This is a genomic window from Rhodococcus sp. OK611 (assembly GCF_003050885.1).
GTDB classification, from domain to species: Bacteria; Actinomycetota; Actinomycetes; order Mycobacteriales; family Mycobacteriaceae; genus Rhodococcus_G; species Rhodococcus_G oryzae.
In genome coordinates this window covers 169,550-221,363 of record NZ_QAOZ01000011.1, presented here as the reverse complement: position 1 = coordinate 221,363, position 51,814 = coordinate 169,550, and the positions used below count along the sequence as shown (strand labels likewise).

General features: G+C 68.7%; 74 protein-coding genes, 2 tRNA genes and 1 pseudogene (2 of these 77 cut by a window edge). 67 read left to right on the top strand and 10 right to left on the bottom strand.

Going from position 1 to position 51,814, the window contains the following annotated elements:
- On the top strand, nucleotides 1-1,092 hold the 3' portion of the coding sequence (gene dnaG / locus C8K38_RS15890; protein ID WP_097212018.1) for a DNA primase. 819 nt of this gene lie to the left of the window's left edge; 1,092 of the gene's 1,911 nt are visible here — the last part of the coding sequence; its start codon lies beyond the left edge, outside the window; it ends in the stop codon at nucleotides 1,090-1,092.
- 11 nt (nucleotides 1,093-1,103) lie between these two features.
- On the opposite strand, the gene C8K38_RS15885 is transcribed toward dnaG, so the two are convergent.
- Nucleotides 1,104-1,343, bottom strand: coding sequence for a hypothetical protein (locus C8K38_RS15885; RefSeq protein WP_097212019.1), 240 nt, complete (start codon nucleotides 1,341-1,343; stop codon nucleotides 1,104-1,106).
- A 134-nt stretch (nucleotides 1,344-1,477) separates the two neighbouring features.
- Here C8K38_RS15885 and C8K38_RS15880 point away from each other — a divergent pair.
- From C8K38_RS15880 to C8K38_RS15770, 29 genes are all read left to right on the top strand, one after another.
- Nucleotides 1,478-1,550 (top strand) — tRNA-Asn (locus tag C8K38_RS15880).
- A 419-nt stretch (nucleotides 1,551-1,969) separates the two neighbouring features.
- Nucleotides 1,970-2,212 carry a hypothetical protein gene (locus C8K38_RS15875; RefSeq protein ID WP_097212020.1) on the top strand — a complete coding sequence of 81 codons (243 nt, stop codon included), beginning with the start codon at nucleotides 1,970-1,972 and terminating at the stop codon, nucleotides 2,210-2,212.
- Nucleotides 2,213-2,276: 64 nt separating this feature from the next.
- Entirely contained in the window at nucleotides 2,277-3,071 is a 795-nt protein-coding gene (locus C8K38_RS15870; protein ID WP_108168836.1) for a phage antirepressor, read from the top strand.
- Nucleotides 3,068-3,394 carry a hypothetical protein gene (locus C8K38_RS15865; RefSeq protein ID WP_097212021.1) on the top strand — a complete coding sequence of 109 codons (327 nt, stop codon included), beginning with the start codon at nucleotides 3,068-3,070 and terminating at the stop codon, nucleotides 3,392-3,394. The genes C8K38_RS15870 and C8K38_RS15865 overlap by 4 nt, the downstream gene beginning before the upstream one ends.
- Nucleotides 3,391-3,606 (top strand): hypothetical protein, encoded by a 216-nt coding sequence (locus C8K38_RS15860; RefSeq protein ID WP_097212022.1) that lies wholly within the window; start codon nucleotides 3,391-3,393, stop codon nucleotides 3,604-3,606. The genes C8K38_RS15865 and C8K38_RS15860 overlap by 4 nt, the downstream gene beginning before the upstream one ends.
- Before the next feature lie 140 nt (nucleotides 3,607-3,746).
- Nucleotides 3,747-3,896, top strand: a complete 150-nt coding sequence (locus C8K38_RS27205; protein WP_179800561.1) for a hypothetical protein — start codon at nucleotides 3,747-3,749, stop codon at nucleotides 3,894-3,896.
- Nucleotides 3,893-4,216, top strand: a complete 324-nt coding sequence (locus C8K38_RS15855) for a hypothetical protein (protein WP_097212023.1) — start codon at nucleotides 3,893-3,895, stop codon at nucleotides 4,214-4,216. Before C8K38_RS27205 ends, C8K38_RS15855 begins: the two co-directional genes overlap by 4 nt.
- Entirely contained in the window at nucleotides 4,213-4,347 is a 135-nt protein-coding gene (locus C8K38_RS27725) for a hypothetical protein (protein WP_257017491.1), read from the top strand. The genes C8K38_RS15855 and C8K38_RS27725 overlap by 4 nt, the downstream gene beginning before the upstream one ends.
- A complete protein-coding gene (locus tag C8K38_RS15850) occupies nucleotides 4,347-4,784 on the top strand; it encodes a WhiB family transcriptional regulator (RefSeq protein WP_143548460.1) in 438 nt (145 codons plus the stop codon). The genes C8K38_RS27725 and C8K38_RS15850 overlap by 1 nt, the downstream gene beginning before the upstream one ends.
- Nucleotides 4,781-5,062: a hypothetical protein gene (locus C8K38_RS15845; RefSeq protein WP_097212025.1), complete on the top strand. Its 282-nt coding sequence runs from the start codon at nucleotides 4,781-4,783 to the stop codon at nucleotides 5,060-5,062. The genes C8K38_RS15850 and C8K38_RS15845 overlap by 4 nt, the downstream gene beginning before the upstream one ends.
- Nucleotides 5,062-5,238, top strand: a complete 177-nt coding sequence (locus C8K38_RS27200; RefSeq protein WP_179800562.1) for a hypothetical protein — start codon at nucleotides 5,062-5,064, stop codon at nucleotides 5,236-5,238. Before C8K38_RS15845 ends, C8K38_RS27200 begins: the two co-directional genes overlap by 1 nt.
- The gene (locus tag C8K38_RS15840; RefSeq protein WP_097212026.1) at nucleotides 5,238-5,441 is read left to right on the top strand and encodes a hypothetical protein; all 204 of its coding nucleotides are present in this window, start codon (nucleotides 5,238-5,240) and stop codon (nucleotides 5,439-5,441) included. Before C8K38_RS27200 ends, C8K38_RS15840 begins: the two co-directional genes overlap by 1 nt.
- Complete coding sequence (locus C8K38_RS15835) at nucleotides 5,435-6,868, top strand: DNA cytosine methyltransferase (protein WP_097212027.1); 1,434 nt, start codon at nucleotides 5,435-5,437, stop codon at nucleotides 6,866-6,868. The genes C8K38_RS15840 and C8K38_RS15835 overlap by 7 nt, the downstream gene beginning before the upstream one ends.
- Nucleotides 6,868-7,059 carry a hypothetical protein gene (locus C8K38_RS15830; protein WP_097212028.1) on the top strand — a complete coding sequence of 64 codons (192 nt, stop codon included), beginning with the start codon at nucleotides 6,868-6,870 and terminating at the stop codon, nucleotides 7,057-7,059. Before C8K38_RS15835 ends, C8K38_RS15830 begins: the two co-directional genes overlap by 1 nt.
- Nucleotides 7,056-7,877 carry a PD-(D/E)XK nuclease-like domain-containing protein gene (locus tag C8K38_RS15825; RefSeq protein WP_097212029.1) on the top strand — a complete coding sequence of 274 codons (822 nt, stop codon included), beginning with the start codon at nucleotides 7,056-7,058 and terminating at the stop codon, nucleotides 7,875-7,877. The genes C8K38_RS15830 and C8K38_RS15825 overlap by 4 nt, the downstream gene beginning before the upstream one ends.
- 15 nt (nucleotides 7,878-7,892) lie before the next feature.
- Nucleotides 7,893-9,032, top strand: coding sequence for a recombination protein RecT (gene recT / locus C8K38_RS26920; RefSeq protein ID WP_097212030.1), 1,140 nt, complete (start codon nucleotides 7,893-7,895; stop codon nucleotides 9,030-9,032).
- Nucleotides 9,029-9,343, top strand: coding sequence for a DUF7352 domain-containing protein (locus tag C8K38_RS26915; protein ID WP_097212031.1), 315 nt, complete (start codon nucleotides 9,029-9,031; stop codon nucleotides 9,341-9,343). The genes recT and C8K38_RS26915 overlap by 4 nt, the downstream gene beginning before the upstream one ends.
- A gap of 26 nt (nucleotides 9,344-9,369) precedes the next feature.
- Complete coding sequence (locus C8K38_RS26910; RefSeq protein WP_097212032.1) at nucleotides 9,370-9,723, top strand: DUF7171 family protein; 354 nt, start codon at nucleotides 9,370-9,372, stop codon at nucleotides 9,721-9,723.
- Nucleotides 9,720-9,854: a hypothetical protein gene (locus tag C8K38_RS27720; RefSeq protein WP_257017492.1), complete on the top strand. Its 135-nt coding sequence runs from the start codon at nucleotides 9,720-9,722 to the stop codon at nucleotides 9,852-9,854. Before C8K38_RS26910 ends, C8K38_RS27720 begins: the two co-directional genes overlap by 4 nt.
- Nucleotides 9,851-10,276: a hypothetical protein gene (locus C8K38_RS15815; RefSeq protein ID WP_097212033.1), complete on the top strand. Its 426-nt coding sequence runs from the start codon at nucleotides 9,851-9,853 to the stop codon at nucleotides 10,274-10,276. Before C8K38_RS27720 ends, C8K38_RS15815 begins: the two co-directional genes overlap by 4 nt.
- Entirely contained in the window at nucleotides 10,273-11,028 is a 756-nt protein-coding gene (locus C8K38_RS15810; RefSeq protein WP_097212034.1) for a hypothetical protein, read from the top strand. Before C8K38_RS15815 ends, C8K38_RS15810 begins: the two co-directional genes overlap by 4 nt.
- Nucleotides 11,025-11,420: a hypothetical protein gene (locus C8K38_RS15805; protein WP_097212035.1), complete on the top strand. Its 396-nt coding sequence runs from the start codon at nucleotides 11,025-11,027 to the stop codon at nucleotides 11,418-11,420. The genes C8K38_RS15810 and C8K38_RS15805 overlap by 4 nt, the downstream gene beginning before the upstream one ends.
- Nucleotides 11,417-11,791 carry a hypothetical protein gene (locus tag C8K38_RS15800; RefSeq protein ID WP_097212036.1) on the top strand — a complete coding sequence of 125 codons (375 nt, stop codon included), beginning with the start codon at nucleotides 11,417-11,419 and terminating at the stop codon, nucleotides 11,789-11,791. Before C8K38_RS15805 ends, C8K38_RS15800 begins: the two co-directional genes overlap by 4 nt.
- A gap of 119 nt (nucleotides 11,792-11,910) precedes the next feature.
- Nucleotides 11,911-12,162: a hypothetical protein gene (locus C8K38_RS15795; RefSeq protein WP_143548461.1), complete on the top strand. Its 252-nt coding sequence runs from the start codon at nucleotides 11,911-11,913 to the stop codon at nucleotides 12,160-12,162.
- Nucleotides 12,162-12,395, top strand: coding sequence for a hypothetical protein (locus C8K38_RS15790; protein ID WP_097212038.1), 234 nt, complete (start codon nucleotides 12,162-12,164; stop codon nucleotides 12,393-12,395). Before C8K38_RS15795 ends, C8K38_RS15790 begins: the two co-directional genes overlap by 1 nt.
- Nucleotides 12,392-12,862 (top strand): hypothetical protein, encoded by a 471-nt coding sequence (locus C8K38_RS15785; RefSeq protein WP_097212039.1) that lies wholly within the window; start codon nucleotides 12,392-12,394, stop codon nucleotides 12,860-12,862. Before C8K38_RS15790 ends, C8K38_RS15785 begins: the two co-directional genes overlap by 4 nt.
- Nucleotides 12,852-13,910 (top strand): hypothetical protein, encoded by a 1,059-nt coding sequence (locus tag C8K38_RS15780; protein ID WP_097212040.1) that lies wholly within the window; start codon nucleotides 12,852-12,854, stop codon nucleotides 13,908-13,910. The genes C8K38_RS15785 and C8K38_RS15780 overlap by 11 nt, the downstream gene beginning before the upstream one ends.
- The gene (locus C8K38_RS15775; RefSeq protein WP_097212041.1) at nucleotides 13,907-14,476 is read left to right on the top strand and encodes a crossover junction endodeoxyribonuclease RuvC; all 570 of its coding nucleotides are present in this window, start codon (nucleotides 13,907-13,909) and stop codon (nucleotides 14,474-14,476) included. Before C8K38_RS15780 ends, C8K38_RS15775 begins: the two co-directional genes overlap by 4 nt.
- The gene (locus tag C8K38_RS15770; protein ID WP_097212042.1) at nucleotides 14,473-15,402 is read left to right on the top strand and encodes a hypothetical protein; all 930 of its coding nucleotides are present in this window, start codon (nucleotides 14,473-14,475) and stop codon (nucleotides 15,400-15,402) included. The genes C8K38_RS15775 and C8K38_RS15770 overlap by 4 nt, the downstream gene beginning before the upstream one ends.
- Before the next feature lie 2 nt (nucleotides 15,403-15,404).
- Here C8K38_RS15770 and C8K38_RS15765 read toward each other — a convergent pair whose 3' ends face one another.
- A complete protein-coding gene (locus C8K38_RS15765) occupies nucleotides 15,405-15,812 on the bottom strand; it encodes a hypothetical protein (protein ID WP_097212043.1) in 408 nt (135 codons plus the stop codon).
- Between the two features lie 352 nt (nucleotides 15,813-16,164).
- Here C8K38_RS15765 and C8K38_RS27195 point away from each other — a divergent pair, with 352 nt between their 5' ends.
- The 16 genes from C8K38_RS27195 to C8K38_RS15690 all read left to right on the top strand — a co-directional run bounded on the left by C8K38_RS27195 (nucleotide 16,165) and on the right by C8K38_RS15690 (nucleotide 26,380).
- Nucleotides 16,165-16,308 (top strand): hypothetical protein, encoded by a 144-nt coding sequence (locus C8K38_RS27195; RefSeq protein ID WP_179800563.1) that lies wholly within the window; start codon nucleotides 16,165-16,167, stop codon nucleotides 16,306-16,308.
- A 49-nt stretch (nucleotides 16,309-16,357) separates the two neighbouring features.
- Entirely contained in the window at nucleotides 16,358-16,702 is a 345-nt protein-coding gene (locus tag C8K38_RS27190) for an HNH endonuclease signature motif containing protein (protein WP_179800564.1), read from the top strand.
- A 123-nt stretch (nucleotides 16,703-16,825) separates the two neighbouring features.
- Complete coding sequence (locus C8K38_RS15755; RefSeq protein ID WP_097212203.1) at nucleotides 16,826-17,323, top strand: phage terminase small subunit P27 family; 498 nt, start codon at nucleotides 16,826-16,828, stop codon at nucleotides 17,321-17,323.
- Nucleotides 17,298-19,037, top strand: coding sequence for a terminase large subunit (locus tag C8K38_RS15750; protein ID WP_097212044.1), 1,740 nt, complete (start codon nucleotides 17,298-17,300; stop codon nucleotides 19,035-19,037). Before C8K38_RS15755 ends, C8K38_RS15750 begins: the two co-directional genes overlap by 26 nt.
- 12 nt (nucleotides 19,038-19,049) lie before the next feature.
- Nucleotides 19,050-19,334 carry a hypothetical protein gene (locus C8K38_RS15745; RefSeq protein WP_097212045.1) on the top strand — a complete coding sequence of 95 codons (285 nt, stop codon included), beginning with the start codon at nucleotides 19,050-19,052 and terminating at the stop codon, nucleotides 19,332-19,334.
- A complete protein-coding gene (locus tag C8K38_RS15740; protein WP_097212046.1) occupies nucleotides 19,331-20,566 on the top strand; it encodes a phage portal protein in 1,236 nt (411 codons plus the stop codon). The genes C8K38_RS15745 and C8K38_RS15740 overlap by 4 nt, the downstream gene beginning before the upstream one ends.
- The gene (locus C8K38_RS15735; protein WP_097212047.1) at nucleotides 20,566-21,339 is read left to right on the top strand and encodes an HK97 family phage prohead protease; all 774 of its coding nucleotides are present in this window, start codon (nucleotides 20,566-20,568) and stop codon (nucleotides 21,337-21,339) included. The genes C8K38_RS15740 and C8K38_RS15735 overlap by 1 nt, the downstream gene beginning before the upstream one ends.
- Before the next feature lie 30 nt (nucleotides 21,340-21,369).
- Nucleotides 21,370-22,683 (top strand): phage major capsid protein, encoded by a 1,314-nt coding sequence (locus tag C8K38_RS15730; RefSeq protein ID WP_097212048.1) that lies wholly within the window; start codon nucleotides 21,370-21,372, stop codon nucleotides 22,681-22,683.
- Between the two features lie 73 nt (nucleotides 22,684-22,756).
- A complete protein-coding gene (locus C8K38_RS27185; protein ID WP_097212049.1) occupies nucleotides 22,757-23,209 on the top strand; it encodes a hypothetical protein in 453 nt (150 codons plus the stop codon).
- Complete coding sequence (locus C8K38_RS15720; protein WP_097212050.1) at nucleotides 23,206-23,727, top strand: hypothetical protein; 522 nt, start codon at nucleotides 23,206-23,208, stop codon at nucleotides 23,725-23,727. The genes C8K38_RS27185 and C8K38_RS15720 overlap by 4 nt, the downstream gene beginning before the upstream one ends.
- Nucleotides 23,724-24,044, top strand: coding sequence for a hypothetical protein (locus tag C8K38_RS15715; RefSeq protein ID WP_143548462.1), 321 nt, complete (start codon nucleotides 23,724-23,726; stop codon nucleotides 24,042-24,044). The genes C8K38_RS15720 and C8K38_RS15715 overlap by 4 nt, the downstream gene beginning before the upstream one ends.
- Nucleotides 24,045-24,046: 2 nt before the next feature.
- Complete coding sequence (locus C8K38_RS15710; RefSeq protein WP_097212052.1) at nucleotides 24,047-24,325, top strand: hypothetical protein; 279 nt, start codon at nucleotides 24,047-24,049, stop codon at nucleotides 24,323-24,325.
- A complete protein-coding gene (locus C8K38_RS15705) occupies nucleotides 24,322-24,720 on the top strand; it encodes a hypothetical protein (protein ID WP_143548463.1) in 399 nt (132 codons plus the stop codon). Before C8K38_RS15710 ends, C8K38_RS15705 begins: the two co-directional genes overlap by 4 nt.
- A 45-nt stretch (nucleotides 24,721-24,765) precedes the next feature.
- Nucleotides 24,766-25,575 carry a hypothetical protein gene (locus tag C8K38_RS15700; RefSeq protein WP_097212054.1) on the top strand — a complete coding sequence of 270 codons (810 nt, stop codon included), beginning with the start codon at nucleotides 24,766-24,768 and terminating at the stop codon, nucleotides 25,573-25,575.
- A 75-nt stretch (nucleotides 25,576-25,650) separates the two neighbouring features.
- Nucleotides 25,651-25,944 (top strand): hypothetical protein, encoded by a 294-nt coding sequence (locus C8K38_RS15695; RefSeq protein WP_097212055.1) that lies wholly within the window; start codon nucleotides 25,651-25,653, stop codon nucleotides 25,942-25,944.
- Nucleotides 25,931-26,380 carry a hypothetical protein gene (locus C8K38_RS15690; RefSeq protein WP_097212056.1) on the top strand — a complete coding sequence of 150 codons (450 nt, stop codon included), beginning with the start codon at nucleotides 25,931-25,933 and terminating at the stop codon, nucleotides 26,378-26,380. The genes C8K38_RS15695 and C8K38_RS15690 overlap by 14 nt, the downstream gene beginning before the upstream one ends.
- A 17-nt stretch (nucleotides 26,381-26,397) precedes the next feature.
- On the opposite strand, the gene C8K38_RS15685 is transcribed toward C8K38_RS15690, so the two are convergent.
- Nucleotides 26,398-26,577, bottom strand: a complete 180-nt coding sequence (locus C8K38_RS15685) for a hypothetical protein (RefSeq protein ID WP_097212057.1) — start codon at nucleotides 26,575-26,577, stop codon at nucleotides 26,398-26,400.
- Nucleotides 26,578-26,793: 216 nt separating this feature from the next.
- Between C8K38_RS15685 and C8K38_RS15675 the strand changes: the two genes are divergently transcribed.
- The 11 genes from C8K38_RS15675 (at nucleotide 26,794) to C8K38_RS15625 (ending at nucleotide 39,331) form a co-directional block, all read left to right on the top strand.
- Complete coding sequence (locus C8K38_RS15675; protein ID WP_108168833.1) at nucleotides 26,794-30,579, top strand: phage tail tape measure protein; 3,786 nt, start codon at nucleotides 26,794-26,796, stop codon at nucleotides 30,577-30,579.
- Entirely contained in the window at nucleotides 30,572-31,495 is a 924-nt protein-coding gene (locus C8K38_RS15670) for a hypothetical protein (RefSeq protein ID WP_097212060.1), read from the top strand. Before C8K38_RS15675 ends, C8K38_RS15670 begins: the two co-directional genes overlap by 8 nt.
- Complete coding sequence (locus C8K38_RS15665) at nucleotides 31,492-33,180, top strand: Gp37-like protein (protein WP_097212061.1); 1,689 nt, start codon at nucleotides 31,492-31,494, stop codon at nucleotides 33,178-33,180. The genes C8K38_RS15670 and C8K38_RS15665 overlap by 4 nt, the downstream gene beginning before the upstream one ends.
- Nucleotides 33,180-33,596, top strand: a complete 417-nt coding sequence (locus tag C8K38_RS15660; RefSeq protein ID WP_097212062.1) for a phage gene 29 protein family protein — start codon at nucleotides 33,180-33,182, stop codon at nucleotides 33,594-33,596. The genes C8K38_RS15665 and C8K38_RS15660 overlap by 1 nt, the downstream gene beginning before the upstream one ends.
- Nucleotides 33,593-34,690, top strand: coding sequence for a hypothetical protein (locus tag C8K38_RS15655; protein WP_097212063.1), 1,098 nt, complete (start codon nucleotides 33,593-33,595; stop codon nucleotides 34,688-34,690). Before C8K38_RS15660 ends, C8K38_RS15655 begins: the two co-directional genes overlap by 4 nt.
- A gap of 87 nt (nucleotides 34,691-34,777) precedes the next feature.
- Nucleotides 34,778-35,293: a holin gene (locus C8K38_RS15650; protein ID WP_257017493.1), complete on the top strand. Its 516-nt coding sequence runs from the start codon at nucleotides 34,778-34,780 to the stop codon at nucleotides 35,291-35,293.
- A 3-nt stretch (nucleotides 35,294-35,296) separates the two neighbouring features.
- Nucleotides 35,297-35,758, top strand: coding sequence for a hypothetical protein (locus tag C8K38_RS15645; protein WP_097212065.1), 462 nt, complete (start codon nucleotides 35,297-35,299; stop codon nucleotides 35,756-35,758).
- On the top strand, nucleotides 35,759-36,472 hold the full coding sequence (locus C8K38_RS15640; RefSeq protein WP_097212066.1) for a hypothetical protein: 714 nt from the start codon (nucleotides 35,759-35,761) through the stop codon (nucleotides 36,470-36,472). It begins immediately after the preceding gene.
- Nucleotides 36,469-36,708 (top strand): hypothetical protein, encoded by a 240-nt coding sequence (locus tag C8K38_RS15635; RefSeq protein WP_097212067.1) that lies wholly within the window; start codon nucleotides 36,469-36,471, stop codon nucleotides 36,706-36,708. The genes C8K38_RS15640 and C8K38_RS15635 overlap by 4 nt, the downstream gene beginning before the upstream one ends.
- Nucleotides 36,705-38,420: a hypothetical protein gene (locus tag C8K38_RS15630; protein ID WP_097212068.1), complete on the top strand. Its 1,716-nt coding sequence runs from the start codon at nucleotides 36,705-36,707 to the stop codon at nucleotides 38,418-38,420. Before C8K38_RS15635 ends, C8K38_RS15630 begins: the two co-directional genes overlap by 4 nt.
- A 53-nt stretch (nucleotides 38,421-38,473) precedes the next feature.
- Nucleotides 38,474-39,331: a hypothetical protein gene (locus C8K38_RS15625; RefSeq protein WP_097212069.1), complete on the top strand. Its 858-nt coding sequence runs from the start codon at nucleotides 38,474-38,476 to the stop codon at nucleotides 39,329-39,331.
- A 175-nt stretch (nucleotides 39,332-39,506) separates the two neighbouring features.
- Here the strand turns inward: C8K38_RS15625 and C8K38_RS15620 are convergent, their stop codons facing one another.
- From C8K38_RS15620 to C8K38_RS15610, 4 genes are all read right to left on the bottom strand, one after another.
- Nucleotides 39,507-39,746 carry a hypothetical protein gene (locus tag C8K38_RS15620; protein WP_097212070.1) on the bottom strand — a complete coding sequence of 80 codons (240 nt, stop codon included), beginning with the start codon at nucleotides 39,744-39,746 and terminating at the stop codon, nucleotides 39,507-39,509.
- On the bottom strand, nucleotides 39,733-39,909 hold the full coding sequence (locus C8K38_RS27180) for a hypothetical protein (protein WP_179800565.1): 177 nt from the start codon (nucleotides 39,907-39,909) through the stop codon (nucleotides 39,733-39,735). Before C8K38_RS27180 ends, C8K38_RS15620 begins: the two co-directional genes overlap by 14 nt.
- Nucleotides 39,910-40,253: 344 nt before the next feature.
- Nucleotides 40,254-40,733 carry a hypothetical protein gene (locus C8K38_RS15615; RefSeq protein WP_097212071.1) on the bottom strand — a complete coding sequence of 160 codons (480 nt, stop codon included), beginning with the start codon at nucleotides 40,731-40,733 and terminating at the stop codon, nucleotides 40,254-40,256.
- A 76-nt stretch (nucleotides 40,734-40,809) separates the two neighbouring features.
- Nucleotides 40,810-41,673, bottom strand: a complete 864-nt coding sequence (locus C8K38_RS15610; RefSeq protein WP_097212072.1) for a tyrosine-type recombinase/integrase — start codon at nucleotides 41,671-41,673, stop codon at nucleotides 40,810-40,812.
- A gap of 565 nt (nucleotides 41,674-42,238) precedes the next feature.
- On the opposite strand from C8K38_RS15610, the gene C8K38_RS15605 reads away from it, so the two are divergent.
- From C8K38_RS15605 to C8K38_RS15590, 4 genes are all read left to right on the top strand, one after another.
- Nucleotides 42,239-42,312 (top strand) — tRNA-Ile (locus tag C8K38_RS15605).
- 84 nt (nucleotides 42,313-42,396) lie between these two features.
- Nucleotides 42,397-43,686 (top strand): low temperature requirement protein A, encoded by a 1,290-nt coding sequence (locus C8K38_RS15600; protein WP_097212073.1) that lies wholly within the window; start codon nucleotides 42,397-42,399, stop codon nucleotides 43,684-43,686.
- 9 nt (nucleotides 43,687-43,695) lie between these two features.
- A complete protein-coding gene (locus C8K38_RS15595; RefSeq protein WP_097212074.1) occupies nucleotides 43,696-44,214 on the top strand; it encodes a DinB family protein in 519 nt (172 codons plus the stop codon).
- A gap of 230 nt (nucleotides 44,215-44,444) precedes the next feature.
- On the top strand, nucleotides 44,445-45,572 hold the full coding sequence (locus C8K38_RS15590; RefSeq protein WP_097212075.1) for an NDMA-dependent alcohol dehydrogenase: 1,128 nt from the start codon (nucleotides 44,445-44,447) through the stop codon (nucleotides 45,570-45,572).
- A 53-nt stretch (nucleotides 45,573-45,625) separates the two neighbouring features.
- Here C8K38_RS15590 and C8K38_RS15585 read toward each other — a convergent pair whose 3' ends face one another.
- Nucleotides 45,626-46,486, bottom strand: a complete 861-nt coding sequence (locus C8K38_RS15585; RefSeq protein ID WP_097212076.1) for an alpha/beta fold hydrolase — start codon at nucleotides 46,484-46,486, stop codon at nucleotides 45,626-45,628.
- A gap of 117 nt (nucleotides 46,487-46,603) precedes the next feature.
- Between C8K38_RS15585 and C8K38_RS15580 the strand changes: the two genes are divergently transcribed.
- The 3 genes from C8K38_RS15580 (at nucleotide 46,604) to C8K38_RS15570 (ending at nucleotide 48,711) form a co-directional block, all read left to right on the top strand.
- Nucleotides 46,604-47,227, top strand: a complete 624-nt coding sequence (locus C8K38_RS15580; RefSeq protein WP_143548464.1) for a TetR/AcrR family transcriptional regulator — start codon at nucleotides 46,604-46,606, stop codon at nucleotides 47,225-47,227.
- Nucleotides 47,228-47,250: 23 nt separating this feature from the next.
- Complete coding sequence (locus tag C8K38_RS15575; RefSeq protein WP_097212078.1) at nucleotides 47,251-48,066, top strand: serine hydrolase domain-containing protein; 816 nt, start codon at nucleotides 47,251-47,253, stop codon at nucleotides 48,064-48,066.
- Nucleotides 48,067-48,192: 126 nt separating this feature from the next.
- A complete protein-coding gene (locus C8K38_RS15570) occupies nucleotides 48,193-48,711 on the top strand; it encodes a DUF3145 domain-containing protein (protein WP_097212204.1) in 519 nt (172 codons plus the stop codon).
- Here the strand turns inward: C8K38_RS15570 and C8K38_RS15565 are convergent.
- Nucleotides 48,708-49,073 carry a winged helix-turn-helix transcriptional regulator gene (locus C8K38_RS15565; RefSeq protein WP_097212079.1) on the bottom strand — a complete coding sequence of 122 codons (366 nt, stop codon included), beginning with the start codon at nucleotides 49,071-49,073 and terminating at the stop codon, nucleotides 48,708-48,710. The genes C8K38_RS15570 and C8K38_RS15565 overlap by 4 nt on opposite strands.
- Nucleotides 49,074-49,173: 100 nt before the next feature.
- Here C8K38_RS15565 and C8K38_RS15560 point away from each other — a divergent pair, with 100 nt between their 5' ends.
- The 3 genes and pseudogenes from C8K38_RS15560 (at nucleotide 49,174) to C8K38_RS15550 (ending at nucleotide 51,312) form a co-directional block, all read left to right on the top strand.
- A complete protein-coding gene (locus C8K38_RS15560) occupies nucleotides 49,174-49,824 on the top strand; it encodes an NAD(P)-dependent oxidoreductase (RefSeq protein ID WP_097212080.1) in 651 nt (216 codons plus the stop codon).
- 157 nt (nucleotides 49,825-49,981) lie between these two features.
- A pseudogene (locus C8K38_RS15555) lies at nucleotides 49,982-50,835 on the top strand (DUF559 domain-containing protein).
- Nucleotides 50,836-51,111: 276 nt separating this feature from the next.
- On the top strand, nucleotides 51,112-51,312 hold the full coding sequence (locus C8K38_RS15550) for a cold-shock protein (protein ID WP_027500001.1): 201 nt from the start codon (nucleotides 51,112-51,114) through the stop codon (nucleotides 51,310-51,312).
- 65 nt (nucleotides 51,313-51,377) lie between these two features.
- Here C8K38_RS15550 and C8K38_RS15545 read toward each other — a convergent pair whose 3' ends face one another.
- Nucleotides 51,378-51,814, bottom strand: the 3' end of a protein-coding gene (locus C8K38_RS15545) for an acyl-CoA carboxylase subunit beta (RefSeq protein WP_097212081.1). Its footprint extends 997 nt past the window's final position; the window shows 437 of its 1,434 coding nt (coding positions 998-1,434); its start codon lies beyond the right edge, outside the window — the gene reads right to left on this strand; its stop codon occupies nucleotides 51,378-51,380.

Genomic DNA, 51,814 nt, shown 5'->3' with positions numbered 1-51,814 from the left:
GTGATGGCCATGCACCTGGCCGGGGTCAAGACCGCGGTCGCCGCCTGCGGCACCGCGTTCGGCGAGGACCACCTGGCGATGCTGCGCCGACTCCTGATGGACGACAGCTACTTCCGCGGCGAGGTGATCTACACCTTCGACGGCGACGCCGCGGGCCAGGCGGCGGCCCTCAAGGCGTTCGAGGGCGATCAGAAGGTGGCGGGGCAGACCTACGTCGCGGTGGCGCCGGACGGGATGGACCCGTGCGAACTGCGCCAGTCGGCGGGGGACGCGGCGGTGCGCGACCTGGTCGCCCGGCGCATCCCGATGTTCAAGTTCGTGATCCGATCCCTGCTCGCCGAGCACGACCTCGACACCGGCGAGGGCCGGGTCGAGGCGCTGCGCCGGACAGTGCCGGTGGTCGCCCGGATCAAGGACGAGGCGCTGCGCGAGGACTACGCCCGTCAGCTCGCCGGCTGGATCGGCTGGGACGACATCCCGACGGTGATCAAGCGGGTCCGCGAGGAGGCCCGCAGGAACTCGCCGAGGTCTGGTCGCGGGCCGCAGCGGCAGGAGCGGAGCCGGGTTCCGGAGCAGGGCGCCGGGGAGGCGCCCGCTGGTCCGGCCCGGCCGAACCCCACGGACCCGACGCTGTGGCCGCAGCGGGAGGCGCTCAAGTCGGCCCTGCAGTACCCGTCGATCGCCGGCTCGGTGTTCGACTCGCTGCCGTCCGAATCGTTCACCCATCCCGCGTACGCGCTGGTGCGCGACGCGATCGCGGCGGCGGGCGGGACCGGCGCCGGTCTCGGCGGGGCCGAGTGGATGGATGCGGTCGGCAAGCGGGCCGAGCCGCTGCAATCGCTGGTCACCGAGCTGGCCGTGGACCCGATGCGGGCCTCGGACGTGCCCGCGTACATCCCGCGGGTGCTGGCCCGGCTGCAAGAGGTGTGGGTGGGCAATCAGGTGGCCGACCTCAAGTCGAAGCTGCAGCGGATGTCGCAGGCCGACCAGCCCGACGAGTACATGTCCCTGTTCGGCGACCTGGTCGCGCTCGAGCAGTACCGGCGCAGCCTGCTCGAGCAGGCCGTCGGGGACAGCTCCGACGACCTGTAGCGGGTCCGCCCCTACTTGCGGTCGCGCGGGACGTAGATCGTGGTGTCCGCGTCGATGGCCTCGAGCGGCTCGAGGCGGGGCTGCGTGTTCAGGCTGTCGGAGAGCTTCTGCCTGCCCACGTCGATGACCTTCTTGGTGGCGGGGCTTGCCGCCACGGCCTTGGCGGCCTTACTGATCTGTTCGTAGCGCGACCTGCCCGCCTTGGTCCCCAGCACGTACCCGACGCCGACAGCGATCAACAAGCGCATCATCCCTGCTTTCCTCCTCCGACCAGCCTCTCAACAGTCTGCCTGATGGGCCTCCGGGCAGGCGATTTGGTACCTGGGTGGGGGGATGGGTTAAAGTCTGTCCGCAGCCAAACGGAAACGAACGGCTGACGGAATAATCCCCTGTAGCTCAATTGGCAGAGCTTCCGACTGTTAATCGGACGGTTGCTGGTTCGAGTCCAGCCGGGGGAGCCTTTCCTTCGGAACCCCCTCGCCTTCGGGCGGGGGGGTTTCGTCGTTCAGGGGTCCGCCCCACATCAGCCAGTCGCGATCTACGCCGAGCGCTAGCGCGATCTGCGACACCTTCAGGTCGAGTCGGCGCGTGCCGCGACCGAGCTCCATGCCCTGCCACTCGCCATACGAGATTCCGCACACCTCGGCCGCCTTGCGCTGAGACAGCTTGCGCTCGAGGCGCACCAACACAAGACGGTTCGTCAGGGAGTCCGAAGGGACCCATCCGCTTCGCTTCTCGGTCGCTGTAGTCATGTCCAAGATTCTGACACGAACAAGATCAATCTGCAACAGATTGTTACGCGCTGACCAGGTATGCGACACGCCGACGTGTAATCACATGATTGACATTCAAACGTGTAGCTGACAACTTTTCGGTCATGCCCACACCGACACGGGAGCTGATCGAGCTCCGACTGCCTGCAGGGATGAACCTCTCCGGGTTCGTCGCCCAGCGGCGCCGGTCCGGGGCTGGATGGCGACTCATGGCCGACGAGGTACTCGAAGCCACAGGGGTTTTCGTTTCGCACCAGACGCTCAGGCGCTGGTTCCCGGACGCCCCGCCTCGCCGCCAGCTCAAGCCGGCCCCGCACCCCATCGCCAAGCGACGCGTTCCTGCCTGACCCCACGAAAAAGCCCGCCCGGTGGACAGACCGGACGGGCACCGACCCCCACGAAAGGAATCTGATGCCGAATTCTACGGCAGAGCTCGTTCCCTTCCAGTACGAGAGCGCGAGTGTGCGCGTCCTCACTCTCGGCGACGAACCGTGGTTCGTCCTCGCCGACCTCGCCCGAGTCCTCGACATCAAGGACGTGAGCCGCCTCGCCTCGCGCCTTGACGATGGGGTGCGCCAGACGCACCCCATCGCGGACAGCCTGGGTCGCACCCAGCAGGCGACCATCGTCAACGAGCCCGGCATGTACGAGGTCGTGATCCGCTCCGACAAGCCGGAGGCGCTCGCCTTCCGCCGCTGGATCACCACCGAGGTTCTTCCCTCCATCCGCCGCACCGGCGCCTACGGCGTCCCGGCGCTCAACCTCACGGCCCTCGGCCCGACCGAACGCGCCTACCTCACCCAGATGAGCCAGGGCCTGCAGCTCGCCCTCGAGTCCGCCGAGCGCAACCAGACGAAGGCCGACGCGTTCGACGCGTTCCTCAACGGCAAGGGCTGCTACCTGATCGACACGGTCGCCAACCTGATCGGCGCGAGGCACAAGCCGCTGTGGCGCCTGCTGTACGACGAGAAGGTCCTGATCGAGTCCGGGCCCCGTCGCCGTCAGCCGTACGCGAAGCCGAAGCTCGCGGGCTGGTTCTCGGTCAAGACGCACGACCAGAGCAAGACGAACGGGCACGCCTCCCACACGACCTACGCCACGCCGTACGGCGCCGAGCAGATCCGGCTCCTCGCGATCGAGCGGGGCCTGATCGAGCCGCAGCTGATGGCGCTGCCCGGATCGAGCGCGTTGGCGGTGCAGGGGTGAGCGGCCGGCTGATCCATGCCGAAGACGTTGCCGACGAGCTTGGCGTCCCGGCGCCGGTCCTTGCCATCGCAATGCTGCGCGGCGTCTTGCCGTACGTCGAGACGGCCGACGGTCCGCACATCGACAGCGTCGAGCTCGACACCTTCCGCGCCGGGCATCGCATGTACGAGTGCTGCCCGGGCCATTGGGTCTGCGAGCTGCAGCCTGAGCAGCCCGAAAGCGCTGAGCGGCTGGGCGTCGGTGCGCTGTTCGTCGCCGCGGCCGCCGTGCTGACGCTGGGCCTGACCGCCGGTGCCTGGCTAATCCAGCTGGTGACCCCGTGAGCGCGCCGTACGCCGAGTGCGACCTCGACGCGATCGTGCTCGGGGTGACGCTGCCGATCCTCGTAGAGCGGACCGTGCGCCTCGCCTGCGACCTGCTCGGCGTCCCGCCCATCGAACTCGAACTCCCTGACGCTCGCGGTCTCGCCCCGCAGAGCGCAGGGTCGCTGGCCCCGCGCGACGGCACGGAAGCCACGGCGCGCGGGGCCACCTAGCCCCGGTGGCGGCGGACAGAGATGTGGAGTCCTGACCCGGCCCAGATGGCCGGACCGCCGCCACCGGTCACCAACCACCAATCCATCAACGCGGGCTGCTTGTCCGTGCGCCCCGTTGTACCCAAATCCAGGAGAAATCCATGAGCACCATTCAGTGCGGCACCACCGTCCAGGGTCTCTATGAGCGCGAGCGGCGCGAGCTGCCAGCACGGGGACGCGCCCAGCACCGCGCGGGCATCCCGGTCCGAATCTTCCTGCTCGCCGCCCAGTCCGAGTCGGTGGCGGCATGAGCGCCCCCGAAATCTCCCTCGCAGGATTCGCGGCCGCACTCGACGAGCAGGCTGCCAGCCTCGCCGAGGCGGGGGTCGACGGCAGCGAGGACTACATGTTCCGGAGCGAGTCCCTCGCGCTGGCGAAGCTCTCAGCCGAGACCGCGGTCGCGCTGGCTGAGCGGCAGGCGCAGATCGACGAGCAGGGCGCAGCAACCGCCCCCGCCGCTGCTGCGCTTGAGCGGGTCCGCCAGTACGCCGCGGTGTGCGCGACCGCACCAAACCTGAACATGCGGATCGCTGGTCAGAACGTCCTCGCGATCATCCGAGGTGAGGAATGAACGCCCGCGAGTACTGGGCCTGGCTCCGCGCCCGCGTGCTCACCGCGGACACCCTCTGGTCACTGGCCACCGGTGCCCCGATCGGCGGCATGATCGGCGCCGCCTGGTACTTCGCTGGTGGTGGTCAGTGATGGCCGCCGAGTGGCAGGAGCGCGCGAAGTGCCGCGACCAGGATCCCGAGCGGTGGGTCACGGCCAATCTGCCCGCCGGCCGGGCCCGGGCCCACGCCGCGATCGAGCGGTGTGATGGCTGCCCGGTCTGGCGCGACTGCGCCCTCCACGTCCTGGACATGGATGGTTTCAACGGGATGGTCGCGGCTGCCGTCGCCTTCCCGGACGGCCATAACAACACCGACCACGCGCGGAAGTCGCTCCGAGCCCGGCTCGGCCTGAGGCCTGAGGTTGTCAGCACGCACCGAAGCCGGATGCCGGAGTGCTGCACGACGTGCGAACTGACTCTGGTGCCGACCGGGACGAAAGAGATCCCCGAGGGGCACGCCCGGTACATGGGCAAGGGCCTGTGCATGCGTTGCTACAACGCATCCCGGCGCAGGCAGGCGGTCGCGTGATGGATGCCAACGAGATCGCGCTCACCGCGGCCGAGAACCTCGACCAGCTCGACGGGCACGAGGGTTGGCGGCCATGCAGTGCTGAGCGGCACTCCAAGGCCGAGGCACTGGGCCGGGCCAGCGTCTACATCGAGGTCGTAGACAACGTCACCGGCGAGACAGGGCAGGTCTACCTCTACGCCAGCCGACTCCCCGTCGAGCCGCCCAGGTTCGACGACGGCACCGCTGCCGACCGAGCGCACGACGCCGCGGTGGCCGACGAACTGGGGGCGCTCTGATGTGGGGCCTGCTGACGGCCGACGTGCCGACGCAGTGGGGCACCTTCGCCCGCGGCCTGGCGGTGCGGGTGATCGAGAGCGACGCGCAGACCCGGGTGGTCGTGCTCTCGGAGCTGCGGGCCCGGCGCCTCACGGCCCGGGTGCCGCGCGACGGCGTGCTGACGGGTGTGGCCTGATGCGCGACACCTTGTTCCCGAGCTGCGTCATCCCCGGATGCAGCAACCCCGTATCCCGGGCGACCGAGCCGTGCGGCCAGTGCAAGACCGCGTTCGGCAAGTACCTGCGCCCCGGCGGCGAGCCACTGACCGACGAACAGATCGAAGAGCGCGACGCCGCGGTGCGCTCGACCTACGAGACCAGAAGGGAAGACACATGCTGACCATGACCGATCTGTTCTGTGGCGCCGGCGGATCCAGCACCGGCGCAACGCAGGTGCCCGGCGTCGCAGTGCGCATGGCCGCGAATCACTGGGACCTCGCGATCGAGACCCACAACACCAACCACCCGGACACCGACCACTCGTGCGCCGACATATCGCAGGTCGACCCGCGCCTGTTCCCGCGCACCGACATCCTGTGGGGCTCACCGGAGTGCACCAACCACAGCCAGGCCAAGGGCCGGAAGCGGAACATCGACAGCACGCCGGACCTGTTCGACGAGGCGCTGCCCGACGCAGCGGCCGAGCGCTCCCGGGCGACGATGTGGGACATCCCGCGGTTCGCCGAGCACCACCGGTACCAGGCGGTCATCACCGAGAACGTCGTCGACGCCGCGAAGTGGGTCATGTTCCCGGCGTGGCTGCAGGCGATGGAGCTGCTCGGCTACGAGCACCACATCGTCTACATGAACTCGATGCACGCCCAGGCTGGCGGTGACCCGGCGCCGCAGTCCCGCGACCGCATGTACGTGGTGTTCTGGCGCAAGGGCAACCGGCGCCCGGACCTCGAGCGCTGGACCCGCCCGCGCGCCTACTGCCCGTCGTGCGACGAGGTCGTGACCGCGCTGCAGGGCTGGAAGAAGTCCACCCCGTGGGGCCGGTACCGCGCGCAGTACGTGTGGCGGTGCCCGAAGGTGGCGTGCCGCAACGGGATCGTCGAGCCTGGCTGGCTGCCCGCGGCCGCCGCGATCGACTGGTCTCTGCGCGGCGAGCGGATCGGCGACCGATCGAAGCCCCTCGCGCCGAAGACCATCGCGCGGATCGAGGCGGGGCTCGCGAAGTTCGCGGGGCCCGATCCGTTCATCGCGACGATGCGCGGCCAGTCGAAGTGCCACCGCGCCGCGGATCCGCTCACGACCGTGTCGGCGGGCGGTGGGCATCACGGACTGCTGGTCCCGGTCGAGGGGCGCGACGGCAAGGAGGCCCGCGCCGCGGGCGAGCCGCTGCGCACCATGACCACCCGGAACGAGACCGCGTTCGTGGTGCCGCTGCGCGCGAACAACACCCCGAAGGCGGTCACGGACCCGTTCGACACCTTCGCGGCCGCCGGGCTGCACCACGCGATGGTCACGCGCCACAACGGCAGCCGCGGCGACGGCGCCGAAATGTCGACACCGATCGGCGAGGAGCTGCGCACCCTCACCACGACCAGCGGCCAGTCCCTCACCACCTGGGAACAGCCGAAGGTCGACGACTGCATGTTCCGCATGCTCGAGCCCCACGAGATCGCCGCAGGCATGGCGTTCACCCCGGGTTACACGATCCTCGGCAACAAGCGCGAGCAGGTCCGGCAGGCCGGAAACGCGGTCTGCCCGCCCAACGCCCGCGACCTCGTGGCCGCGGTCGCCGAGTCCCTGGCGGTGGCCTGATGGCAATCACCCTCGCGCAGGCCCGTCCCGGCCGCGCCGTCGTCTACCGCAGCGTCGTCACCGGCATGGCCGCCGAGCGTGGCGTCATCGTCGGCCCCGCCGAGCGCGGCCTGGTCCTCGTCGACTACGGCGCCGGAGCGATCCACCCCACCCACCCCGCAAACCTCGACCTGATCGGAGCATCGAATTGAGCAACGTCGTCGACACCGAGGGCGTCTACGCCGACATCCCGGACCACGTCTACCACTCAGACAAGGCCTCGCTGTCCTCGTCGGGCGCGCGGACCCTGCTGAACAAGACCCCGGCGCACTTCCGCCACGACCAGGACAACCCCCGCGAGTCCACGGACTACTTCGACCTTGGCCACGCCGCGCACACGCTGGTCCTCGGATATGGCGCGGAGATCGCCGAGATCGAAGCGGACAGCTGGCGCACGAAGGCGGCGCAGCAGGCGCGCGACGAAGCGCGAGCGGATGGCAAGACGCCGCTCCTCACGGCCGACGTCAAGCGCGTGCACGCAATGGCCGAGGCGCTGCGCGAGCACCAGCTCGCCGGGACGTTGTTCGGCGAGGGCGAGCCCGAGCGGTCGATGTACTGGCGCGACCCGGCGACCGGGGTGTGGCTGCGGTCGCGCCCCGACTGGCTGCCGACGCGGCCCGGCCGGTTGATCGTGGCCGACTACAAGACCACCGCGACCAGCGCCTCCCCGGAGGGGTTCACGAAATCCGCCCTGAAATTTGGCTACCACCAGCAGCACGCGTGGTACGTCGACGGCATCACGGAGCTCGGCGTCGACGACGACCCGGCGTTCCTGTTCATCGTCCAAGAGAAGGACGCGCCCTACCTCGTGTCGGTCTGCCAGCTCGACGAGGACGCGGTCGAGCTCGGCCGGCGCCGCAACCGTGAGGCGATCGACCTCTACGCGAAGTGCGTCGCGGACGACCACTGGCCCGGCATCGGCCACGAGGTCCACCAGATCACCCTGCCCGCCTGGGCATTCAACGACTGACCGAGAGGAAACCCTATGTCGAACAGCAAGTTTCAGCCCGTCGCGACCGGCAACCGTCAGGTAGCGCAGCGCGAGGGGAAGCCGTCGCTCGCCGCGATGATCCAGAAGATGCGACCGGAGATGCAGCGCGCACTCCCGAAGCACATGGACCCCGACCGAATGGCGCGGATCGCGCTCACGACGCTGCGCCAGACGCCGAAGCTCGGCGAGTGCAAGCCGGAGAGCTTCCTCGGCGCGCTGATGACCTGCGCGCAGGTCGGCCTCGAGCCGGGCCCGCTCGGCGAGGCCTACCTCGTGCCGTACGGCCGCGAGGTGACGTTCGTCCCGGGCTACCGCGGCCTCGTGAAGCTCGCGTGGCAGTCGGGCCAGCTCAACTCGATTGCGGCGCACGTGGTCTACGAGGGCGACGCGTTCGACTACTCGTACGGCCTGGACCCCTCACTGACGCACAAGCCTGCGCTGACGAACCGCGGCAAGGTCGTGGCGGCTTACGCGGTCGCGACGTTCAAGCACGGCGGCAACGCGTTCGAGATCATGTCGATCGAGGACATCGAGGCGATCCGGAAGCGGTCGAAGGCGAGCGGCAGCGGGCCGTGGGTCACCGACTGGAACGAGATGGCCCGAAAGACCGTGCTCAAGCGCCTCGCGAAGTGGCTGCCGCTGTCGAGCGAGTTCGCCAATGCGGTCCAGCGCGACGGCACGGTGCGCACGGACGTCGGCGTGCAACTCGACGACGTCAAGCCGGACTGGATCGACGGCGAGGTCGACCCCGATCCGAGCCGGGTCACCGCGGCCGAGATCGCCGGAGAGGCCTCAAATCCGGTCGAAGAACAGGACATGGCGCAGGTCAGCGAGTCGGACGCCGAGGCAGAGCCCGATGCGCCGAAGGTGAGCCCGGCACAGCTCAAGAAGCTGCGCACCCTGCTCGCCGCGTGGAAGTACACGACCCCCGCCGCGCGCCTGGAGTACCTGCAGTCGCAGTTCGGTGACCAGATCACCGACGAGCGCCAGCTCGATGCCGAGGTCGCCGATCAGTTCATCGGCTGGCTCGAGCAGGAGCAGGCCGCCGACGCCGAGAAGGCTGCCGCGGCCGAGGAGGAGCCGGCCGTCGAGTCGAACGAGGGGCCGGCCGAGGCGCAGGCGGCCGAGCAGTGAGGGGCGCCGACGTCGTGCCGGTGATCCACCGCGTCACGATCCCGGTCGAGGACGAGCAGCTCATCGCGATCCATGCGGGCGGGCAAGTCCTGTCCGTCGCGCCGACGCGCGACGGGCGCAGTGCCCACATCGACCTGTGGTTCACCACCTACCCATCCGAGGACCGCGGGGACCAGCGCTGGATCTACATCGCCGGGACCGGCCACCCCAGGCCGCCTGGCCGATTCATCGGCACGGTCGTGACGCCGTCAGGCCTCGTCTGGCACGCATTCGAGGGCGACCCCGTCTCGGCGCCCTCCGACAACCGGTAACCCCCACCAACAGAAGGAGATCCACCGTGTCACAGCCCCTTATCGATTCGGCCCGACTGCAGTTCTCTGGCCTGTCCGCCGAGGACTTCGAAGACGTCCCGGAGATCGGCGAAGAGCGGGTCTACACCATCCGGGCCCGCTGCCAGTCGCACACCGAACGCGAGATGGCCAACGAGGGCACTCGGAAGTCGGTGAACATGAAGGTGACCCGCGTCCTCTCGGGCGTCGCCAATGAGATCGACGACGAGCCGGAGCCCGAGCCAAGCCTGTTCGACTCGGACGACACCAGCTCAGTCGACGCCGAGCCCGAGTCGATCGGCTCCATCCTCGGCGGGGCCGAGGCATTCCAGGGTCCGACCTTCTCCGCTGGCGACGAGTGAGTCGCTCGGCAATCGCAACGCTCGCCCTCGCGCTGGCTACGGCCAGCGCGGGGGTGGCGTTCGCGAACTTCATCTTCACGTCCTGGGTCGTCGAGACCATCGAGCACTACCTCGGAAAGAGGAAGCCATGAGCGAGAACAGCACCACCGCAACGCAGCCCGGCCCGCGTACGTGGGCGCCACTGACCAGCCCTCCCGGCGTCGAGAAGGTTCGCACCCTCCACGGCGTCGTGTGGATCCGTGTCGGCGACCAGTGGACCCAAGAGTCCGGCCAAGACCGTAGCCGCATGTCGTGGGCGTGGATCCTCGACCGCTATGGCCCGCTGACCGAGGTGCCCGCGGAGGCGCCCGCGCCGACTGATGCCGGGCCGTGGCCCACCTTCGACAAGGTGCCGGACGGCGTGATCGTGGCAGCCAGGAGCGGCCACCTGTACCAGCGGGACGGCATCCAGGTCACCCACTTGCGCCGCAAGGATCTGTCCGTCTGCTGCGTCGGAGCTTTGGGCCTTTTCCACTTCCGTGGTCCGTTCGCCCGGCTCGGCGTGCCGCTGTGATCACCGTCCTGTGCTGCCGCGGCATCGGCGAGCCGCTGCGCGACAACATGCTCGCCGGGGTTACGCGCCGCCTCGACCCGACTCGGTTCCAGGTCGTCGAGGTGCCGTGGGCCGCCTCGTACGGCCCGGTCCCGCTGCCGCTCGGACCCGCCTTCGACCAGTCGCTCGCCGACGGCCGGGCGCTGCTGCTGCGGCTGATCGCCGAGGACCCGAATCCGGTGCTGCTGCTCGGGTACTCGGGCGGCGCGGCGCTGGCCGGCCACGTCGCCGCGGAGATCGCGAAGGGCTGGCACCCGGGCCTCGAGGTCGTCGGCGCCGGACTCGTGTCCGACCCGTTCACGCCGGGCCACGCCTCTCCGGCGCCCGGACGATGGGGGATCGCCGGGCCGCGCTCCATCCCCTCACGGTTCCCGGTCTGGTGGGTCTCCGATCCGGCGGATGTCATCTGCTGCTGCCCGGCAGGGTCGCCCGTGCGGACCTTGGCCGACCAGACGTCGGCCGCGAGCCTTTCCAACCTCGTCGCGTGGGCCGCGAACCTCCGCTGGCGCCTGGAGTTCCAGCAGTGGCAGCAGGTCGCCATCGACTGGGGCAACCGCGAGCAGGTCAAGGCGATCTATCGCCAGGCGCTCCATGACGTCGACGGGTACCTCCGTCGAGGCGACCACACCGGCTACGGCGTCCGGCGCGCGCCCGGGTCGCACCTGACCTACCTCGACCAGCTCGCCTACAACATCATGAGGAGCGTGCGATGAGCGAGATCGACACCGCCGCGCTGCGCGTCGCGCATGGTGGCCCCGAGTGGACTGAGATGCGATCTCGCACCGTCCACGCCCTGTGCGACGAGATCGACCGACTGCGAGCTGACCAGCAGCGCCTCCGGGCCGGGCTCGGGCGCAAGGCCGACGAGGTTGCCGAGCTCCGCGCGCGGGCCGAAAGTGCGGAGGCGGAGGCGACGCGCTGGCGCGAGAGCAACGACGCGTGGGCCTTGAAGGCGAAAGCGCTGGAGCCTCAGGTGGAGCGACTGAACGAGAAGGTGCAGGCGTGGTGCCCGCACATGTCGTGGTCTGGCTACGCCACCGGCGAAGAGTGGTGCGACGAATGCGGCATCCTCCGCGAGGCCGCCGCCGAGGCGGGTGAGCGATGAGCCGCTACGTCTACCGCATCACCGTCGACAGGTACCCCACCCCAGGCGGGCAGCCATTCACCGACCTCGACGACGGATTCTGGGAAGACCAGGTGTACGCACATTCCAACCCTGAGGCTGGCGGATTCGCCGAGTGGCTGCCTAACAGCTTCGGCGAATGGCTCTACGCCGACGAGTGGCCCGGCGAGCCCGAGAAGATCGGCCGGACCATCTTCGGCGGTGACGCGCCGCTACTCAAGATTCCCGTCTGCCGGCGTCGCCACTGGTTGTCAGCCTCCACTGCTCGCGGCGTCGTTGCGGGACTCCGAGAGTGGGGCTGCGAAGTCCGCCTTGAACGGTGCCGGATTGACGAATGGGAGGCCGTCCAGTGAGGACCTACTTGGGCGGTGACTGGTGATGCCGATACCCACCTGCGTCCGCTGCGGGCGCCCGATCAACGCGCACGGACGTGTGTGTGCCGACTGCCTGATGCGCGGAAAGGAGGCCGGCCGTGCCAGAGCTCTTCGAGACCGTAGACGTACCAGTGCGATCCGATGACCAGTGCCAGCGCAGCTACGGACTGGCCAACCCGACGTGCAACCTCGCGCGGGGGCACGGTGGCGACGAGTGCGCCGAGGTGAGCCTGTCCGGCCTCGTGCTGAGCACCTGGCCCACCCCGGGCGAGTGCGAGTTCTGTGGCGACACGTGGTGCGACTGCCACGGGGGAGTGGTGGTTGAGCTCGCGACCGGGGGTGATCGCTGATGGCGCGCACCTACCCCGCGAGGCGGGCCCGGATCGCGAAAGTCGAGGACGTCCACGTTCTCGTCGGCTACGGCCTCGACGGCGCGCCGATGTACAACGACGAGCCGTCGTGCCTCGGCTGCGACGAGCCGGTCGTCGCGGGCGATCGCATCATCGGCGACTACTGGGGGCAGCCCAACGGGCTCGCCCTGCACCACGCTGGGTGCGCCGACGCTGGGGAGGCCTTGCCGTGAGCGCGACCAGCTGCGCGTCCGGCGCGTTCCTGCCGCCCGATCCCGACTCGCTGTGCTGCTACGGCGCCGCGGTGTACGGCGACCGCTGCACCTGCTGGACCGCGGTGCTCGACATCGAGCCGAGCACCGCGGTCGAGGAAGGTCCGAACGAGGCGAACGCGAAGTGCTGCCACGACTGCGCGTTCCGGGCCGGATCACCCGAGCGCGAGGAGATGGGCGGCGACCCGATGCCGTACCGACCCGATCACCCGTTCTACTGCCACACCGGATTCCCGCATGCGGACCACTACACCCACCCCGAGACGGACCAGACCATCCCGGGCCGCGACGGCGACTACCAGCCCATCACTCACAACGGCCGCACCTGGCGAGCCGACGGCCGGCCAGCGCTCGTGTGTGCCGGATGGGCGGCATTCAACCGCGCTGCGGACAGCGAACAACGAGAGGAGCCCCACCATGGCGCGTGAGTACGCCCGGACGCGGATCAGCATCGCGGACGACGAGGACATAGAGAGCCTGAGCGCTGACGCTCAATGGCTGTACTTCCGGGTGCTGATCCCGGAGCCGACGCTGAACTACGCAGGCGTGGCCGACTGGCGGCCGAACCGGCTCATCCGCAAGGCGCAGGACATGACGATCGGTCGACTCCTGGCCGCCGCTGCCGAGCTCGAACAGCGCAACTATCTCCTGTTCGACCTCGAAACCGAGGAGGTGCTGGTGCGCAGCTACATCCGCAGCGACGAGCTGCTGCGGAACCCGAAGATGGCCGCCAGCGTGATCAAGGCGTGCCGCTCCATCGCTTCCCGCACCCTGCGCGCTGCGGTAGTGACAGAGGTCTCACGGGAGCAGCAGGAGCACCCCGAGTACTCATCCTGGGGCCACAAGGACACCCGAGAAGACCTGTCCCGATTGGTATCCCGTCCCGGTCTCGATTCGGTCGGTTACACCAACCAGATCACCAATCCTGATTCGGTCCGGATTACCAACGGGATTGGTGATAGCGATCCGATCTCGATTACCAATCGGATTACCAATCGGATTGGTGATGTGGACCCGGGTGCCGATCACCAATCGGAACACCAATCGGATTCGGTCCGGATTCCCAGCAACAGCACCATGCACCATTCACCAGCCACCATGAGTGGTTACGTAAGTCCGGAAGGTCACCAGGGCGACGAGGCCGAACCCGCCCCCAACTGCCTTCAGCATCCGGATGGCACGACCGCCCCGTGCCGCGCCTGCGGCGACGCCCGGCAGGCTCGGGAGGCGTGGGACCGGCGGCGCCTGGTGGCCGAGGTCGCCGAGCGTCGGGTCGAGGCGCGTAGACGTGCCGAGGCAATCGCTGCTACGGTCGCCGCATGCAACCTCTGCGACGACGACGGGTATGTGGGAACCGTTGTCTGCGACCACGACCCGGAGACCCCGGAGCGTAACCGCCGAGGCAGCAAGCTCGTCCGGGATGCACTGGCCAAGGCCGGTACAGGCACCGACGCAGCCACCGAGGCCGAGCAGTGAGCACCATCGTCGGGCTGGACCCGAGCCTCACAGCCGCCGGAATCGCCGTCGTCAAGCACCCGCGGCACGCTGACACCCCGAACCGTCCCCGGCTCGCTGCAGTGGGCGCACAGGGCCACCGCGGGGCCACCCTGCCCGAGCGCAGCATCCGAGTCGGCGAGCAGGCCGAGCGGATCCTGCGAGCGATGCCCGCGACGGTCTGCCTCGTGATGATCGAGGCACTGCCGCTCGTACCGCCGAACCCGAACGCCGCGAGCCTGTTCCAGGAGCGCGCCGCGCTGGTGCTGCGAGTCGTCGAGTACCTGACGAAACGCCGCATCCCGGTCGTGGACGTCAACGTGGCCACGCTCAAGCTCTGGGCCACCGGCAACGGGCGGGCTGAGAAGACCGCGGTGCTCGAGGCGATGCAGACGCTCTGGCCGCATGCGGAGATCGGCGACAACGACAACAAGTCGGATGCGCTGGCGCTCGCGACGATCGGCGCGCAGCGGCTCGGGTGGTACGAGCCGGAGCTGCCGCACCATCTCGAGCCGCGCGTGAACTGGCCGGCGGGGGTGCGCCGATGACCGCCATCGACTGCACGAACTGCGGCCGCGTCGTCGCCGACGGGTACGAGCTGTGCACGCTGTGCGCCGACGCGCTTCATCGTGAGCTGCTCACCGTGCCGGGCCTCGTCTCCGACATGACCATCACCCGGGCTCGGCTCGACCGCATGAGCCGGGGCCGGGTGGGCGGCAAGAGCTCCGAGGCTGCGTTGCCCGTGCGCCTCGACCGGTTCGACGAGCGCCCGACGCAGCGATCCCTCAACCACCTGACGCTCATCGTCGGCACCTGGGCCCGACTCGCCGCCGACCACACCGGCCAGGCCGATGACCTCGACGCCGCGCTCGACAGCCGCGGCCTGCGGCAGCTCGTGCACAACCGCCGTGACGGTAGGTTCGACCGCGCCGCCCTGGCGACCGAGGGCGCGTACGACGTCGAGTTGGCGGCCCTCTGGCTCGCGTACTGCGGCGGCGATTTGCGTGCCGTCCCGGACGCTGGCGCCATGCACGACGAGATCACCGACGCGCTCGCCTCCGCGCGCCGCGTTGTCGACCGACGGCCTGAGCTTGCCTACCGAGGGCAGTGCAGCGCGATCGTCGCCCAGCCCGACAGCACGAGCGGCCTGTGTGGCGCCGACCTCTACGTCGAGGGTGGCGACGGGTACCTCACGTGCCACTCATGCGGCACGAGCCACGACGTGCGGACGCTGACGCGAGATGCGCTCGGCGCCATCGAGAACCGGCTCTTCACCATCGCCGAGCTCGAGCGCGTGCTGCGCGAGCTCGGCGAGCCGGTGCCGGCCGGGACGATGCGCTCATGGCTCAGTCGCGGACAGCTACGTCCTCGGGCGTGGCGCCAGGCCGACGGCACCGAGTCGGGGTACTGGGTGAGGCGCAGCGACCCTCCTCTGTTTCGGGTGGGCGACGTGCGTGGGCTCCGCGCGGAGTGAAGTCAGAACGTTCTGATCAGGTTCAAGACGCCCGCCACGAACAGCAGGATGGATAGGCCCTGCACGATCACCCTCAGGATGTCGTCGAAGTCGGCCTGCGATGCCTTCTCTTGCAAGTACGCAAACCGCCCTCGGTCATGGGCGGAGTTGAGCTTATGCAGCTTGTTGAGCTCGGCCTGGATCGAGCGATCGACCACCTGCCCAGCGTCAAGTGGTGCGCCGTCACCCTCAATCGCAACGAGTTCGGCGCGGATTTCGACCAGCATCTTGAGGTTCTCGTGCGGTGACTTGCGGCTGTTCCGGGTCGCAACCCAACCGGCAATGGCTGCCGCGAAGATGATGGCTATCGGGCCCGCGATGGCCGTCCAATTGGGCTGACTGGGCGCGGCGGCTGCTTGGGCGAGAATCACTGCGACATTATGCCCGACACGCGAGTTGGCCGCGTCGACTTGAAACGCTCTGACCTGGATGCAACACTCTCATGCAGTGGGAGCCAGTGTGTCTGCTCCACGGTTTCCCGCCCACAATCCTCGTTCGCGTGAACGTCACCCCTCTGTGCCCTGACCGTTGGGCCGAGCAGGGGAGCGAAGCACCCACCATCGTCTGACCGTGACGCGGCAGGCGGCGCGCTGCGCGAGCGAGTCGACCCACCCAGATGTCCGGACGCGCCCCGGATCCCTCGTCGCTGCACGCCGCCATCACGGGCTGACGCTGTGCGCCGGGCGCGTCCGGGCTTCACGCACCGAGTGTTGGGAGGCCGCCGTGATGAGCCACGAGGACCAGCTGTACGACCTGCGCGTGCAGATCGGTCGAGCCCGGGCGGCAGGCGATGACCGCAAGGTGCGCGAGCTGCAGGCGATGCAGGACGGCATCGAGCTACGGATGGCCTGGTCATGCTCGAAGTGATCTGGCTGTTCGTCGCTATCGCCCGCATGTTCATCGGCCGGTCACACTGATGCCCAGCGCCCCGCCTCGGGCATGTCCGAAGTGTCGCCGGGCGCACAGCAACCCCCGAGGGTGCCCGCAGTGCCGCCCGGCCTGGCAGGGATCGAGCTGGACCGGTGGCAGCACGCGGCGATGGCGGACGCTGCGAGGGGACCAGCTCGCGGCCCATCCGTTCTGCCAGTGGCCCGGGTGCCGACGCGCGGCCGTCGAGGTCGACCACGTCGTGAACCTGGCGGACGGCGGCGAGAGGTACGACCCGACCAACCTGCAGAGCCTGTGCAGGCCGCACCACGAGGGCAAGACGCAGGCCGAGGCGCGCGGTGGGCCAGATTCCGCCGACGACTGCCCGTTCTAGTCCATCCCCGGGGTAGGGGGGTCGAAATCGCTGGCGCCCCAGGCCGGGACACCGGCGCGGTAACTCGACTTTTTCGCGCTCAGGTTCGCGCTCATGGGGGGTATCCCCACGAAGGGGGGCATCATGCCCGGTCCCGCAGCCGCTCCGCCCGCGCTCAAGCTGCTCGGCGGTCGCAGTGAGGGCCGCGACTCAGGAGGCCGGAAGGTCACCCCGCCGCCGGACTTCCGCCGCATCCCTCCGAAGCCGCCGACCTGGCTCTGCCGTGAAGCGAAGGCCGAGTGGAAGCGCGTCGTCCCGGGCCTGTCCCGGCTGGACCTGACGAAGGAAGAGGACCGCGCGTCACTGTCCGCGTACTGCGAGACCTGGGCGACCTACGTCGACGCGATCCGCCAGGTTCGGCGCGACGGGATCGTCGTCGAGAACCGTTCGATTCGGAAGGACGGGACCGAGTCGATATGGAAGACAAAGAATCCCGCCATGGCGGTCGCCGAGCGCGCATCCCAGCAGCTCCGCGCGTGGGCCGCCGAGTTCGGCCTGACGCCGTCCTCCGAGGGCAAGCTCTCGGCGGCGTTCGGCGCCGTCGAGGGGACACCCGATGACGAAGGCAACCCGTTCGCCTGAGCTCGAGCTGTACGACGCGGCCGAGCTCGATCGGCTGAAGATCTCGCCCGAGGTTGGGTACTACCTCGCGACGCGCGGCATTCCGCTGCCGGACTGCCCGCCGCTGATCAAGACGCCCGAGCCACGCGAGGAGCCCGGCGCCCGGTTCGATCCGAGCCGGGTCGACGCGGTGCTGAAGGTGTTCAAGCTGCTGCGGCACACGAAGGGCCGCCTCGCGGGCAAGCCGCTGAATCCGGATCCGTGGCAGATCGCGTACATCCTCGCGCCGGTGTTCGGGTGGGTCCGGTTCGACGAGGACGTGCAGGCGTACGTGCGGATCATCCGCACCGCGTACGTTGACCTGCCGCGCAAGAACGGCAAGAGCACGCTCGCCGGTGGCATCGGCGTGTACCTCACCTGCGCCGACGGAGAGGCCGGCGCGCAGGTGATCGCCGCGGCGACGCGGAAGGAACAGGCCGGGTTCGTCTTCGACCCGATCAAGCTCATCTGCGAGAAGTCGCCCGCGCTGCGGCCGTACGTCAAGACGCTCGCGTCGAAGATCGTGCACCCGAAGTCGGGCAGCTACTTCCAGGCCGTCGCCTCCGCGGGCGATGCGCAGCACGGCGCCGACCTGCACGGCGGGATCGTCGACGAGCTGCACCTGCACAAGACCTACGACCTCGTCGAGGCGATCGAGACCGGCACCGGCTCGCGGTCTCAGCCGCTGCTCGTGTTCATCACCACTGCCGACGCCGGCAAGCGGCACACGCCGTACGACCGCAAACGCACGATGGTCGAGCAGCTGGCACGCGGCGCGCTGGCCGACCCTTCGACCTACGGCGTCGTGTTCGCGGCTCCGGCCGACGTGGACCCGTTCAGCGAGGAGGCGCAGCGCGCAGCGAACCCGGGATACGGCGTCTCGCCGACGCGCTCGTACCTACGCGACGCGGCGACGAAGGCGCGGAACTCGCCCGCAGATCTCGCCTCGTACCTGCGCCTGCACCTGGGCCAGCGAACGAAGCAGTCCGAGAAGTACATCGACCTTGTGGCATGGGATCGCAATGCGTCGATCATCGACGAGGCGCGGCTCGCGGGCCGGGCATGCTTCGGCGGCCTCGACCTCGCGTCGGTCTCGGACATCACGGCGTTGTGCTGGCTGTTCCCGGACACCGAGCGCGGCGGGTATGACGCGCTGTGGCGGCTGTGGACGCCGGAGGAGAACGTCGAGGCACTGGACAAGCGGACCGCGGGCGAGGCGAGCGTCTGGGTGCGGAAGGGATTCCTGACCGCGACCCCCGGCAACGTCATGGACTACGACTACATCGAGTCCGTGGTGCTGGCCGACAAGAAGAAGTTCGCCGTCCAGGAAGTGGCATACGACCGCTGGAATGCGTCGCAGCTCGTGAACAACCTCGTCGCCGAAGAGGTCCCGATGGTTCAGATGGGCCAGGGCTTCGCGTCGCTGTCGGCGCCGACCAAGGAGCTGCAGCGGCTCGTGCTGCTCGGCACCGAGGAAGCGCCGATGATGCGGCACGGCGGGCACCCGGTGCTGCGCTGGATGGTCGACAACCTCGCGATCGCGATGGACGCGGCCGAGAACGTCAAGCCAGACAAGGCGAACGCCGCCGACAAGATCGACGGCGTCGCTGCGCTGATCAACGCGCTCGGCCGAGCCACTGGCGGCGAAGGTCAGACCGAGAGCGCCTACAACGACCACGACCTGATGGTCGTCTGACGGAGGGTTCCCATGATCGCTGTCGCGATTGCTGTCGTCGTGCTGCTCGTCGCGGCCGCTGCGGCGGGGGTGTGCATACACTCGCGCCGCCTCCGGGTCCGATCCCGCGTACTCGTCTCGCTAAAGACGGGCAACGCGGTGTCGGGCGTGATCATCCGGTCTGCCGGTGCGTGGATTGTGGTCGCCGACGCAGCGGTGCACGACCGCGACGCTTCGCGCCCGACGCCCGCCGACGGCGAGATCTGGATCGAGCGCGTGAATGTCGACTATGTCCAGGCCGCTGGGGGTGAGCGATGAGCTTCGTCATCTCCGACGGCGCGGTCCGCGGACTGTCTCGGCCCGACCTCCCCGGAATGCCGCGCCTGCAGATCAGCGACTCACTGTCGATGGCGCACGAGGAGATCTGGCGCAAGCAGCCCGCGGTGCGCACCTCGGTCACCTTCCTCGCTCGGAACATCGCGCAGCTCGGCCTGCACGCGTTCCGGCGCGTCGGCGACACCGACCGGCAGCGGCTGATCGACCACGCGCTGCCGTTGCTCATCGGCAAGCCGAACCCGTGGACGACGCGGTACAGGCTGATGGACAGCCTCGTGCATGATCTCGGGATCTACGACCGCGCCCACTGGCAGAAGGTCAAGACGTCCAGTGGCCTCGGACTCGTCCGGCTGCCGCCGTCGATGGTCACGCCGAAGGGCGATGACTGGCTGACTCCGTCGGTGTTCGAGGTCAAGGGCAGTAAGGGAACCCGCGAGGTGCTCGCGGAGAGCATGGTGTACTTCCGCGGCTACGCGCCGGCCAACGATTTCGGCACCTCGCCGATCGAGTCGCTGCGCCAGATCCTCGCCGAGGAGTGGCATTCGAGCCGCTCGCGCGAGCAGACGCTGCGCAACGGCGCCCGGATGTCCGGCTACCTGCAGCGACCGAAGGAAGCGGGCAAGTGGGAGCCCGAGGCGCGTGATCGGTTCCGCGAGCACTGGCGGGCGCAGTACACCGGCGACGGTCCGGCGACCGGCGGCACGCCGATCCTCGAGGATGGAATGACGTTCACCGGTGTCTCGCAGACCTCGGAGCAGCTGCAGTACATCGAGGCCCGCAAGCTCACCCGCGAAGAGGTCGCGGCGGCGTACTTCATCCCGCCGCCGATGGTCGGCCTGCTCGACAACGCGACGTTCTCGAACATCACCGAACAGCACAAGATGCTGTACCAGGACACGCTCGGGCCCTGGCTGACGATGATCGCCGACGAGCTCGCGCTGCAGCTGATCCCAGACCTGCCGGACAGCGACCGCGTATACGTCGAGTTCAACCTCGCCGAGAAGCTCACCGGCTCGTTCGAGACCCGGTCCGACTCGATGCAGCGCGCCGTCGGCGGCCCGTTCCTGACTGTCAACGAGGCCCGTGCGATGGACAACCGCCCGCCGATCGAGCGCGGCGACGTCCTGATTCGCCCGCTGAACGTCACCCAAAACGGTGACGACAAACCGATCCCGGCGGCACCGGGAGACGACCCCGCTTCCGAGGAGGGCTGATGCTCACCAAGAACGCATTCGCCAAGATCAAGGCCGGGCCTGACGACGGCCTCGCTGAGGGCGAATTCATCGGCTACGCCAGCGTGTTCGGCAACGTCGACAGCTACGGCGACGTGGTCATGCCGGGCGCCTTCGCCGCCGACCTCGAGCGCTGGGCAGCCAAGGGTGACCCGATCCCCGCCCTGTTCGGGCACAACATGACTGACCCCGACTACAACATCGGCGAAGTGCTCGCGGCCGAGGAGGACGAGACCGGACTCAAGGTCCACGTCCGACTCGACCTCGAATCACCGAAGGCCGCCCAGGTCTACCGACTGCTCAAGGGCCGCCGGGTCAATCAGATGTCCTTCGCGTACGACGTCCTCGAAGGCGGGTACGAGAAGCGCAAGAAGGACGGCAGCGACGAGTCCGAGGAGTTCTACGCACTCCGCGAACTCAAGCTGTACGAGGTGTCCGTGGTGCCGATCGGTGCCAACCAGGAGACCTCGATCCTCGACGTGAAGTCGATTCCCACCGTGGCGGAACGAGTCGCCACGGACCTCAAGGCCGGCCGAGTGATCTCGGCCAAGAACGAGGGCGAGCTCCGCACCGCGCACGAAGCGCTCGGTCGCGTGCTATCCGTCCTCGACAGCGACGAGGAGAAGGCCAGCGGTACGGGTCCGTCTCGGAAGGACGGCGCTGATCCCGCCGTCGACGAGGCCAGCCCCATCCCGTCCGTCGATCCCTCGGCAGTGCTGGATGCGCTCGCCCTGGAAATCGAGCTGAGCGCGTAAACCACCCCTCCGAGAAAGGAACTCATCATCATGATGACCAAGACGAAGCTGGCCGACCTGCAGACCGCTGCACTGAAGGCCACCACCGACGCCCGCGCGATCGCCGAGAAGCAGGACGGCAGCCCGAGCGAATGGGCCGAGCAGGTGCTCGCCGACTACAACGCCGAGATGCAGAAGGCCCGCGATCTGCTCGAACAGATCAAGGTCGGCAAGCGGGACCTCGAGATCCTCGACGAGGCGAAGAGCCTCGCCGCGGAGATCGGCACCCCCGCCGTCGATGACCTCGATGCCCAGGGCAACCAGCCGATCCGCGAGCGCGTGAAGTCCCTCGGCCTGCAGGTCGTCGACTCGCAGGCGTTCAAGGACGCGATGGCGCCGTTCAAGGGCGGCCGCGTCTCCGAGGGCGCCCGCATCCACACCGACCCGGTCGCAGTGAAGGGCCTTTTCGTCGGCGGCACCGACACCAGCGCCGGTGCGTTCGTCGTCAACGAGCAGTCCGGCATCGTGGAATCGATCGGCCGCAAGGCGCTGACGATCCGCGATCTCGTCTCGGTGCGGCGCACCGGCTCCGATGCCGTCGAGTACGTGGCGCAGACCTCGCACACCAATGCCGCTGCGGTCGTCGCCGAGGCGACCAGCTCCGCCGCCCCGACCGCTCCCGCGACCGGGCCGAACCCGCTCGTGCTCAACGCCAACGGCGGCTACAAGCCCGAGGGCGCCTGGGCGTACGAGCGCAAGGTCGCCAACGTCAAGACGATCGCCGAGTGGGTGCCAGCCACCAAGCGGGCCCTGGCCGACGTCGCCGCGCTCGAGGGACTGATCAACGACGAGCTCCGCCTCGACATCGCCGAGGCCGAGGAGGCGCAGATCCTCAACGGCAACGGCACCGGCGAGAACTTCACCGGTATCAACCAGTGGTCCGGCGTGCAGACGCAGGCGTTCTCGACCGACCTCTTCGAGTCGGTGCGCAAGGGCATCACCAAGGCGCGCACCGTCGGCCGGGTGAACCCGACCGCGATCGTGGTCAACCCGACCGATGCCGAGGCGATCGACCTCGCGAAGGATCTGAACGGCGCCTACCGCTACGGCGGCCCGCAGACCCTCGGTCAGCGCACCGTCTGGAGCCTGCCGGTCATCGAGTCCGAGAACCAGGCCGCAGGCGAGGCGCTGCTCGGGGACTTCTCGAAGGCCGTCATCTGGGACCGCGAGCAGACCACGGTCACCGTGACCGACTCGCACGCGGACTTCTTCATCCGGAACATGGTCGCGATCCTCGCCGAGGAGCGCCTCGCGATGGCCGTCACCCGCCCGACCGCCTTTGTCAAGGTCGACATCGCGGCCTGACCTGAGCTGACCGATTGACCGCGACCCGGTGCGCGGTGCACCGGGTCGCGGTCGTTCACGGAGGAGATCACCAGTGGGACTCAAGATCTACGCAACCGAGATCAATGGCTGGCCGGCCACGATCCAGCTCAGCGCCGAGGACGCGAAGGCACGCGGCCTCACTGCGGCGGACACGGTCGAGGCTCGCGAGCGAGCGGCGGCCGAGGCCGAGGCCGAGCGTCTGGCCGCCGAGCAGGCCGAAGCGGCGCGAGCGGCGGCCGCCCAGGCTGAGGCCGAGAAGGCTGCCGCCCAGGCTGAGGCCGAGAAGGCTGCCGCCCAGGCTGAGGCCGAGAAGGCTGCCGCCCAGGCTGAGGCCGAGAAGGCTGCCGCCCAGGCTGAGGCCGAGAAGGCTGCCGCCCAGGCTGAGGCCGAGAAGGCTGCCGCCCAGGCTGAGGCCGAGAAGGCTGCCGCCCAGGCTGAGGCCGAGAAGGCTGCCGCGGCCGCGAACAAGGCGAAGACGCCTGCGAACAAGGCGGCGCCGAAGTGACCGCGCCGCCCGAGCCTGAGATCGTCACCCCCGAGGAGCTGGCCGCGTTCCAGGCTGAGGACGGAATCGACGAGCTCAGCCTCGCGGCGGCAATCTCAGAGGTCCGCGGCTACTGCGGATGGCACATCGCGCCACAGCGCACCGAGACCCTGACCCTCGACGGATCAGGGCTCTCGGTGTTGCTGTTGCCCACGATGCAGGTCGCCAGTATCGCTGGCGTCACCGAGTCCGGTGTCGCGCTCGACGCCGCGGCGTACGAGTGGTCCGAGAAGGGCATGCTGCGCAAGCGGTCCGGCTGGACCGACCGATGGCGCGGCGTCGAGGTCACGCTCGCACATGGCTACGACGCAGCGCCTGCCGAGATCAAGCGGCTCATCCTCGCGAGCGCCGCGGCACAGATTGACGATGGCGCGGCCGGGTCAGCCGAGAAGGTTGGCCCGTTCGAGTTCTCCGTTGCGCAACTGCAGCCGCACCAGCTCGCGATCCTGAATCGCTACCGGCTCGGCTGGGGGGCGTGATGGCGGAGAAGGTGATCCGGATCCGCACCATGCCCGGAGGCTGGGACTCGAACAACGACCCGCTGCCGTCCACCGAGTCCTCGGTGGAGATCCGCACGCTCGGCATCGAGCCGGGCCTCTCTGAGGAGCTGGCCGGCCTCGGCCGCGACGGCGAGCAGATCGAGTTCACGGTCTACCTGCGCCGCGGCGCTGACGTCCGCAACGGGGACGAGCTGAAAGTGCGCGGCGACCGATTTGCGGTGCGCGTTCTCGACTGGAAGTCGCCGAGAACTCGGCGCGGCGGTCTCGTCGCCCTGGCGTCCCTGGGGAGGGGGTAGGCATGGCGCAGAAACCATTCCGGCTCAACCGCGCAGGCGTCGGCAAGATCCTCAAGTCGGACGAGGTCGCGAGCAAGGTGACCGGAGTCGCCGAGCAGGTCGGCGCCGCGGTTCGGGTTCAGGTCGGCTCGGACGTCGTGGTCCGGGTCGATCCGTACACGACCGACCGCGGCGCCGCCGCGGTGGTCATCGCGGATCGGCACGGCATCGCGATGCAGGCCAGCGATGGCGCGCTGACGAAGGCCGCGGCCGCGGTCGGGCTCACGGTGACGTCGAAGTGAAGGCGCCCCGGAAGCCAAGGGACGCCGCGGTGCCGATCAAGGACTTCCTGATCGGGCGCATCGCCACACTGCCCGCGCCCAGTGCGACGGCCGGGCTCAGCCTGCCGCCGGACTGGACGCCGAAGAGTCGGCCCGCGGTAGTCGTGTTCGACGACGGCGGTCCGCAGCGGTGGCCGGTGGCGACGAAGCCGCAAATCCGCGTCACGGTGTGGGCCGACGGCCGGACGCACGCGCGGGATCTCGCGGGCATGTGCATGGGCTGGCTGCTCGCGCTGCGGGTGCCCGGGGTGAAGGTCTCTCCCGGGACGGCACTGATCGACGCGAGAGACCCCAATAACGGCGGCACCATGGCGAGCTTCACCGTCAACGCCACCGTCCGAACAACCAACTTCTGAGCGGTCACGTTGTGACCCCAAACCCTTTGAGAGGGGTGCTTTTTCATGGCTACAGTCAATGCTGACGCCACGCGGATCTGGGACGGGGCCGAGACCTACGTCATCCCCGCGGCCGACGTCCCCAACGGCGACATCACGCCCTTCGTCCCCGACTCCGTCGACGACCCGATCGACCCCAAGTGGCTCTTCGTCGGCCTGCAGGACGCCGACGCAGGCGTGCCGATCACGCCGGAGCTCGAGATCGTCCACTTCGACGGATTCGGTCACCCGCGCTACCGGTCCAAGGCACGCCGCGGCTCCGTCACGACCGGGTTCACCGCGTTCGAGGACAACGCGGTCACCCGCAAGTTCGTGCTGCCCGGCTCGGGACCGAACCGCATCGGTGCGCCAAAGGGCCTGCGGTTCTTCGTGCTCTACCGATTCGAGGACGAGGGCTACGTCGACATTCTCGTCACGCCGCGCCCCGCGCTGTTCGAGCTGTCCTCGCACAGCGGCAAGACCGAGGCCGGGCAGGAGTCGTACGAGATGACCTGCCACCACGCCAACGACCCGAACGGCGACGTGTTCATTCGCGTCGAGTCCGTGGACGGACCGACCGAGTGGACCGTCACCCTCGGGGCTCCGACGGCGGGCAACTTTACCCTCACCGTCGGCGGGCAGACGACCGCCAACATCGTCTACAACGCCGCGACCTCTGCGGTGAAGTCGGCGCTCGAGGCGCTGTCCACGGTCGAGACCGCGACCGTCACCGGCTCGGCCGGTGGCCCGTACACGGTCCTGCTCACCGGCAACGGCGCCCTGACCGGTTCCGGCACCGGCCTGACCGGCGGCACCTTCTCGGTCGCCCCGGCGTAAGACCCCGGCCGCCCGCGGAGTGCAGCCCGCGGGCGGCCGGTTCCATCGCTGCACCAGCTGCACAAGGAGTAACCCATGCGCGTACCCAGCGACGCCGAGATCAACGCCACGGCCGAGCGACTCGGCATGCCCGCGGTCACGCCGCGAGAGCGCGCCAAGGTCGCGAAGGCGTGCCAGCTCGCACCGCAAATCGACGACGCGGAGCGGGCGTCCGAAGTCTCGACCGCCGACTTCGCCGCATCGATCGCCGCCGCGCACACCGGCCTGCTCGACGCGGGCCTCCCCGAACATGCCGCCGCGCTCGTGGCGGCAGCAATCGCGCCCGATGTCTGGCGCAAGACCCAAGGAGCTGCACATGCCCGCCGATGACGACTTCGACTCGTTCGACGACACCGACACGGATTCCCCCGAGACCGCTCCCGAGGTCGAGCCGAACCGAGCCGCGCGCCGCAAGAAGGGCCGCAAGGGCAAGGCCGTGATCCCCACGAACGCCCCTGAGCCGCAGGACCATCTCGCGAAACAGGCCGCGCGCGTCGCGGAGGCGCCCGGAACCGCGACCATCGTCCTGACTCTGTGGGATGAGGAGATCCGGATCGAGCAGTCGGAACTCCTCAACTCGTGGGACTGGCAGGTCGGCGCGATCCAGAAGAACCTGCTGATGATGGTCAAGGGCCTGCTCGGTGACCGCCGGTTCCTGTGGTTCACCACCCGCGCGCAGGCAGATGGGAAGACCCCGATCGAAGCGGCATCCGAGGTGATGGAGCTCTTCAGTAAGGCGACGGGCCTCGGCTCCGCGGGAAAATAGTCGGCCTGCTCGAGCTGCTACAGACGAAGGGTGACCCGATCGAGGCGGACCTGCGCCGCTTCCATCGGGTCGACCTTCGTGATCTGTGGCGTCCCGGCGGCGGGCCATCGCAACTGACTCTGCGCCTGCTGTACGTCCTGATCCGGCACCTGCCGGCCGACTCCGCCCTCGCGATCGACGACAACGGCGGGCGTCATCCCTGGTCGATCACCGACCACCTTCTTGCTGACCTCTGGGAGCAGAAGGCCAACGCGGGCCGCGGTCGCGGCAAACCGCGCATCAAGAACCCCAGGCGCATGGAGATGTCCAAGCGCCAGAACGCGCGCAGCCGCGAGGCCAAGCGCGGCGCCTTCGAGCGCTCGAAAGCACGGCGGGCCCAGGAGCTCGGCACAACCACATAGGAGGGCTGGTCTGTGGAAACTATCGGCTGGGCGGCGCTGCAGATCATCCCCGCGATGCGCGGCGTCGAAGGTCAGATGGCCGGGCAGCTCGCCGGGCCGATGAAGGTGGCGGGCCAGCGAGCAGGCAAGGATGCGGGCGACGCAATCGCCGCAGGTCTTGCCTCGGCGAAGGCGTCCGTCGACAAGGCGACGACCGACCTCGCGAAGTCTCAGGACAAGGTCAAGGACGCCACGGGCAGAGTCCGCGTCGCGGAGGCCGCGCTGCTTGAGCTGCGCGAGAAGAACATCACCTCGGGTGCCAGGTTCACCCGCGCGACCGAGGCCCTGGAGGCGGCGAAGCGCAAGGAGGCCGCAGCCTCGCGGGATGCCGAGCAGGCAACGAGCAAGCTCGCCGACGCAGAGAAGCGCGCCACGGATGCGGCAGACGGCGGAGGAGGCAAGGTCTCGCGGTTCGCGGGCGCCTTCGACGGCTTCGGCGACCGCGTCAAGAACGGCGGCGTGGAGCTGAAGGACTTCGCCGTCGCGGCCGCCGGCATCGGCGGCGCAGTCGCCATCGGCATGCAGGCACTCGACAACATGGACGTCGAGTCCCGGCTGGCTGCGCAGCTCGGCGCCACGGGTGACCTGGCGGCCAAGTATGGCGACGACGCCGGGAAGCTGTGGAAGCAGGGTATCGCGGGCTCAATGGACGAGGCCGCGGACGCGGTCGGCGTCGTCGCAACCTCGTTCGTCACAGCGGGGTTCGAGGGCGAGAAGGCCGTCGACGAGATCGCCGCCTCTGCGCTGACGTTCTCGAACGTCTTCGGGACGGACATGACGGAGGCTGTGAACACCGCGTCACTGCTGGTGACGAACGGCCTAGCGAAGGACTCGACTGAGGCATTCGACCTGATGACGTCGAGTTTCCAGTCGGTCCCCGCCGCGATGCGCGACGAGCTGCCGGAGATCCTCCACGAGTACGGAACGAACTTCCGCGGGCTCGGGTTCGACGGCAAGGAAGCGTTCAACGTCCTTGTCGCCGCGGCCGACAAGGGGAAGTTCGCGCTCGACAAGACCGGGGACGCCCTGAAGGAGTTCACGATCCTCGGCTCTGACATGTCGAAGTCGTCGACCGAGGCCTACGCGACCATCGGCCTCGACGCGGAGGAGATGTCGCGCAAGGTCGCAGCGGGCGGTGACGGCGCGCAGGCGGCACTGCAGATGACAGCGCGAGGGCTGCTCGCCATCCAGGATCCGGCCGAGCGCGCGAACACGGCGATCGCACTGTTCGGCACCCCTCTCGAGGATCTGTCTGTCGACCAGATCCCAGCGTTCCTCGAGACCCTCACGGGCGCCGAGGACCGCATGGGCGGGTTCGCCGGGTCGTCACAGCAGATGAGCGACACCATCAACTCGGGGCCGAATCACGCGCTCACCGTGCTGACGAACACCATCCAGGGCACGATCACCGACGGCATCGGCATGGCTGCACAGTTCCTCATCGAGCACGCCGACCTCTGGGGGCAGATCGGCGCGGTCGTTGGCGGCCTCGCGTCTGCGGTCCTGCCCGCGATCTGGTCCGCCCTGCAGACCGGCATCGGCATCCTCGGCGGGGTCGCGGATGCCATTGCCTCGGTAGTGAATTGGTTCCGTGAGCATGAGGTCGTGGCGGGCATTGTCGCCAGTGTCATCACGGTCGGACTACTCCCGGCCCTGACCTCGATGACGGTCGGGTTCGTGACATCGGCGGCGAGCGCCGTCGCGAGCGGTGCGACGCTCACCGCGGTGTGGATCTCGACGCAGGCTTCGGCCGTCGCATCGGCGGCCGCGCAGGTGGTGGCGCAGTATCGCACCGTCGCCGGATGGGTTGCTGCCGGCGCGGCTGCGGTCGCCAACGGGGCAATCATGGTCGGCCAGTGGATCGCCGCTGGGGCCACCGCCACCGCACAGGCGGCAATCGCCGCAGGTGCCTGGGTTGCCTCATCGGCACGCACAGTCGGTGCGCTCGCCCTACAGGGTGCAGCATTCATCGCTTCGCGGGCCGTGCTCGTCGCGGGCACCGTGGCCACCACGGCAGCTACGGCGGCGCAGTGGCTGTTCAATGCGGCGCTGTCCGCCAACCCGATCGGGCTGATCATCGCGGCCGTCGCGGCGCTCGTCGCCGGACTCGTCTGGTTCTTCACCCAGACCGAGCTCGGGCAGCAGATCGTCACGGCCGCGTGGAATGCGATCAAGGCCGGATGGGACGCGATGTGGTCCGGCGTGTCCGCTGGGATCGATGCCTTCGTCGCGGCGCTCGGCTGGATCAGTGACAAGGCAGGCGAGGTCAAGGACTGGGTCGTCGGCAAGTGGGACGAGCTCGTCGGGTTCGTCACCGGACTGCCGGGCCGGATCAGCTCGGCCGCATCGGGAATGTGGGACGGCATCAAGGATGCCTTCCGGGGCGCGATCAACTGGATCATCAGCAAGTGGAACAACTTCCAGCTCGTGATCGGTGGGCAGAAGATCTCGATCGCTGGACTCGATATCGACGTCCCGACCGTCACCCTGAACACCCCGGACATCCCGATGCTCGCTACTGGTGGCCCAATCACCGGCGGCACGCCCGGGAAGGACTCGGTCCTGGCAATGCTGATGCCCGGCGAGCATGTCCTCGACACCGGGGATGTCGCCGCGCTCGGTGGTCAGAGGGGCGTGTACGCGATGCGTGCCGGTCTCGACGCCGGTCTCGTGCCGCGGTTCGCGGAGGGTGGCGCGGTCGTCTCGCCGGATCAGCTGGTGAACTTCGCGAAGGGTGTCGAGGGGAAGCCGTACGTCTGGGGTGGCGTCAACTGGGGCGACTGCTCCGGCGCAGTGTCTGCGGTGGCGAACTTTGCGACGGGTCGATCGCCTTTCGGATCCCGTTTCGCGACAGGCACTGAGGGCGCCGAGCTGGCGGACCGAGGATTCAAGTCGGGTCTCGGCCCCGCGGGCAGCCTGAATGTCGGTTGGTTCAACGGTGGACCATATGGCGGGCATACCGCCGCCACGCTGCCGAACGGCGTGAACTTCGAGATGGGCGGCGGCCGTGGCGACGGCCAGTACGGCGGGCCCGCGTCCGGGGCGAATGATCCACAGTTCACCGATCACGCGTACCTGCCGATGATCAACGCTGCTGCACTACAGCCGTCCGTCACCGAGTACGCCACGCCACCGATGACATGGGGCGACGACCCAATGTCATCGGCCGCACCGAGTACCGGCGCCACCCCGGGCTCACCCGCCACACCTGCGACGCCACAGCAGAGCTTCTCTGCTCGCGAGCGGTGGAAGCAGATGGGCTCGGACATCGGCGGGATCTGGGCGGACTCGTTCGTCGAGATCTTTGGACTCGGAGACGCGTTCGCACTCGCGGACCGCTACGCGATCAAGTCCGACCAGTCGTCGGCCGCGATGGCCACGCAGACCGCACCGGCGGCCCCGGCTGACCCGCGCAACGGCGTCGAGGGTGACCCCAACATCCACCCGCTGATCAGGCAGGCCCAGGACTTCCTTGGGTCTGTCGGCCTGTTCGACACCGGCGGCACATGGGAGCCCGGCACCTTCGGCTTCAACGGCCTGAACGAGCCCGAGCATGTCCTCAAGGACGCGCACTGGCGGACGGCCGAGGCGAACATCGACAAGGTCGACGAGCTCGTCGGCGCCGGTGTCGGCGGCGGCCCCCGCGTGGTGGTGAACAACTACAACAACCAGACGATCGCCGATCAGGCGTCGTGGCAACGAGATCAGGCGGAGCGGCAGAGCATCGCCATTCTGCGGTACGGGGGTGGCAATGGTTGACATCGCGCTTATCGGAGCCAACGGGAAGAGGCTCGACCTCTCCGGACGCTACGCCGGCCGCCAGGGTGTGATCCTGGCGGCCGGTCAGCTCAAGGGCATCTACGGCGCACCGATCCTGGGCGACTGGCGGCGGGCCGCGAGGCAGCGCGGCGGCACATTCAAGGGCCGCAACTTCGCATGGCGCGACCTCGCGCTCGGCATGCACCTGTTCGGCGACGACAACCCGAACGGGATCGAGTGGCTCGACAGCCTGCTCGACCAGATGATCACAGACACCCCGGACGAATGGGATCCGGATGAGCAGCTCGCTCGGCTCGTGGTCAAGTCGAAGCGGGACACGCGGCGGCTGTTCATCCAGCGGTACGACGACACGGATTTCGATCCCGAGTTCGACCCGACGATGGAGGACGAGCAGTACGAGAACCCGATCTACAAGGTCCGGGCCGGGATGCCCTTCTGGGAGGGCCGGACCAGGATGAAGCCCTTCCAGGGCTCCGGAACGTCGGAGTCTGGGTTCATCGAGGTCTCGAATCCGTCGCCGCTGGTGATGTTCCAGGCCTGGTCGCTGACCCGTGCGCAGTGGAACATTCCGGATCCGTCGTGGATCGGCCCGAAGGGCAGGCGCGTGCCGGGCGGCGAGTTCGGCAACCGCGTCGTCGAGCTCCTCCCGATCCAGTCCGTGCACGCCGGTGCCCGCATCAACTACGACCCGATGCGGCTGATGCTCGAATCCTGGTCGGGCGTGAACCTTCTCGGCGAAAACGGCGGCCGGAACTTCTTCATGCACAAGATCCCGCCCTACACCCCGAAGACCCTGCTGCCGATCAGCTACACCAGCGCGCCGTCCGGCGGCGCCCGGGCCGAGCTGTATCAGCCGCGGCTCTGGCCGAAACCGTGGGGAGGTGAGCTGATTTGAGCGCCGCCGTCGACTTCGACCTGAGCCTCGCCGAGCAGTGCGCGGCGATCATGGAGGCCACCGACCGGGCGCATCGGGAGCTCGAGCGTCTGCGCCGCGTCCCGCCGCTCGTCCGAATGTGGACGGGCGGCAATGCCGACCTCGCGCACCTCGTCGAATGCGAGAACAAGGCGCGGTGGGAAGACCCGGACAACGACACCGGGCCGGGCGTGCTGAAGATGGACTTCTCGCTTCCGCAGGCCCAGTGGCTCAACGACATGTACGGCCGCATCAAGCGCGGCGAGAAGCGCAACGTGCTCGTCTCGATGGACCACATGGGCAACCGATGGTCCGGCTTGCTCGAAGAGGTCTCGGTCGACACCGACGAGCTCGGATACTCGGAGCTGACCGCGACGTTCCTCTCCGATTTTGAGCAGCTTAAGACGAAGTTGCTGTGGGCCACGCCGCCGATGCCGGCCGCGTTCCAGCCGATCAAGGTGTTCGGGCTGGCGGGTCCGGCGCCGTGGGTGTGCCTGACCGCGCTGCACATCAACCTCGTTCGCGAGAACTCCTCGCTGCTGACCTTCCCCGATGACCCGCTGAATCCCTCCGCGTGGTGGTCCGGCTACGACATGGCGAACTGGACCGTCGTCGTGAAGCCGACCAGCTTCATGGAGTGGATGGCCAAGGGCGTCCCGTGGGCGATCCTCACCTCCCGGTTCAAGTACTGGCACGAGGCAGCGCAGTCGATCCTCGATGACGCCGAGCTGTCTCTGCGGTGGCGGCGCTGGTTCACCGGCGACCCGCTGCCGTGGCCTGGTGCGAAGGTCCGGCATGGCGCGCTCGTCGTGTGGATCGAGGACAAGTCCGGCGTCGAGGCGGGAACCTCGAACGGCGGCACGCTCTTCGACGGACTGCTCCGCACGGTGCGGCAGTACACCGAGGACTTCGTCGAGAACCTCGAGGAGCAGATCACCGACATGCCGGTGGTCGCCGACTACCGGGTGCCCGGCAAGCGGCTGACCGACCCGCGAGTGCCGTACGTCTACTACCCGCCGGACAGCCCGGGTGTCCGCCGGTCGAGCTTCAAGCAGCGCCCGGCACGCGCGGTGCAGCTCGTCACGGGCGGGCACTCGATGCCCGGCGTGAACGAGACCATGAGCTCGCTCACGCAGGGCATCTTCGACATCGTCGGCAACGCCCTGCAGATCGGCTCGATCGGCGGCTCGATCGACGCGCTGCTCAAGCCGTTCTACGAGGACACCGTCCTCGCGTGGATCGCGGTAAAGCTGTTCCAGCGAGCGCAGGTCTCGGGCGACTTCCGGTACTTCGAGTACTTCATCGCCAGCGCAGGGAAGGCGTACACGCTCGACTCGCTGATGGTGCTGCGCGCCGGTGCGTTCGAGACGCGGACGATCTTCTCCGGCGCGATGGAGATCACCAACGCCGCGCCGTACGTCATCGGTGCGTCCGGCGTCGGGCACTTCGACAAGGGCGACCGCGTCGCGACGCGGATCCCGGGCGATCTGACCCGGCGCGTCCACGTCGAGCGAGTGTCGAAGACCGTCCTCGAGTGGGACCCCGACAAGTTCCCCGAGTACGAGATCGTGCTCGGTGGCGAACGGCTGCAAGAGGATCCGCTCGCGCGGCTCATGCGCCACATCGACAAGAACCGATCTGACCTCAAGGAAGCGGGGGTGTTCTGATGCAGCCCGACGACATTCCGCAGCGCGAGAACTGCGACCTCGACGACCCGGAAGAGATGTTCTGGTGGATGTTCGTCAGCCTGCCCGAGCTCAAGGGCGCGTTGGCGATGCTGCCGTTCGTCTACTACCGGCTCGTGTCCAAGCACATGCACGACTGCGGCGCCCGACTCAAGTGCGACAACTGCGGCCACATGGCCGAGCCGACGCAGAAGCTCCGCCTGCCGGAGACCGAAGCGCACTGGATGACCGGCGCCGGCAAGTGGGTGCCGATCGACGAGCCCGATCCGCCGCGCATGGAAGCGAAAGACCTCGTACGCAAGATGCCGCAGGAGCTGCGCGCGGAACTCGACCAGGCCCTCGACGCCGTCCGCGCCGAGGAGGCCATGCAGCACACCACAAACGAGGAGGCCCGATGACCGTGCAAGAGATCGACAGGACCGGCGAGACCCAGAACTACAGCAGCCGATGGGGTGCGCGGATCGTGTGGTTCGCGCTCCACACCGAGGAGGGTGGCAGCAACCACGACCCCGAACGGCTGCACGACTGGATGAAGCGCAACAGCGTCTCGTACCACTACCTCGCCGGGGCCGGGCGCCTGCTCGGGATCGTCGACACCGACTACGGCTCGTGGTCTGCGGGCGACGCGAACCCGCGGACCATCAACCTCGTGTTCGTCGGGTCGCGCGCAGCGATGAGCCGTCAGCAGTGGCTCGACGAGTTCGCCGACGACATCGACCACGCCGCATGGGTGTTCGTCCGGGACGCCAAGAAGTACGACCCGCTCGACCCGGTCGTGCTCGGCCAGGACTATGACGCGATCGGCGCCGGCCGCTCCGGCGGCATCGACCACTCGGGCATCACCTACGGTCTCGGGATCGGCGACCACACCGACGTCGGACCGAACTTCCCATGGGACGTGTTCGAGGACGCGGTCGAGAAGTACGTCGAGGGCTACGTCCCGCCGGTCGTCGTCCCGGCGCCGACCGCCATCGATGCCGAGGCCCTGATCGCGAAGGCGTGGATCGGCGCGCGGATCACCGCGGGGGAGGAGTCGACGCCGGACGGTCGCGGCCGGTACGCGCGGTTCGAGAACGGCGCGATCTACTGGTCGCCGTCGACGGGCGCGTGGGCTGTGCCGAGCACCGTGCTCACAACGTGGGCCGAGCGCCTCTGGGAGGCCGGGGCACTCGGCTACCCGATCGGCCGACACGCCGTGCTCACCGGAGCCGACGGCCGCCCGGTCGGCGACGTCCAGGGCTTCGAGGGCGGTGCGATCTACCGCCGCTACGGCCAGCCCGGCGCCGTCGTCACCGGCCGGATCCGGGAGCGCTGGAACCGCAGCGGTTTCGAAAACGGCCCTCTCGGCTGGCCGCTCTCGGACGAGGTCGAGGTCGACGGCGGTGGTCGGGTGCAGGAGTTCGAGCACGGCCGGATCGCCTGGTCGCCCGAGGGCACCACTGCGCTGACCCCGGTCGGTGGCCCGGACCAGGTCGTTCCCGACCCGCACTGACCACCCGCGCCGAAAGGCGCGAATTCATACCAGATTTCATACCGACCCCTGGCACACGCTGGGGGTCTCGTCGTTGAAGGAGCATTCGTGAACATCTCGACTCGCGCGTTCTGGCTCGATGTGGCCGACCGCACCAGCAAGACCTTCCTGCAGAACGTCGCGCTGTTCTTCGTCGCGGGCGTCACCATCACCACCGTGTCGTGGGCAACGGTGCTCGGATCCGCTGCCCTCGCCGCGCTGGTGTCGCTGCTGCTGGCCATCTCGACGGCGACCGCACTCACGTCCGGGAACTTCCTCATCGACACGGCCGATCGGGCCGCGCGCACGTTCGCGGGCAGCTTCGTCGGGGCGCTGCCGGCCACCGGCAGCAGCCTGGCCGAGATCCAGTGGGGTCAGGCCGCATCGCTGGCTGCGACCGCCGCGCTGCTCTCGGTGATCACCTCTCTGACGGCCCGCAACGTGGGGGCGAAGGGGCTGCCCTCGATTGCTCCCGTCCGGGCCTCGGACGGCCAGGTCTACACCGTCTCCGCGAACTTCGCGGGAATGCGAGGCGTGGCGCTCGGCACCGATCGCCGCGCCGATATCCGCGCTCGGCGCTGGTAGACCGTGGGGCTCGCCGAGATCGCCCTCGCGACGGTCCCGAGCACCGCGCTCGGCGCCGCGGTAACCGGCCTGTTCATGCGACGAAAGACCCGGGCCGAGGCTGACAAGCTCGACGACGAGGGCGACAAGGCTCGGGCCGAGAGCGGCAAGATCGAGGCCGAGAGCGAGGCTGTCAGCGTGGCGACCGCACTGTCCGTCGTCGTGCTGATGCGCGAGGAGAACACCCGAATTCTCTCCCGTCTGAAAGATGTCGAGGACCGAACTACCACCCTCGAAGGCGAGCTGACGCAGGCAACCTCGGCCCTCCGTTACGTCACCGGAATCCTGCGCATCGCGATCGACTTCATCGACCAACTGCTCGCGTGGATCGAGAACCACGCACCAGGCCAGAGCCCGCCCCCGACACCGCCCGAGCTCAAAGCGGCACTCGAGGGCGATGAGTTCACATTCGCTAGGGGGTTGTAAATGGCGTCCTCACTTCCCGAACGAACACCTGACGGCACCCTCAACGGCCTCGGCGGCATCGCGGCCTGGGCGTCGAAGACCGAGGCGCAGTACAAGGCCGAGCAGCGCGGACGCATCGAGTTGAAGGCCAACCCGATCGCCGCGTTCGTCGGCAACATCACGAACGCGCTGCTCGGCATTTTCAACCCCACCGGCCACTTCGCCGGTATCGGGCAGTGGGCGCAGGCGAAGCAGGCCGACATCGCCACCCTGCAGGACAAGACGCAGAAGCTCGAGGGCGTCGTTGGGTATTGCCACACGTACTCGAGCGGTGGCAGCTCGAACGCGATCGCTGGCGATATCCGGATTCCGATCGACAACCAGATTGGCCCGATCGTCGGCGCCACGATCGCGAACGGTGCGATCTACCTGGCCAGCAAAGGCCTCTGGGTTGCAGATCTGCAGCTGACGGCCGAGGGGTACACCGCCCTCGGCTCGACCTACATCAACATCCAGATCCGCGTCTACGCCCCGAACGGGACGCTGCATGCGCATCGGATCGCAGAAGCCGACACCAGCAGCCGAGAGTCCTTGGTAGTCCACGTGCCGTTCACGATCCCGTCCGCGGGGTATTACGCCGAGCTGTGGTGCAACGCAGCGTTCGGTCGCGGCAGCCGGGGCGGCAGCGTCTGGAACGGCATGTCCGTCGAGAAAAGGAGCTCGGAGACGTCATGACCGAAGAATCCCCGATCAGGAACATCGACGTCTCGACCATGACCGACGCCGAGATCGTCGCTCACGCGCACGAACTCATCGCAGAGGCGCGCGTGCCCGACGCCGACCCAGAGCCGCTGATCGCCGCACTACGCAACGCCGCGGCCCGCGCGCGGGCGCTCGAAGACCCGTACTGGCGAGACCTGACGAACAAGGAAGCGGCCGAGTACCGCGAAGAGACCTGGGAGGCGCCATGACCATCATCACCGAGGACTTCGCCGACGCGGCGCTGACCGCCGACGAGGTCAGGGCGTCATTCTATGGCGTTCCGCTCCGCGTCCAATCTGACGGCGAGGGCGTCATCACCCCGACGCCCGTCGTCGTGCACTCGGTCGGCGGGACGATCACCTCGCCGGAGCTGGACCCCGGTCCGATGCGCGTCGAGATCGACGCCGAGGGCTGGTACCAGACCTACGACGTGATGATCCCCGAGACCGGCACGCATCGCCTCTTCGAGCTCGAAGAGATCATCATCGCCGAGCACAAGGTGATCGTGAAGGGCGACAAGGGCGACGTCGGCGCGGGCGTGAACCTCGCTGGCACCGTGGCGAACTACGCCGAGCTCGCGGGAATCATCCTCGGTCCGGCCGACGCGGGCACGGCGTACGTCAACAACGGCGACGGCCTGCTCTACGTCTGGTCCGGCAGCGCGTGGCCGGCCTCCGGGGACGGCGCCGCGTTCCGTGGGCTTCAGGGCAAGTCGCTCGCGTCGGTCGCGATTCAGGGGAACAAGCTCCTGTTCGGACTGGACGACTCGACAGCACTCGGTACGGTCACAGTCCCGGCACTGGCGCAGGCCGCGACAGACGCCGCGGCAGCTCACGCGGACCGCCTTGCGGCCGAGACGGCCCGCGGCGGAGCGGAAACCGCAAAGGGTCAGACCGACACCGCGCGCGACGCCGCGATCGCCGCGAAGAGCGCCGCGGAAGCCAGGGCGATCGAGGCGGCGGCTGAGGCTGACGACGCGCTCGCCCAGGCTCAGGCCTCGACGCAGTCAGCCACCGCGGCAGGCGCATCTGCCGCAGCGGCCGCGACCACCAAGGGGCAAGTCGACACGATCAAGGGCCAGATCGACGCCACCAAGGCGCTCGTCGATGCCGCATACGGCGACACCATCGGAGCCAAGGACGCCGCGGTCGCCGCGCGCAACGCCGCGCAGGGCTTCTCGACCGCGGCCGGGACCTCGGCCACGAATGCCGACGCGTCCGCCGACGCTGCAGACGTCGCGCGTATTGCCGCCGAGCTGGCCGCTGAGGAAGCGCAGAACGTCGGCGGCGTGCCCACCTCTCGCACCGTCACCGGCACCGGAGACATCGAGGGCGGTGGCGACCTCTCCGCCAACCGCACGTACGACCTCACCGCCGCGGCGAAGGTGAAGCTGGCCAAGGGCAACACCGCGTCCCAGCCCGGCCACACGCACGAGATGAGCGAAATCAACGGGCTCGCCGACGAAGTTGGCAGCGCCCTGGCGGCCAAGGAGGACAAGGGCGCGAAGGGGCAGCCCGACGGCTACATGCCGCTCGACTCAAGCGGCAAGGCGCCGGCCGCGTTCCTGCCGTCCTTCGTCGACGACGTCCTTGAGTTCGCCAACCTCGCCGCGTTCCCTGCAACCGGCGAGTCGGGGAAGATCTACACCGCGCTCGACACGAACCGCACCTACCGCTGGTCCGGGTCGGCATACATCGAGATCAGTCCGTCGCCCGGGAGTACCGACGCGGTGCCTGAAGGCACCACGAACAAGTACTACACCGATGCCCGCGCTCAGGCAGCCAACGCCACCGCGATCGGTGGCCGCGCCGCCAACGCATCCGGCCAGACGAACACGATATGGGTCGGCACTCAGGCCGCGTTCGATGCGCTCTCGTCCGGGGTTAAGAACGCGCTCGGCTTCATCGGGCACATCTACTGATGGCCGGGATCAGGATCGGAAGCGGGTCGGCATCGAACCCGCTGAAGCGGGTTATGGTCGGCACCGGCTCGGCGGTCGCGGCCGTTCGGAAAATCATGGTCGGCACCGGCTCGGCCTGCGTGCAGATCTGGGCCAACGCAATCGCGATGGGCCTGGAGAAGATCGGGGACCAGAGTTCGAGCTCCGGCGCCTGGGTGCTGGTCACCGGCTGGGGCACCAAGTCCGGATACACAGAGACCGTCCAGGAGAGCAACGGCATACGGATGCAGCCAGGCCGGTACGACATCGAGGGCAAGGTGACGCGCGGATCAAACCGCGTGATCAGCCAGCGTCTCTACCTCGGGTCGACGATGGTGGCCGAGTCCAACTCCGGGAAGTCGGTGACCGCATTCACTGTGGCCCTGCCAGATTACGAGGTCACCGACCCCGACACCCTGCTGACCTTCCAGTCGATGACCGCGACCAGCAACAGCATCCTCGGCGGCGCGGGGACCTACCTAGTGGCGAACCCGTCAGAGCCCGGTCCGAAGCGGATGGGTCTCGACAAGTACGGGGACCAGACCATCAACCCAGGGGTCGACACCCTGGTAACCGGCTGGTTCCCCCGCGAGACCTTCCCCGGCACCATCCAGGGCTCCGACGGCATCGTGATGCGCGCCGGTACCTACAACCTGGCGTTCCGGCAGCAGACCGGCTCCAGCGCGGCCGTCGTGATCAAGGTCTTCCGGAATGGGTCGCAGGTCGGCACCGCCACCTCGGGAGGTTCGTCAGTGACGTTCCTCGACGGAACGGCATCCAATGTGGTCTTCGCCGATGGCGACATTCTCACGATGAAGATCCAGTACCCCTCGGCCACCCGGACGGTTCTCTCCGATCCGGGGGCCACCTACCTGACCGCGATCCCCGCCTAGCCGGAACACCGGCGGCCCGGCGCCAGCTCGGCACGAAATAGCCCCGCCCTCATTCCGAGGGCGGGGCTATTCGTCGTTGATGCGGGGGACCGGTGGGCGACCGACTAGAGCGAGCCCGGGAACCGGACAGGGCCGTCGTCGTCCAACCACAGATCGTGCGAACGCCCTTGAGGTTTCACGCTTCCTTCAGATCGGTCCGCGCGCCGCGGCCCGGCCGCTTCGCATTCCAGCCGTCGATGGTCTCGGGGAGCCATCCGCGTGTCGTGCCGCGCGGAAGGCTGCCGTCCTCGTTGACCGGGCCGACGATGGCGTCCGGCTCGGGCAGCTTGTATCCGCTCAGGGTCGGGTCACTGGCGCCGATGCGCTGCGCGAACTGCCGCAGGGACAGGAAGTGTCGCGTCCTACTTCGCGCCATGTTGGCTCCTTGCGATGCTGAGCGCCCAGATGCTCACACCCGCCCAGACGGCCCAGGCGGCGAGCATCGGCGGGCTGTAGTTCGTGACAGTGAGCACGCCCAGAACGACGGCGGTCGCCGCGCTGGCTTGCACGCCCCGGTCGGTGATGTAGTGGGTCATCATTGCCTCTCTGATCGAATCGGTGAAACGATGTAGGCGGGACCGGGGTGATTGATGCACCCCGGTCCCTCACGCTACTTCCGATGTTTCCCCTTTCTGCGGGCCTGCCAGACCTGGATGGTCTGGAGGATCACTCCCAGGGCCGCCAGTACGAGCGCGACATCGGATCGTTGCATCCGATTCCTCTCTTTAGTTGTTGCCTGGCCGGTTGGCCTGACATGAAGAACTATACCGTTTCAAACGGGTAAGTGCAACCGTTTCGGACGGATAAGTTCGGAACGGGTTTCCATGTGCCGCAACGAGAAACGCCCCGACTGGGAGTCGGGGCGTTCATCGTTCATGTGGCGCTAGTTCAACGTCGACTTGACCACGCACGAATCGACCGCCTGCACCCGCTCATCGGCCGGGGTGATCTTGAGGGCCTCGCTCGTCTTCGGCCACTCGGTCATGCTCCGCGCCCCGCCGGTCGCGGCCGTCGGAAGCATGCCCGAGAGCACCCAAACATCAGACCTGTTCTCGAACTTCCCATCCGGGCGAACGGCGGATGCACCGAGGAATGTCAGGTCGCCATCGACGATCACCTGCGCATTCTTGAGCGTGAGTGAGTCATCCTTGAGTCCGTTCGCGACCGCAATGACGACGTCCTCGCCTGCCGGTGCGCATCGCGGATCGGCGACCTGTGCCGCAGGCGCAGCGGCGCGGGGCTTCGCCGGGGCCGCCGTCGCGCTCGATGCGGGGGCGGCGGCAGGCTCCGGATCGGATTCCGACGAGCAGCCAACAAGCAGGAGCAGCGAGGCGGCGCCGACCGCAATGAGTGTCCGTTTCATGCCCGGATTCAATCAGACGGACCGGGCGGACCGGACATGATTGTGGAGCTGCACCCTCGACGAGCAGCTCCCGTCATCACGCGGCGAGTCCTGTCCGGGACGCCGCGGCGAGCACGGCGGCGCGAACCTCGGTGCGCGCCACCGCGGTATACCGCTCGGTGGTCGCGACGCTCGCGTGTCCGAGGGCTTCCTGCACGGCGCGCAGGTTCCCGGTCCCGGCGTAGGCCTTGGTGGCGAACCGGTGCCGCAGCTTGTGCATCGACCAGCCCTCGGGCATGAGGTCGCCGATCAGCTTCCCGACGTATCCGGCCGAGATGTGCCCATCGATGGCGCCCGGGAACAGCCAGCCCTCGGTGCCGCGGCCGAGCGTGTGCCCGCCGGGCCCGCGCTGGATCAGCTCCGCCAGATCGTCGGCAATCGGGATGATCCGCTGCTTGTCGCCCTTCCCCAGTACGACAAGCGCCCATCCATAGATGTCCTCGATCAGGTCGCGGGTGTGGACCCGCGCCACCTCGCCGCGCCGCAGGCCGACCTCACACGCGAGCCGGGCCATGAGCGTCTCGCGCGGATCCGCCGCCAGGAGAACCGATTTCCAGATCCGGTCCGTCGCCGGGCGCGGGCGCGGCTTCGATTCCGGCACGCTCGGCAGCCCGCGTGCCGGGTTCGATGCGGCGAGCCCATGCTCGACCGCCCAGTCGAAGAACGCCAGCAGCGATGCGCGCAGCCCGCGCCGGTGCTCGTTCGACCACTGCTGTCTGCCGAAGAGTGCGACCAGGTCATCCGTAGTGACGCCCGCCGGCGACTGCGAGCAGAGCCGCCGCGCGGTCCCGCGAACGTGTCCGCGCCGGGTCCGGATCGTGGTGCTCGGGGCGCCGCCGGTCACGAGCCAGTCGACCCAATCCGAGACGGCCGATTCCCAGGCGATCGGTAGCCCATACATCTGTTTGTGACGGCGGGACTCATTAACTACAAACCGTTTGGTATTCATCACAGCTCGGAAGCTTCCTCTCAAATCGGTCATACCGACGAGTAGATGAGCGCAGGTCAGGGGCTGTACCGGTCTAGTTTGGGCGTGTCCGGGACGACACGTAACAATGGTTGCCACATTCCCGACGTTAATTAGTTTGGGCATAATTCCGGCCCGGCTAAATACCGCGAAAGAATGCAAGAAATGGCGTCATTCAATTAGGCGACACCTGCATGTCGGGGGACACCCAACCATCCGTCGTCGCCGGACCCGCATCCGGGTCTCACGCCGCGGCCGCGACCCGCCGATCCGCAAACGCAGGCCGCAGCACCGTGAGCGAACAATCGGACGGTTGCTGGTTCGAGTCCAGCCGGGGGAGCATCCGGGAGGACCCCGTCACACATCGTGTGGCGGGGTCCTCTTGCGTTCGGCGGTGCATGCAGCTGCGGGCGCCTCGGTTCGACACCCTCGGCGGACAATGGGGGGAGTGGGGCCGGTAGCATTTCGGCGGGCCGCTGATGTTCTTGATGTGGCCCATGGGGCGGTAGCTCAGTCGGTTAGAGCCGTGGACTCATAATCCATTGGTCGCGGGTTCGAGCCCCGCCCGCCCCACTCGAGATGCCACCCCTCGCGCCCGCAGTGCCGGTAGGTTTCACCGCATCGATCGTTCGCGGACCCTTGCAGGGGAGCCCGACCATGAGCGCAGCCGAACAGCCGGCGGGGACTGCCCGCTACTACGCCCACCGCGTGCAGCGGATGGTCGGTCGCGACCCGGACGAGGCGCACCGGTCCGCGACCCCGCTGGAACTGCTCTTCGACCTGACGTTCGTCGTCGCGTTCGGCGTCGCCGGGGAGGAGTTCGCGCACCTCGTCGCGGAGGGTCACCTCGGGAGCGGCCTGGCCGGGTTCGGGTTCGCGATGTTCGCGATCATCTGGGCCTGGATCAACTTCTCGTGGTTCGCGTCCGCCTACGACACCGATGACTGGATCTACCGGGTCACCACGATGGTGCAGATGGTCGGGGTGGTGATCCTCGCGCTCGGTCTGCCGCAGATGTTCGCCTCGATCGACCGCGGGGTCGAGCTCGACAACTCCGTGATGGTCTCCGGGTACATCGTGATGCGCGTGGCCATGGTCTTCCAGTGGCTGCGGGCCGCGAAGCACGATCCGACGCACCGCCCCGCGGCGCTGACCTACGCCGTGACGCTCGTCATCGCCCAGGTCGGCTGGGTGGCGGTGGTCATCGCCCCGCTCACCGTCGAGGAGGTGTTCGCGGTCGCCGCGGTGCTCATGCTGCTCGAGCTCAGCGGACCCGTCATCGCCGAGCGGAACAAGGGCGGGACGCCGTGGCACGTGCATCACATCGTCGAGCGCCACGGGCTCTTGGTCATCATCACGCTGGGAGAAGGCGTGATCGGCACGGTGGCGTCGCTCTCGGCCGTCGTGGGGAGGCAGGGGTGGACGCTCGATGCGGTTCTGGTCGCGATGGCCGGGATCGGGCTCACCTTCGGGCTGTGGTGGGTCTACTACATGCTCCCGTCGGCCGAGGTACTCGAGGTGTACCGAAACCGTTGCTTCGTCTGGGGTTACGGCCACATCGTGATCTTCGCGTCGCTCGCGGCGGTTGGGGCGGGGCTGCATGTCGCGGCCTACTACATCGAGCATCTCGCGCACGTCGGTGCGGTGGCCGCGGTGCTCGCCGTGGCGATACCCGTCGCCGTGTTCATCGGCGCCATTTATCTGCTCTACGCCTACCTCGTGCGGGTGCCCGATCCGTTCCACCTGATCCTCCTCGTTGGCACCGGCGCGACCCTGCTTCTCGCGGTCGTCATTGCCGCACAGGGGGTCTCGATGGCGTGGTGCCTGATCGTGGTGATGCTGGCGCCGGTGGTGACGGTCGTCGGCTACGAGTGGGTCGGACATGCGCACGAGGCGCGCGCTCTCGACATCAGTCTCGGTCGCGCGGACCAGGGGCGCGATCACTAGCCTGAACCCATGACGATCCCGCCCGACACCAAGAACTGGACCTGGGTTCTCGAGCGACCCTGCGCCGACTGCGGATTCGATGCCGGTGCGGTCGAGTACGAGGACATACCCGGCCTGGTCCGCGCGAACGCGGCGGCCTGGCCCGCGGTGCTGGCGCGGCCCGAGGTGGCCGTGCGGCCGGACGAGCAGACCTGGTCGGCATTGGAGTACTCCGCGCACGTGCGGGACGTGTTCCGGATCTTCCTGCAACGCCTGGAGCTGATGCTCGCGCAGGACGACCCGCAGTTCGCGAACTGGGATCAGGACGAGACGGCCGTCGCCGAGCGCTACGGCGAACAGGACCCGGCGACGGTCGCGGCCGAGCTCGGTGCCGCCGCGGCCGCCGTGGCGGACGCGTTCGCCACGGTCGCGCCCGCGGACCGGGGTCGACGGGGGCTGCGCAGCGACGGATCCGCGTTCACGGTGGACTCGCTCGCGCGCTATTTCGTGCACGACCCGATCCATCACCTGCACGACGTCCGCGGCTGACGGACGCACGTCCAGTTCGGGGCTCGGATCGGCGCCAGGGGCAGAGTGGGAGTCCCCGCGGTGTCGGCGCCGGAACCCCCTTTGTGCTGGTCTTTTCTAACTTCGTTAGACCATGGCACGAAATCCTTCTAGAACGTGTTCCAATTTGCCGACTTTCAGGATATCGTGTCCGCTGTGATCACCGTCACCTCGATCACATATAGCGGACGCGGACGAAAGGCCGGAACGAAATGAAGACAAAAGGCGCGCTGTTGTGGGGTCTCAACGAGCCGTGGTCGGTCGAGGAGATCGAGCTGGGTGATCCCCGCGAGGGCGAAGTCCAGATCCGCATGGAGGCGGCCGGTATGTGCCACTCCGACTATCACATCGTCACCGGTGCCACCCCGATGCCGTCGTTCCCGGCGCTGGGTGGGCACGAGGGTGCGGGTGTCGTCACCAAGGTCGGCCCGAACGTGAAGCGGCTGAAGGAGGGCGACCATGTCGTGCTGTCCTTCATTCCGGCCTGTGGCGCCTGTGACCCCTGTACGCAGGGACACCAGAACCTCTGCGACCTGGGCATGAACCTGCTGACCGGCCAGTCCATCTCGGACGGCTCGTTCCGCATCCAGGCCCGCGGCCAGAACGTCATCCCGATGTCCCTTCTCGGCACGTTCTCGCCGTACATGACCGTGCACGAGTACTCCGCGGTCAAGATCGACGAGCACATCCCGTTCGACGTCGCCGCGCTCGTCGGCTGCGGCACGACGACGGGCTGGGGCTCGGCGACCAACGTCGCGCAGGTCCGCCCCGGTGATTCCGTCGCGATCGTCGGCGTCGGCGGCGTCGGCATGGCCGCGCTGCAGGGCGCGGTGGTCTCGGGTGCACGCCACGTGATCGCCATCGATCCGGTCCCGTTCAAGCGCGAGCAGGCCCTCAAGTTCGGTGCCACGCATGCGTTCGCGAGCCTCGAGGAGGCCATCGTCCCGGTCATGGAGCTGACCTGGGGCAAGATGTGCCAGAAGGTCATCCTGACCATGGGCGAGATGGACGGCACGCTGGTGGACCCGGCGCTGACCCTGACCGCCAAGGCCGGCACCTGCGTCGTGACCTCGATGGGCAACATGTCCGACATGGACGTGAAGATGAACCTCTTCCTCTTCGCGATGCTGCAGAAGACGCTCAAGGGCAACGTCTTCGGCGGCGCCAACCCGCGTCACGAGATCCCGATGCTGCTCGACCTGTACAAGTCGGGTCAGCTCAATCTGCAGGACATGATCTCCAACACCTACAGCCTCGAGCAGATCAACGAGGGCTACCAGGACATGCTGGACGGCAAGAACCTGCGCGGCGTCATCAAGTACACCGACGCGGACCGCTAGAGCTACACCTCAACGGCGCCGGGCAGCTCAGTCGAGCTGCCCGGCGCCGCTGTCTATCCGGTCAGCCACTCGTCGATGAGACCGGCGACCCGGTCCGGCGCGTCCAGCGGGACGAATGCGCCGCAGTCGTCGAGGATCTCGAGCCGAGCGTCCGGGATGTCGCTTGCCAGCCTGCGGCCCAGGTCAAGGCCGAAGACGCGGTCGTCGGCGCCCCAGATGAGCAGCGCGCCGCCCGTGTAGGTGCGCAGCTGCTGCGCGGCGGCCAGGGTGTGTGAGGCGTCGATGCCCGCGAAGAACTTGACGGTGTCCCGGCGCAGGATGGGGTCCCGCAACGGCCGGGTCCAGCCTGCGATCACCCCGTCACCGGGCCCCCGATGGCTGAGCGGGCGGGGAATCGCGAACCGTCGTGCCGCCCGCAGCCGCATGAGCTGCCCGCCGAGGGCGAGGACCCCGGGCGCCCTGCCGAGCGCGAAGAAGGCGCGCAGCGATCGGGGCGGAAACTGCTCGTAGGCATCGCAGGCGGTGAGGACCAGCGTCCGCACCAGATCGGGATGGCGGGCGGTCAGGATCTGGCTCAGGCCGCCGCCGGTGTCGTTGCCCACCACCGTGACCCGGCTCAGCCCGAGCTGCCCGACCACCTCGGCGGCCAGGTCGGCCAGCGCGGGCGGGTTCAGATCGGCGCCGGGGTTCATCGGCCGGGTGTGCGAGCCGAGGGGGAGCGTCGGCAGCAGGCACCGGTATCCGAGCGCCGCGGCCCGATCGGCGACGCCGTCCCAGAGGTGACTGTCGACGAGCGCGCCGTGCACGAACAGCAGCGGAGTGCCCGTCGGGGCGCCGCGCTCGCGCAGATGTACCGGGCCCGCGGTGGTCTCGATCCAGCGTTCCGTTTCCAGGTTGGTGCCGCTCTGCGTCATGTCGGACTCCTGTATTGAAAATGCATTCAATAGTGACTTCGACGGTAGCCTCTGTTGAACGTCATTTCAATAGCCTTCGAGACCCTAGAGTGAGCGCGACCGAGGGGAGGGGTGCCGATGCCCGAGCAACGCACCCGGCTGACGACCGAGCAGCGTCGTGCCGAGCTGATCGAGGCGACCCTGCGTGCGCTGTCCACCCGGGAACCGGAACGGCTGTCCGTGCAGGAGATCTCGGCCGAGGCCGGGGTGTCCGTCGGGCTGCTGTACCACTACTTCGGCGGTAAGGACGCGCTCGTCTTCGCGGCGATGGAGTCCGCGGCGGACAGGATGATCGCGGACCTGACCGCGGCCACCGGCGAGGGACCCCTGCTCGGCAGGCTGATGGCCGGGCTCGGGGCCTACCTCGATCACGTGCAGCTGCACAGCGTCGGCTGGCAGGCCTTGATGCGGGCCGGCGGGAGCTCGGGCCTCGCCGAACTCGGTCGCCGAGTGGACGCGGCCTCGTTCGAGCTGATCCTCGACGCGCTCGGCATCGATGCGCCGAGCGAGGTCGCGGTCATGGTGATCGAGGGCTGCCTGGCATTCGAGAAGGCCGCGTGCCTGCGTTGGCTGGCGAGCGCGGACGTCGAGCGGGCAGTGCTCGAGCAGGTGCTGGCCGGGACGTTCCTGTCCGCACTGCAATCCGTCTCTGGTGCGGATCCCGCGGTGGCGGCCGGGCTGGCCGGGCTGGCGGAGGGCTGAGGGCGGTCTCGTAGGCTGCACGGGTGCACAGCCTCGATGCGATCGAACACTGGCCCGTCGACCATGCCGCGGTAGCCGTGATCGGCCCGGACGGCAGGATCGGCGCGGCCGGGGACCAGGACCGGGTGTTCGCGCTCGCCTCGGTGACCAAGCCGCTCGTGGCGTACGCCGCTCTGGTGGCCGTCGAGGAGGGTGCGATCGAGCTCGACCAGCCCGCGGGGCCACCCGGCGCCACCGTGCGGCACCTGCTCGCACACACCTCAGGGCTGGCGTTCGGCGAGCCGACCGTGCAGAGCGCGCCAGGGGCCAAGCGGATCTACTCCAGCGCGGGATTCGAGGTGCTGGCCGACCTCATCGCGGCGGAGACCGACATCGCATTCCCGGACTACCTGCGCGAGGCGGTGTTCGCCCCGCTCGGCATGGCGGCATCGACGCTCGACGGTCCTGCGGGGCACGGCGCCCGGTCCAGCGCGGCCGACCTGGCCCGGTTTGCCCAGGAGCTGCTGGCTCCGACCCTGATCTCGGCGGAGACGGCGGGGGAGGCCACCAGGGTCCAGTTCCCCGGCCTGGACGGCCTGTTGCCCGGCTATGGCGTCCAACGGCCCAACGACTGGGGGCTCGGCTTCGAGATCAAGTCCCACAAGGCGCCGCACTGGACGGGTGCCACGAACTCGCCGTCGACTTACGGCCATTTCGGTCAGTCCGGGACTTTCCTGTGGGTCGACCCGGACTGCTCGATCGCGTGCGTCGCGCTGGCCGACCGGGCCTTCGGCGACTGGGCCAAGGCCGCCTGGCCGCCGCTGAGCGAGGCCGTGCTGGCCGAGCTCGCGGACATTTGATCACACCAATCCCTTCTATAACTGGCGCAACAGGGGGCGCACAGGGCACACTGGTGACGCAAATCGCGCGACAGGCACAAATGAGGTCGTTGGGGAAGACGTCCCTCGTCTGAGCCGGAGGTGCTTGTGCGCGCGTTGAATCAGTTCGCCGATGCGACGACTGGTGTGCTCTACGTGCATTCGTCGCCCGCCGCGGTGTGCCCCCACGTCGAATGGGCGCTCACCGCCACCCTCGAGAGCCCAGCCAACCTCAAGTGGACCTCACAGTCCGCCGGAGACGGGCTGCTGCGCGCGACCAGCAACTGGGTCGGGCCGGTGGGCACCGGCGCGCGACTGGTCACCGCGCTGCGGTCCTGGCCGATGCTGCGGTTCGAGATCACCGAGGATCCCAGCGACGGCGTCGATGGCGAGCGGTTCAGTCACGTCCCCGGGCTCGGACTGTGGCGCGGCGCGATGAGCGCGAACGGCGACGTGATCCTCGGGGAGATGCGGCTGCGCGCGCTGATGCAGGCGCACGGCAGCACGGGCGAACTCGCCTCCGAGCTCGACACCGCGCTCGGCACGGCCTGGGACGAGGCGCTCGAGCCGTACCGCAGTGGCGGCGAGGGTGCCGAGGTCACCTGGCTGCGCAGGCACGTCGGCTAGGGCGCGTCCCCAACCCTGTTCCTGGCGTCGAGCAGCTCGTCCAGATGCTCGCGGGACCAAGCGCAGGCCGCCGCCATCGGCTCGAAGAGCGAGCGGCCGAGCGCGGTGAGCTCGTACTCCACCCTGGGCGGGATCTCGGCGTAGGCGGTGCGGGTGACCAGCCCGTCGCGCTCCATGGCCCGCAACGACTCGGTGAGCACCTTCGGGGTGACCGTGCGCAGCGGGACCTGGAGCTCCGAGAACCGGCGCGGGCCCTCGCGAAGGCAGGTCATGATCCGCGCCGTCCATTTGTCGCCGATCCGAATCGGTGCGGGACCGGTCGAGCAGCCCTCGAACATGTCGGGCTCCAGAGGCTTCGTCACCTGGTCAGCGTAACTATCGTTGCGGTAACCGGCACCCCGCTCGCTACCTTCGCGTCGTCGGCCGGCGATCGTGCGCCGGCCCCGTCGAACGGAGCCACCCATGAGCAGGATCATCGTCTTCGGAGCCGGTGGCCGTGCCGGACGCCGCACGGTCGCCGAGGCCGTCGCCCGCGGTCACCGGGTCACCGCGGTGGTCCGCGACCCCGCGCGGTACCCGGAACTCGCCACGCTCGGCGCGGACCTGGTGACCGGGGACGCCACCGACGCCGACAGCATCGCCGCTCTCTCGGCCGGCCACGATGTGGCGATCAGCGCCGTCGCCCGGATGGATCTGCCGTCGTCGGAGTTCTATGTCGCGACCACCGAGGCGCTGCTCGACGGCCTCGGCCGGGCTCTGGTGGGTCGGATGCTGGTCGTCGGGATCGGCACGCTGCTCGAGACCGAGCCGGGCGTCCGCGTGCTCGATGCGCCCGGCTTCCCCGTGGAGGCAAGGGAGTTCTCGCTCGGTCACGCGGCCGAGCTCGAGGTGCTGCGCGGCGCCGACACCGATGTCGACTGGCTGATGCTGGCGCCGCCGCCGGTCGTCCTCGACGAGGTCGCCGAGCGCACGGGGGAGTACCGGATCGGCGGTAGCACCGTGATTGCCGACGCAGCCGGGGCGCGGCCGTTCTCGTACGCGGACCTCGCCGTCGCGCTGATCGACGAGGCCGAGCGTCCGAAGCACAGCCGAGAACTGGTCGCGGTCGGCTGAGGGTGGCCCGGCGAGGGGGAGGTTCTCGGGCTCTCGGCGCGACAGACCCGAGAACCACCCCCTCGGCCGCCTGTGGATGAGCGGTTCGGTCATCCACAGATCGCGAATTCCCGGCCCGGTCGGCTTGCGACACGTCGAGGGTTGGGGAGTGCACCCGATGCCGTTCCGCGGAACCCTGGCCGTACGTCGGGGCACCGTGACGGCGCATCAGCTCAGGCGGGACTTCGTGCGGCTGCACCGAGACGTCTACGTGCGCAAGGGGACTACGCCGACCGCGATTGCCCGTGCCCGCGCGGCGCAGCTGTGGGCGGGGGACCGCGGTGTGCTCGCCGGGTTCTCCGCCGCTGCCCTGCACGGCAGCAAGTGGATCGATGCGAGCGAGCCCGCCGAGCTGATCCGCGCCGGTCACGTGCGGGCGCCGAAGGGAATCGTGGTCAGGAAGGCGGAGCTGCTCGACGGTGAGACCTGTCGGATCGACGGGATGGCCGCCACCACCCCGGCGCGAACCGCGTTCGACCTCGGGCGTGGACTCGGGTTCGACCGGGCGGTCGAGGTCCTCGACGCGCTGTGCAACGCCACAGGTCTCGACCCCGCCGAGGTGTCGGCGATCGCGGAGCGGCACCCCGGCGTACGCGGCCTGGTCCGGCTACGACGGGTGCTCGACATGGTCGACGGCGGAGCGGAATCGCCGGCCGAGACCCGAACCCGGTTGTTGATCGTGCGCGACGGGCTGCCGCGCCCGGCGACCCAGATCAGGGTCCGCGACGAGTCGGGGCGGGTCATCGCGAGGTCGGATCTCGGTCGGGAGCGCTGGCGGGTCCTGGTCGAGTACGACGGCGAGCACCACTGGCTGGACGAGCGGCAGCGTTCCGCGACATCGACAGGGCCGCCGTCCTCGAGGCGCTGGGCTGGGCGGTGGTTCGCGTGAGCGCAGAACTGCTCCGTGATCGGCCCGGCGTGGTGCTGGAGCGGGTGCGCGCGAAGTTGCGCGTGGCCGGGGCGCCGGTGTGAGCCGGCGAGGGGGAAGTTCTCGGGCTTTTCGACGTCATGGCTGTCCGAGAACCGCCCCCTCGACGAGGGAACCACCCCCTCGGGAATGGATCCGCCGCAGTCGGCGTTGAACCAGGCGGTCGTCAGTTTTGTGTGTTTGTGTTTACCGCACGCTCGCAAGAACTCAAGTTGCGTGCGCTCTGTTTGCCTTCAGGAATCTGGAGACGCCGAGTCTCGAACCGGCCCGGGGCACCACACGGTGTGGGTCCCGTCATCCCAGCCCTGTGAGGAGCAAATATGAGTCAGGGAACAGTCAAGTGGTTCAACGCGGAGAAGGGCTTCGGCTTCATCTCGCGCACCGACGGACCGGATCTCTTCGTGCACTTCTCCGAGATCCAGGGTTCCGGTTTCCGGAGCCTCGAGGAGAACCAGCAGGTCGAGTTCGAGGTGACCGAGGGCCCGAAGGGCCCGCAGGCCACCGCGGTTCACGTGCTCTGAGCCACCCGTTCAGCGAGAAGGGCCCCCGACCTGAGGTCGGGGGCCCTTCTCGGCTCTGGTGCGGATCAGAGCGGGATGTTCTTGTGCTGACCGCGTCCGGCCGGCGCGGCCGCCAGCGCGGCGGTGACCCGGCTGCGGGTCTTTGCGGGGTCGATCATCTCGTCGACGACGCCGATCGAGATGGCGCGGCTGACGCCGCCCGCGATCGCCTCGTGTTCGGCGGCGAGGCGATCGTGCAGTGCCTCACGCTCGTCCTCCGGGGCGGCGGCGAGAGCCCGCTTGTGCAGGATGCCGACGGCTGCCTTGGCGCCCATCACGGCGACCTCGGCGTCCGGCCAGGCGTAGACGGCGGTGGCGCCGAGGGCCCGCGAGTTCATCGCGATGTACGCGCCGCCGTAGATCTTCCTGGTGACCACGGTGACGCGGGGGACGGTGGCCTCTGCGAACGCGTGCAGCAGCTTGGCGCCGCGACGGACGACACCCTCCCACTCCATGCTCACCC

What these genes read in the sequence shown, in the direction of transcription:
- C8K38_RS15770 (WP_097212042.1), top strand. Translation starts at nt 14,473, where the DNA reads ATGACCGCCATCGACTGCACGAACTGCGGCCGCGTCGTCGCCGACGGG.
- C8K38_RS15610 (WP_097212072.1), bottom strand. Translation starts at nt 41,673, where the DNA reads ATGTATGGGCTACCGATCGCCTGGGAATCGGCCGTCTCGGATTGGGTC.
- C8K38_RS15870 (WP_108168836.1), top strand. Translation starts at nt 2,277, where the DNA reads ATGCCGAATTCTACGGCAGAGCTCGTTCCCTTCCAGTACGAGAGCGCG.
- C8K38_RS15625 (WP_097212069.1), top strand. Translation starts at nt 38,474, where the DNA reads ATGGTCGGCACCGGCTCGGCGGTCGCGGCCGTTCGGAAAATCATGGTC.
- C8K38_RS15580 (WP_143548464.1), top strand. Translation starts at nt 46,604, where the DNA reads ATGCCCGAGCAACGCACCCGGCTGACGACCGAGCAGCGTCGTGCCGAG.
- C8K38_RS15855 (WP_097212023.1), top strand. Translation starts at nt 3,893, where the DNA reads ATGAGCGCCCCCGAAATCTCCCTCGCAGGATTCGCGGCCGCACTCGAC.
- C8K38_RS27180 (WP_179800565.1), bottom strand. Translation starts at nt 39,909, where the DNA reads ATGATGACCCACTACATCACCGACCGGGGCGTGCAAGCCAGCGCGGCG.
- C8K38_RS15755 (WP_097212203.1), top strand. Translation starts at nt 16,826, where the DNA reads ATGCCCGGTCCCGCAGCCGCTCCGCCCGCGCTCAAGCTGCTCGGCGGT.
- C8K38_RS15635 (WP_097212067.1), top strand. Translation starts at nt 36,469, where the DNA reads ATGACCGAAGAATCCCCGATCAGGAACATCGACGTCTCGACCATGACC.
- C8K38_RS15840 (WP_097212026.1), top strand. Translation starts at nt 5,238, where the DNA reads ATGCGCGACACCTTGTTCCCGAGCTGCGTCATCCCCGGATGCAGCAAC.
- C8K38_RS15790 (WP_097212038.1), top strand. Translation starts at nt 12,162, where the DNA reads ATGGCGCGCACCTACCCCGCGAGGCGGGCCCGGATCGCGAAAGTCGAG.
- C8K38_RS27190 (WP_179800564.1), top strand. Translation starts at nt 16,358, where the DNA reads ATGCCCAGCGCCCCGCCTCGGGCATGTCCGAAGTGTCGCCGGGCGCAC.
- C8K38_RS15745 (WP_097212045.1), top strand. Translation starts at nt 19,050, where the DNA reads ATGATCGCTGTCGCGATTGCTGTCGTCGTGCTGCTCGTCGCGGCCGCT.
- C8K38_RS15620 (WP_097212070.1), bottom strand. Translation starts at nt 39,746, where the DNA reads ATGGCGCGAAGTAGGACGCGACACTTCCTGTCCCTGCGGCAGTTCGCG.
- C8K38_RS15685 (WP_097212057.1), bottom strand. Translation starts at nt 26,577, where the DNA reads ATGACGCCCGCCGTTGTCGTCGATCGCGAGGGCGGAGTCGGCCGGCAG.
- C8K38_RS15885 (WP_097212019.1), bottom strand. Translation starts at nt 1,343, where the DNA reads ATGATGCGCTTGTTGATCGCTGTCGGCGTCGGGTACGTGCTGGGGACC.
- C8K38_RS15615 (WP_097212071.1), bottom strand. Translation starts at nt 40,733, where the DNA reads ATGAAACGGACACTCATTGCGGTCGGCGCCGCCTCGCTGCTCCTGCTT.
- C8K38_RS15590 (WP_097212075.1), top strand. Translation starts at nt 44,445, where the DNA reads ATGAAGACAAAAGGCGCGCTGTTGTGGGGTCTCAACGAGCCGTGGTCG.
- C8K38_RS15830 (WP_097212028.1), top strand. Translation starts at nt 6,868, where the DNA reads ATGGCAATCACCCTCGCGCAGGCCCGTCCCGGCCGCGCCGTCGTCTAC.
- C8K38_RS15670 (WP_097212060.1), top strand. Translation starts at nt 30,572, where the DNA reads ATGGTTGACATCGCGCTTATCGGAGCCAACGGGAAGAGGCTCGACCTC.
- C8K38_RS15600 (WP_097212073.1), top strand. Translation starts at nt 42,397, where the DNA reads ATGAGCGCAGCCGAACAGCCGGCGGGGACTGCCCGCTACTACGCCCAC.
- C8K38_RS15730 (WP_097212048.1), top strand. Translation starts at nt 21,370, where the DNA reads ATGATGACCAAGACGAAGCTGGCCGACCTGCAGACCGCTGCACTGAAG.
- C8K38_RS15815 (WP_097212033.1), top strand. Translation starts at nt 9,851, where the DNA reads ATGAGCGAGAACAGCACCACCGCAACGCAGCCCGGCCCGCGTACGTGG.
- recT (WP_097212030.1), top strand. Translation starts at nt 7,893, where the DNA reads ATGTCGAACAGCAAGTTTCAGCCCGTCGCGACCGGCAACCGTCAGGTA.
- C8K38_RS15690 (WP_097212056.1), top strand. Translation starts at nt 25,931, where the DNA reads ATGCCCGCCGATGACGACTTCGACTCGTTCGACGACACCGACACGGAT.
- C8K38_RS15595 (WP_097212074.1), top strand. Translation starts at nt 43,696, where the DNA reads ATGACGATCCCGCCCGACACCAAGAACTGGACCTGGGTTCTCGAGCGA.
- C8K38_RS15805 (WP_097212035.1), top strand. Translation starts at nt 11,025, where the DNA reads ATGAGCGAGATCGACACCGCCGCGCTGCGCGTCGCGCATGGTGGCCCC.
- C8K38_RS15630 (WP_097212068.1), top strand. Translation starts at nt 36,705, where the DNA reads ATGACCATCATCACCGAGGACTTCGCCGACGCGGCGCTGACCGCCGAC.
- C8K38_RS15585 (WP_097212076.1), bottom strand. Translation starts at nt 46,486, where the DNA reads ATGACGCAGAGCGGCACCAACCTGGAAACGGAACGCTGGATCGAGACC.
- C8K38_RS15850 (WP_143548460.1), top strand. Translation starts at nt 4,347, where the DNA reads ATGGCCGCCGAGTGGCAGGAGCGCGCGAAGTGCCGCGACCAGGATCCC.
- C8K38_RS15640 (WP_097212066.1), top strand. Translation starts at nt 35,759, where the DNA reads ATGGCGTCCTCACTTCCCGAACGAACACCTGACGGCACCCTCAACGGC.
- C8K38_RS27200 (WP_179800562.1), top strand. Translation starts at nt 5,062, where the DNA reads ATGTGGGGCCTGCTGACGGCCGACGTGCCGACGCAGTGGGGCACCTTC.
- C8K38_RS15835 (WP_097212027.1), top strand. Translation starts at nt 5,435, where the DNA reads ATGCTGACCATGACCGATCTGTTCTGTGGCGCCGGCGGATCCAGCACC.
- C8K38_RS27725 (WP_257017491.1), top strand. Translation starts at nt 4,213, where the DNA reads ATGAACGCCCGCGAGTACTGGGCCTGGCTCCGCGCCCGCGTGCTCACC.
- C8K38_RS15550 (WP_027500001.1), top strand. Translation starts at nt 51,112, where the DNA reads ATGAGTCAGGGAACAGTCAAGTGGTTCAACGCGGAGAAGGGCTTCGGC.
- C8K38_RS15735 (WP_097212047.1), top strand. Translation starts at nt 20,566, where the DNA reads ATGCTCACCAAGAACGCATTCGCCAAGATCAAGGCCGGGCCTGACGAC.
- C8K38_RS15740 (WP_097212046.1), top strand. Translation starts at nt 19,331, where the DNA reads ATGAGCTTCGTCATCTCCGACGGCGCGGTCCGCGGACTGTCTCGGCCC.
- C8K38_RS15710 (WP_097212052.1), top strand. Translation starts at nt 24,047, where the DNA reads ATGGCGCAGAAACCATTCCGGCTCAACCGCGCAGGCGTCGGCAAGATC.
- C8K38_RS15660 (WP_097212062.1), top strand. Translation starts at nt 33,180, where the DNA reads ATGCAGCCCGACGACATTCCGCAGCGCGAGAACTGCGACCTCGACGAC.
- C8K38_RS15800 (WP_097212036.1), top strand. Translation starts at nt 11,417, where the DNA reads ATGAGCCGCTACGTCTACCGCATCACCGTCGACAGGTACCCCACCCCA.
- C8K38_RS15780 (WP_097212040.1), top strand. Translation starts at nt 12,852, where the DNA reads ATGGCGCGTGAGTACGCCCGGACGCGGATCAGCATCGCGGACGACGAG.
- C8K38_RS15875 (WP_097212020.1), top strand. Translation starts at nt 1,970, where the DNA reads ATGCCCACACCGACACGGGAGCTGATCGAGCTCCGACTGCCTGCAGGG.
- C8K38_RS27205 (WP_179800561.1), top strand. Translation starts at nt 3,747, where the DNA reads ATGAGCACCATTCAGTGCGGCACCACCGTCCAGGGTCTCTATGAGCGC.
- C8K38_RS15655 (WP_097212063.1), top strand. Translation starts at nt 33,593, where the DNA reads ATGACCGTGCAAGAGATCGACAGGACCGGCGAGACCCAGAACTACAGC.
- C8K38_RS15700 (WP_097212054.1), top strand. Translation starts at nt 24,766, where the DNA reads ATGGCTACAGTCAATGCTGACGCCACGCGGATCTGGGACGGGGCCGAG.
- C8K38_RS15695 (WP_097212055.1), top strand. Translation starts at nt 25,651, where the DNA reads ATGCGCGTACCCAGCGACGCCGAGATCAACGCCACGGCCGAGCGACTC.
- C8K38_RS15750 (WP_097212044.1), top strand. Translation starts at nt 17,298, where the DNA reads ATGACGAAGGCAACCCGTTCGCCTGAGCTCGAGCTGTACGACGCGGCC.
- C8K38_RS15560 (WP_097212080.1), top strand. Translation starts at nt 49,174, where the DNA reads ATGAGCAGGATCATCGTCTTCGGAGCCGGTGGCCGTGCCGGACGCCGC.